Here is a 41,954-nt window from a genome sequence, read left to right on the forward strand (position 1 = left end):
TTCGAGCGTGAGGATACGGCCTTCCGGCTCCTCATCCTCTTCGATCCCGTAACGGACCGACAACGGCTTGCGCTTCGTGAAGACAGCCGTGCCGGAGTAGCCTTTCTTGACGGCATAGTTCCAGAACGGAATATAATGGTCGCCGTGCGCCAGCTCGATCTGCCCTTCCTGCAGCTTCGTCTCCTGCACGCAGAAGATATCGGCATCCATCTCGTTAAAATAATCCAAGAATCCCTTCGTCACGCAAGCCCGCAGGCCGTTGACGTTCCAAGACACAAGTTTCATGACCTTCGAATCTCCTTGCTGTTACTAGACTAGAATCGTTGCTACTAGTGTAGCACAGAATCCGGTCCGGCCGGCTTGATGCCATCAATTGGACAAAAGCCTAGAACAATCCGAACAGCTTCTTCTTGCACACGTTCTTCCGTCTCGGGTCGACAAGTTCGTTCACGTCGGCCTGCGCCAGCTTCTCGAGCAGCGCGTCGGCGCCCTTCGACAATTTGAAATTCATCTCTTCCTCATAGAGCGGCAGCAAGGTGAAGAAATGAACCGGTTTGTCCTCGCCAAGCTGAAGCGTGAAGAAGGCCTCCAAGTCATCGGCGATCGTCGGCAGCGACAGCATCATGCCGGAGAGTTTGGTATTCACGGCGTAAGGTTCAGGCGGGTTGGCGTTCGGAATGGTATGCGCGTGATACAGCCACGTCTCATATTCGTGCGGCAGCCGCGCGAGCACTTTCATGGCGCGAATCGGCCAATAGTTGTCCTCGCTGCGGAACGCTTCATCGGACAACTTCCAAGTTGGCGGCAAGCACAGCATCAATTCGGCGAACCGGAATTGCTCGGCCCCTTCTGGTACGGTCATCGGACGGTCGCTCATCCCGCAGGTGACAAGGGTGTAATAATTGCGCTTGGCGCTCGGTTCGACGACCAGAATATTGACGCGCACGAGGTCGGATATGATTTCGGAGAATACATGGCGGACAGGGCCGATGTGCTTCTCGATATGGGCGGTGATCGCCTCGGCGGCTGCGGAATCGCCTGTCGCCAATTCTAACTCTCGGTCGCGCGCTTCGTGGCGATAGATCGGCGCGCCGGATGGGGACAATTCTTCTTTGCTCATAGCTGCCTCCTGGTTGGGTACATATTCCTAGTTACGTGTTACTAAATGTACAATAATTAGTTTGTTATGGGAATAACTAGATTGCTAGGCGAGGACTGATTTGATACGATCAGCACAAGCAAATTGTGGAGGGGTTGAAAGCGGTGGTGGAGTTGAATAGGCAGGAACGTCTGGAGCAGATGGCGCGCGAGGAGCAGGAACTCAGGTTCTCCGAATTCTCGAATGAGGCGGCGCTTCGGCTAGGTCTGGCGATCATTGAAGAAGCGAGGGCCAGCGGCAAGGGCATTACGGTGGAAATCTACCGCCAGGGGCAGCGTCTATTCGCCCACGCGATGGCGGGGACTTCGGCCGACAATGAGAACTGGATTCGCCGCAAGAATAATGTCGTGAACCATTTCGGCCAGAGTTCTTGGCATGTGGCCTTGCGCGTGCGCGAGGAGGGCAAGACGCTGGAGGCCGATTACGGCTTGCCGCTCGTCGACTATGTCGGCGCAGGCGGCGGGTTCCCGCTCTTCGTCGAAGGCGAAGGCCAGGTCGGCACGATTACCGTGTCCGGATTGCCGGATCAAGAGGATCACGACCTGCTGATCGCCGCGCTTCGCCGTTTTCTAGGGCATCAGTAAGCACGCTATCGTATTGCTTCACGCCCGGCTTGAGATGAATGGAAGAGTAGCCCGTTATCATCGGAAGATGGTACGGGCTATTTTTTGTCCGAATATGCAGGGGTACGCGGCGTTGGATTCGTCTTATTACGGGGGAGATGATGCAAGATTACTCCCGAATCGCAAAACTATCTGACCGATTGACTCTTCTAATAATGGGAATAGGTTGGTTGGTTTTACAATATTCGTCATGATAAGGGGGCGCGTTGCTTGCTGCGCGTAGAGGGCTTGTCCCACAGCTTTACGAACGGAACGGAGACGACACCAGTGCTCCGGTCCATCAATTTCAACATCAAGCAGGGCGAGATCGTGGCGCTGCTCGGCAGCTCGGGCTCCGGCAAATCGACGCTGCTCAATCTGATGGCCGGCCTCATGAAGCCGACCGAAGGCGCGATCTATATCGCCGATACCAACATCGTGAAGATGAGCGAGAATCAGCTGTCGGAATTCAGGCGCAAGCATATCGGGTTTATTTTTCAAGCGTATGAGCTGATCGACAACCTGACCGTTCGCGAGAACGTGGAGCTGCCGCTCGTCTTCCAATCCGTACATCCGAAGATCCGGAAGCAGAAGGCGATGGAGCTGCTCACTCAAGTCGGCATCCCGGATAAAGCGGAGCTGTTCCCGTCCCAGCTATCCGGCGGCCAGCAGCAGCGGGTCAGTATCGCCCGTTCGCTCATTACGGAGCCGTCCGTCATCTTCGCCGACGAGCCGACGGGGAATCTCGATACGAAGACGGAGGAAGAGATACTGGCCATCCTGAAGCGGCTGAACGCCACGATGAGCACCACGTTCGTCATCGTCACGCATGAACGTGAGGTCGCGGAGCAGACCCAGCATATTATTACGCTGCGCGACGGCTATCTCGTAACGGACCCTGCGGCGGGAGGCAGGCAGCTCATAGGGGAGGAAGCAAGGTGAGACTGAAGGATTTGAGCCGACTTTCCTGGGATCAGGTGCGCAGGCGCAAGGTCGTAACCGGACTATGCGCGGCAGGACTGTCGATCGGCTGCGCGGCGATCATTCTGGCGATGAGCATCGGGGAATCGGCGCAGACGTATATCGAGACGGAGATGAACAGCTTTTTCTCGATGGATGAAATTACGGTGTACGCGGATCAAGGGGTTCAGGCGCGAGGCGGCCCTTCGACCGTCGACCAGGAAGCGCTGGAGCGCGGCCGGCTGACGGAGCAGAAACTTGAAGTCATCCGCAATATGCCGCACGTCATCGCCGCAGCGCCTTACGAGGAGTTCGGCTATCAAGAGATGGTGACGACGGATGGCAAACGTTCGTATGTGCAGATTTACGGTACCGATCTGGCCACGCTCGCGGACTTTGGCAAAACGTTCATGCAAGGCGGGGCATCGGACTTAAGCGGCACGATGGTGCTCAACTACGGCGCGACACTCGGTCTCGTGGACGAAGAGGCGCGGGACAAGCTGCTCGAGCAGCTGTCGCAGAATCCGTACGACGAGCAGTTGAACGATCAGTATGAGCGAATGACCCGGCTGCCGACGGCGATGTATCAGCGCCAGGCGCAGTTCCGGCTGTACGGAATGGATAACAAGTTGACGCTTAGCTCGGCGCTGCGGGTATCGGGCATCTTGCAAAAGCCGGCCGGCGCCAGCGATCGCACGCTCGCCAATGGCAGCAAGGAAGCTTACGTCTCCATGGAGACGCTTGAGCTGCTGAAGCGCGAGCAAGGGGGCGGGACGACTGCCTCAAGTTCCGGCGCCGTGAGCTATAACACCGTGAAAGTGAAGGTCGACGATCAGGCGAATGTCGAGGCGGTCGAGCGCCAAATCCAGAAGCTGACCTTATCGACGCAGACGAATCTGCATCAGAAGGAGCAGCTGGCCGAGCAGTTCAAGATCATTAAGGCGGTAGCGCTTGGCGGGGGTATCTTCATCCTGATCATCGCGTCGATCTCGATCGTCGTGGCCATGACGATGTCGACCTATCAGCGCAAGCGTCAGATCGGAATTATGAAGGTACTCGGTGCGAATCTGGCGCAAATCCGCAATCTATTCATCGTGGAAGCGGCGTTGCTCGGCTTCCTGGGCGGTTTGCTCGGCGTGCTGTTCTCGTACTGGATCGTCTGGGGAATCAACGCGCTGATCCATTCGATGTCGGGCGAGGGGGACGCGGTCGTCATCTTCATTCCGCTGGTCGCCATTCCGGTCGGGATGGCGTTCGCGATTATGACCGGCGTTATCTCCGGTATCTACCCGGCCGTCAGCGCGTCGCGCACCGATGCCTTGACCGCCATTCGCAGAGAATAGATCGGTACATATAGAGAGGGTGTTGGAAGCAGTGAAGCGGAAGATCAAGTGGCTTATTATCGGACTTATTCTTGTAGCGATTAGCGTAGGGTTATATTCCATGCAGAAACCGTCCCGGCCGCTCGAAGAGACGGGGCAGGCGGAAGCGATCACCTTTGAGGTGACGCAGGAAACGCTCGTCCAATCGATCGAGGTAAAAGGCAAGTCGCTCTATGAGCAGGAGACGCCGGTCTACGCGCCGTTCAGCTCCAATGTGAACGGATGGAACGTCGAAGACGGCCAGCAGGTGAAGAAGGGCGATGTTCTCTTCCAGCTGGACCAGACGGCGCTGCAGAATGAGATTGTGCAGGAAGAAGCCACGCTCAAGAAAGCGAGCCTGGAGGCGGAGCTGCAGGCCTATATGGCGCAGTTGGACAGCGAGGCCGGCACGCTTGGCGCTTCGGAGAACGACCGTAAGAGGACGCTTGCGAATAAGGAGATCGCGCGGCTGAACCAGGAGCTGAGCGAGGTAACGGCGGGCATTCAGCGCAAGACGCTTGCGCAGAAGAAGGAGATGCTGGGCGAGGCGCAGTACCGATCGCCGGCTTCCGGCATTTTCTTGTTCGAGAGCGCCGGCAAGCGGCCGCAAGCGGTTAGCGACGACCAGTATATCGGCAAGATCGTCGACCTGGACAAGCTGCAGTTCGTCGCGCTCGTCGGCGAGCAGGACGTGTTCCGGATCAAGCCGGAGATGGCCGTTCAGGTGAAGATGGCTGCGATGAAGGAGCTGTCGCTCACCGGCAAGGTGCAGCGGGTCTCCAAATTCGCGAAGACGGGCACCGACCAGAACAACATCGATCAGGCGGCGCAATTCGAGGTCATTATCGCGCTTGCGCCGAACGAGAATCTGATCGCGGGCCTTACGCTTAACGGCCAGATCGAGACGGAGCGCAAGGAGAAGGTCACCGTCGTGCCGACGATTGCCATCATGCGCGATCAGGATCAGTACTATGTCATGCTCGACAATGGCAATGGCCAGCTGGAGCGCCGTGACATTAAGGTCGGTATGGAGACGGCCGAGAAGACCGAGGTGACGGAAGGCTTGAAGCCGGGGGATGTTGTGGTGCTGCAGTAGGCGACACGTGAGAAGGAATTGAACAAAGGGCGTATCCGAGTGTAGGGATGCGCCAAGATGGGGCAGCCGAATCGGCTGCCCTTTGACTACACCTGTATTACGCGCTTAGGCGGAGAGATCTCGCTTTCCGTTAAGCGGATAGGATTTCTTTTTCCATCACATAGTCATCCATGACGTAGCCGTTCCCGATGTCCGCCACTTGCTCGCGTACGACCCGGAAGCCTTTCTTCTCATAGACGGCGATGCTGGACTCGTTATGGCGATTGACCGTCAGCCACAGATGGCTCAATCTCCGGTCTTGGCACAGTTGCGCCAGGAAGGCCATCGCTTGGCTCGCGTAGCCGTGTCCGCGATGTTCCTTGGCGACATAGAACTTGCTCAGGAAGAGCTTGCCTTCTTCATCCGGCCGGACCGACAAATACCCGACCGTGTTGTTATCGCGGCGGATCAAGTAATACTCGTAGCCTTGCTGCTGAATCTGCTCGGTAATCGCGGACACGGATTGGAAACGGTCGACCATGTACTCAATCTGCTCCATCGTAATAATGGTGACGTAATATTCGCGCCAGATCGCTGCCGCCAGATGGGCAGTCTCCGCGATTTCCTCCGCAGTGTTGACCTTGGCATAGGTAAGCTGCATGTTGTGCCTGCCTTTCTTGGATTCGCCGCGTGCGTGGCTTCATCCGGCTATAATGTGGAAAAGCTAAAGTTAATTATACCGATAAAACGCGCAGGCGTAGAGAGGTTGACACCGGAGGCGATGAAGGACCGGCTGAGAGAAATCGCGAACAGGCTCAAGCCTATGTAAGTCGGCGATGGGAGGTTGTTCGCTCCGATCCTGACTGTTATCATAACAATAACTGTGAGTGACATCAGTATTTAGGAGGGACGATATGGAGGTTTTTGCGGAGTTTATAGCCAAGATCGAGAACCCGGATCACCGGGCCCGCACGGAAGAAGTGCTCAACTGGGTGCATGAGAAATTCCCGAATCTGGTTCCGAAAGTCGCGTGGAATCAGCCGATGTTCACCGATCACGATACATTCATCATCGGATTCAGCGTAGCCAAGCAGCATATGTCTGTCGCACCTGAACGGGCTGGCATTATCCATTTTGCCGATGACATCGTGCAGGTAGGCTACGACCACACCGATCAGCTGTTCCGCATCAAGTGGAGCAAACCGGTGGATTACGCCTTGCTGGAGCGGATCATCGACTTCAACATATGGGACAAGGCCGACTGTGCGACGTTCTGGCGCAAGTAGGAAGCAAATGCAGCCGATCCTGAGGGTCGGCTGCCGGCGTGTCTGCATCTCTAATCTGCATAGATTAAGCGTCTAACCTTACCTCGCCCTTGGGATCAGAAAGGCTTTCTCCGTCTTCTCAAATCCGATCCGCGGATAATAATCCATTGCGGATGGAGCGGAGAGCAGGAGCAAAGAAACTTCTTCGCCTAGATGGTCACGCAAACGTTGGATTAGCGCAGTGCCTACCCCCGTCTTCTGGTAGTCCTTGCATACGGCCAGGTCGGACAGATAACAACAATAGGCGAAGTCAGTGATCGCTCTCGCAACGCCCACCAGTTTGTCCCCATCCCAGGCAGACACATTCACATCGGCGTGATCGATCATCTTCTGGATCCGCCCGAGGTCGCTCGCCGGACGTTTGATGCCGGAACTTATGAATACCTCTGCAACGTCTTTGGCAAGAAGGGGAGCATTAACTTGATAAGCAATAGCCATAGGAACACCTCGTATGTAGTAGTGGTCTCATGATATAACAGGAATTGGAGTGGCAGGCAGTGCCAATTCAAACGGGTTTTAATAGACCAGTTACAGGTTTTTGGCTATGCGCCACGCCTTTCCTTTGACATTGATAATCACTATCATTTATTATGAGTGTATACAAACGTATGCATTTATTCTAATGGAGGTGCTTGCATGCTTGTTCAAACGAGACAGATCGTTGTAGAGAAGGGCCATGCGGAAGAAGTGGTCGAACGCTTCAGCCAGGAGAGTCCGGTCGATGGAATGCCGGGTCTGATTGACCGCTCGGTTATGGTCAAGAAACGGACGAAGGACGAGGAAGAAGTACTCGTCATGATTCGCTGGGAATCCGAAGAGGCATGGAAGAATTGGGAGAAGAGCGACGTGCATATTCAAGGCCACCGGAATAACGCCGGCAAGTCGAAGCCGGAATATGTGAAGAGCACGACGGTGAGCATGTATGAAGTCAAGACGGTGCGCGAAGGCAAGGCGACTGTCACGGAATAGTTCCATATATCGTCTAAAAGAGAGGCCGCGTCCCCGTATGGGAATCGCGGCCTCTTCTGCTTGCGCACGCCAAAAACTTACGAAAAGCTGTTGAAGTTGTTGTAATATTCCACATTCATCGAATCCGAGAAGAACACAAGCGCGATCACGACGAAGGCGAGGAGCAGACCGTACAACACGGTGCCGATAATGCCGCATACCAGACCTGCAATCGCTAGGCCGCGGCCCTGTTCGCTTGTCCGGCGGATTTCCTTCATGGCAAGGCTCGAGAAAATGATGGCGAAGATGCCGATAAGAAAGCCGATATAGGGCAGAATAATGGCAAGAATGCCGAGTACCAGCCCGGCGATGGATTTGCCATTCGTCTTGTGCGGACGGTAAGGGTGCACAGGCTGCTGCGAAGGATGCGCGCCCCCTGGGCCGCCGCCCCGCGGCCCGAAGCTGGAGCCCGAATTCGACGAGTCCATTACGATAACCTCCTGTTGCAATGACGCAAGTATAAGTCCGCTCAACTCTACAATGGCCTAATCCGGGACGCTTCATGCATGGTCCCACCATTTGCCGCTACTGTCTTCGCCGCTGCTTAAGGCTGAAAAGGGATCCGCACCGTAAAGGTGCTCCCTTTGCCCGGATCGCTGTCGACTTGGATCGTACCGGCGCAGGTATCGACGATCCACTTGGCGATCGCAAGCCCAAGTCCATGACCGCCGAGCTGGCGGGAACGCGCCTTATCCTCCCGATAGAAACGCTCGAAGATTCTGGCATGATCGGACGGCTTGATGCCGATGCCGTGATCTTGTACGGACAGGACGACGGCTGGCAGCTGGCGGTTCCTTCCTTCAGCCAAGGTGACATGGATCTCCTCGCCGGCAGGCGAATACTTGATGGCATTATCGATGAGAATGACGAGCAGCTGCTGCAGCCGCGGTTCATCTCCGCGTACCATGAGCGTATCTGGCCCGCTAACAATGAGACGCATCTGTTTCGCCTCGAGCAAAGGCTTGAGCCCCCCAATTGTCCGCTCGGCGGTGGCCCGATAGTCGAACCATTCCTGCTGCAGCTCCACCCGCCCGGAGTCCGAGCGCGCCAGCGACAACAGGTCGCCGACGAGCCGGGTCATTCCTTTGACCTCGCCCTTCATATTCCCGAGCGTCCGCTTGGCAAAAGGCTCTTCGACCACCCTCTCCTCCATCTCCAACGCTTCGACCGATGAGAGCAGTATGCTTAGCGGCGTCCGCAGTTCATGCGATGCATCGGCTACGAACTCCCGCTGCCTTGCGAGCGACTGCGCGATCGGAATCATGGCGCGGCCTGCCATCAGATAACTGACATAAAGGGCGACGAGGAAGAACAGAAGCGACAGGCCGATCAGCACGAGAATGAGCCAATGGAACAGCTCCTCCGAGGAGGACACATCCATGCCAACATACAAGGTGCCGACCAGCTGATCGCCGTTATAGAGGCTGCGGCTGGCGACCATATACGGCGTCGTCGTTTCTCTCCCGTCTTTGCCGCGGGCCGATCGGAATCGGTCTTCCGTCTGTAGTTCGACCACTTGCATATTGTCGCCGTGCTCCCAGGTGGAGAAGGACCGCAGCGCTTGCTTGCGAAGCCCGCTCTGGCGCTCTTCGCCGAGCAGCAGATTGCCCCGCCCATCGATCCAGTAATAGAAGGCCTGTTCAGCACCTAGCGCAAGTTCGGTGTCTAAGGAATTCCCTCTGCCGCCGCTGCCTCCGCGGATGGAGCTGCCGTTCTCGTTGAACAGACGGAATTCTTCATCCAGCATAAGCCGCAGCTTGTCTTTCTGACTCTCCGTAATGGAAATATGGACGAGCGTATACGCGATAGCTGCGAACAAACTCAAGAACAGGATGAGGAGCATGCTGTAACGAAGCGTCAGCCGCAGCTGGGTAGAACGGATGACGTCCTGCCGCTGGAGGAAGGGCAGACGCGCGAGCAGCCTACGCATCGATCTTGTAGCCGATTCCCCGCACGCTCTGGATCAGCTCCTTGCGCCCGGCCAAATCCAACTTGCGGCGGGTCAGCTTGACGGTCGCGTCGATGACCTTCAGCGTCACGTCGGTATCGAGCCCCCAGATGCGGTCGAGGATCAATTCGCGCGTCAGCACGCGGCCTTTGTTGGTGACGAGCAGGTCGAGCACCTGGAATTCCCGCGGCGTCAGCTGAATATGCTGCTGCTGCAGTTCAACGGTATGGCTCGCGCGATTGAGCGTGAGCTCGCCCAGCTTCACGACTTCTTCCATTATAGGCGCAAAATTGCGGCGGGTCAGCGCGCGAAGCCTCGCGATCAGCTCGTCCAGCTCGAACGGCTTGACGAGATAGTCGTCCGCCCCGGCGCCAAGTCCCTCCACCCGGTTCTCCAGCGCATCCTTGGCCGTCAGCATCAGGATCGCCCCGCCGTACCCGGCCTTGCGCAGCCTCCGGCAGATCGTCACGCCGTCGCCCTCCGGCATCATCCAGTCCAGCATTACGACATCGTACGAGGAGGCCAGCGCGTAATCGTAAGCTTCCTCTCCCGTTGTCACCCAATCGGTGACGCATCCGGCCTTCTTGCCCAGCATATGCACGATTAATTCGCCCAGACGGATATCATCTTCGGCCAATAGTATTTTCATAGACGGTCGCCTCGCTCTCTATCATTCAACTTCCTTCTCCTAAATTAGCACGCGAAGATGAAAATGATATGAAGAAACGGATTTCACTTATTTTTCACCAAGTGGCGGTAGGATGGGTCTTGTAACGAGAACGAGGAGGTGACGAGTACGAATGAAAGCGTCAGGTTCCAAACTGATTAAATGGTCCATCATCGGATCGCTGGCCGTCGTGTTGCTGCTGGCATCGATGCACCTGCTTCATGGCACCGTCTTAGCAAGAGGTGCACATCATGCCTTCCAGTTCGGCCATGAGAGCGGCCGGTTCATCGGCGGCGAACGCTTCGAGCGTATCACGGTTGTCGAGCACAAACGCGCGGTGTTCCCGCTGCTCGCCTTGCTGCTTAAAGTCGGCGTCCTGCTGCTCGGCGCGGCTCTGTTCGTCAAAGGCAAGTCGATCGTGAAGTGGGGCGGAGGCTTCTTCGCACTGCTGGCTCTCTGGTCGCTCCTGTCCTTCTGGACGATCGTGATCGGCGCGGCGATCGTAGCCGCTTACTGGCTGATGCGCAAGAAGAAAGGCCAAGAACCACAATTGACCGCTTCGGCGGAATGGCTCGGACAAGCTGGGCCACAAGCCTATAACCAAGCTTATATCTTAGATCAATGGGAACAACAAATTCGCAAGGAGGAGAAATAATTATGGGTATTTTCGGACGCGTCAAAACAATCGTACAATCCGACATTCACAACTTCCTCGATAAGGTCGAGGATCCGGTAAGCATGGTGAAGCATTACATCCGCGAGCTCGAAGAGCAGCTCGACGCCGCTCAAGGCGCCTTGTCCCAACAATTGTTGGTCGAACGCAAGCATGCATCCCTTATTGAACAGACGGAAGCCATCGTGAGCAAGCGCAGCGCCCAAGCGGAACTGGCCGTCGACCGCGGCGAGGACCATATCGCCCAGATCGCGCTTCGCGAGAAGTTGATCCATCAGGAGCGCCTGGCGTTCTACCGCAGCCAGTACGAGTCCATTCAGCTGCAGACGTCGCAGCTGACCGACCAGATCAATCAGCTTAAAGCGACATATGATACGATGCAGGCCAAGAAACATTATTTGATCGCACGCGTCAATGCCGCAGAAGCGATGCAAGGCGTGAGCACGACGCTCAATAATTTCGACGCCGGCAAGGTGGCGAGAGGTTTTGCCCGGATCGAGGAGAAGGTGTGGAAGCTGGAGGCGGATGTAAGCGCGAGCCGCCAGATGCAGGCGATTCTTCATCCGGCAGGCGCGTACGGTTCGCAGGACCCGCTGAAGGACAGCGTGGCGCTCGAACTCGAAGCATTGAAGCAGCGCAGAGCAGCGAAGGTATAAGCATACGTCTCCTCCCACGACATATGGACAAGCAAACAACCGCAGACGATCCTCCGATTGGCTCCCCCTTTCCGGATCGTTCCCTGCGGTTGTTTGCCTTTCGGTTGACAGGAGCGCGGAACGGGTAAATAAAAGCAGATGCTTTACTTAGGAGGCGATGCAAGATGCTTTTTTCTCATGCGGTAGTCGCATTCGATGGTTCGGTGCAGTCGTGGAAGGCGCTTGAATATGCGGTTCATTTGGCCGAGAACGGGCAAGCGGAATCGCTGAGCGTGGTTCATGTCTACAGTTTCCCTTATCTGGCCGTCCCGGATGCCGTCGTGTACGCCCCGGCAGAACTGCAGAAGGAGATGTACGATCAGGCGAGCGTGCTGATCGACGAAGCCGCCAAGCGGATCGAACATCTGCCGAATGCGCGTACGGAGCTGATGCAGGGCAGCCCCGCGCAGAGCCTGTTGGAATATGCGGACAAGCATCAGGCGTCGCTCATCGTCATCGGCAGCAGAGGGCTCGGCGGTATCCGCGAATTCATGATGGGCAGCGTCAGCCATAATGTCGTTCAGCATAGCGCTGTTCCGGTACTGGTCGTGAAATAGCGCCAATATATAGAATGTGAGAGGACCTCCAATCATTGCGGTTGGGGGCTTTTTGCTATTCCAAGCCTGGATAATCTTCAGATTGTAAGTAAGCAGGTCGGCGAAGCTATGAAGTAATTCACAGACTGCGCGGCGTCGATTTGTTGTAAAGTCTTTCCAAACCCTACAAGTGGGCTCTAATTAGGTCGAAAAAACTAAAACTTTGTCGAAACAATGTCGAATTTACTATTTTTGATACTAGGATGAAAGAGGTTCTGGCTTTATAATATTGGAACAGGGTTTGAAATTACACACAAAAAGAGGATGCCGCATGGACCACATGGACCACATGAATCATATGGAAGGTCACTACAACACGTTAACCGTCGCTCTGTCACTGCTTATCGCGATGGCGGCTTCCTACTCCGCGCTCGATTTGGCGGGGAAAATCGCAAGGGTCACGGGCAAGAGCCGTAAAATTTGGCTGGCCGCGGGCTCTTTTGTCATGGGTGTCGGCGTGTGGTCGATGCACTTTGTCGGGATGTTGGCATTCCACTTGGACGTTAACGTAACCTACAATACGGCGATCACCGTGCTGTCGATGGTCTTCAGCATCGGTGCGTCCTATGTGTCCTTCCAGGTGACGGCTGCCGTTCAGGCGACGAACAAGCGCCGGGCTTTTGCCGGATTCATCATGGGCACCGGCATTATCGCGATGCATTATACCGGTATGGCTGCGATTCAAAAGCCGATTACCATCACATATAATCCTTTCTACTGGCTGCTGTCTGCCTTGATTGCGTATGCGGCATCGTATGCCGCCCTTTACTTGTTCCTGCGGCTGCGGCATACGGCTGGCTTCTCGTATTGGAAGCTGCTCTGCTCGGTCATCATGGGCATTGCCATCTGCGGGATGCATTATACGGGCATGCTGGCCACGAATTTCTCCTTGGATTACACGTCCGTTACGGACACGACGGATATGATGGGCTCCTCGCGTCTTGTGCTGCTTATCGGCGTTGCGGTTGCCACGTTCGTCATCCTGATCATGTCTGCCGGCATCATGTTCTTCGACCGCACGGTGCTCGAACGGATGGCCTACTACGATGCGTTGACGGGCTTGCTTAACCGCCATCAACTCATTAATTACTTCGAGACGTCGTTCATCGGCAAAGAAACGGGTTTCCTGCTCTTCGTGGATCTGGACCGCTTCAAGACGATTAACGATACGCTCGGACACGATGTCGGCGATCTTGTGATCAAAGAGATTGCGGCCCGCCTGCGGTTAACGGTATCTGGAGACCAGACCGTATTCCGGCTGGGCGGCGACGAATTCCTGATTGCCTCTTCCCGCGGAAACAAGGAGGTAGCAGGACGTCTGGCCGGGGTAGTACTGCGCGAAATCCGCAAGACGCTGCACGTCTCCGGTCACGATATCCAATTGACCGCCAGCGTAGGAGCAAGTCTTGCTCCTGAGCACGGCACGAACCGGACCGCGCTCCTGAAGACGGCGGACATGGCTTTGTATCAGGCGAAACAACTAGGTAGAAATCAATACCGTCTATTCGATGAAGAGCTCGATCGCAAGTTCATTCGCCGCATGGAGCTTGAACGCGATCTAAGCCGGGCCGTAGCCGAAGGCGAGCTGTTCGTCATGTATCAGCCCAAGTGGGATGCCCAGACTGACCGGATCAGCGGCGCCGAAGCGCTCATGCGCTGGCAGCATCCGGTGCTCGGCTTGATCTCGCCGGGGGAATTCATTCCGATTGCGGAAGAGACCGGGCTCATCGTGCCGATGACGAGGTGGATGCTGAAGGATGTGTGCTTGAAGCGTCAGGCGTGGCAGGAGCAGGGCATTGCGCCGTTCCGTGTCTCCGTTAACATGTCCATCCGGGTGTTCGAGCGGGGCATGCTGCAAGAGATGGTGAATGAAGCATTAAGCGTCTCGGGTCTGTCGCCAGAGCTGCTGGAGCTGGAGATTACGGAGACGATCGCGATGCACGATCTCCCGGACAAGGCGAAGCAGCTTCAGTCGCTGCGCAAACTCGGCGTAACGGTATCGATGGATGACTTTGGCACCGGCTACTCGTCGCTCGGGAACCTGGATGAGCTACCGATCGATGTGCTGAAGATTGACCAATCATTCGTGCGTCAGAGTGCCGTTCACTCCAAGCAGGCGATTATCAGCACCATTATCGCGATTGCCGGACACTTGAATCTCGAGGTAGTCGCCGAAGGGGTCGAGACGTCCGAGCAGATCGAATTCCTCCTTTCGCGAGGCTGCGCGATTATGCAGGGGTACTACTACGGCAAGCCAATGGAAGCTGCCGCGATGGAGAAATGGATCGATGATATGGCCCACGGCTCCCAGAAGCTGCAGGAGAAGAAGGCGCACTCATAAATGTTGAAGAAGACCGCTGCTTGAGGGGATGTCCCTTGAGCGGCGGTTTTTTGCATGTATTCATAGTTCTATGAGACTACGTCATTAGGTGTGGAGTCGACAGAAAACGCTATAGATTCAGGCTTAATTTCATAGTTTGTTCTGGTAGAGTGTGATAGAATTGGTAGCAGTTAACCTCATGCTGAAGGGTGATGCAAGTTGCGCAGAATAACAGCTGCGATGCTATCTGTTTTATTAATTGGAGGACTGGTTCCTGAAGGCGTGATGAACGCTGCAGGGACCGATGCAGGTAAGCCGAATCTAGTGAATGGAAGAATTGAAGGCGACCGGACGATCGTGCTTACCTTTGACAAGCTGTTAACCGATCTGGATAGTTCCGAAGACCCAACAGGCGGGAGCAGCGACTATGAAACGGAGAACGTATCGACCGGGTACATTACGACCTCGATCCCTTCTTCGGAAAATAGGCTGATCAGTGCGGAGGCGCAGGGGACGGAGCTGCGTATGACGTTTAACAGTTCGATCAGTAATTTGAATCTCATTGACTTGACGGTCTATGCGGGCGCCGTCCATCTTGTGGATGATGTCAGTTCGTACAGCGACGAGATTAGAGATTACCGGGTGCGCACGGAACAAGGCAAGCTTGCGCTCAAGCAGGAAATCGATGCGCAAGGGACCGGGTTCAGCCTTGAAGGCATTATGGCGTATCTGAAAACGCTGCCGGAGAATACGAATATCGTGGGCTTGCCTAATATTAATGGTGCGGACATCCGCTTCCTCCTGTCCTTGATGGATTTCGGTCTAGTGGACCGTTCCGGGTTGGTCGTTGCGCTGGAGAAGGCGGATGAGCTGCTGGAGAAGACGAAGACGACTGCAGGATTAGCGGAAAAACACACAGCGTTCGAGAATGCTGTAGCGGGCTACCGGGAGCTGCTTGGTACGGGAGCGACACCGATGCAGCGTCAGCTGGATGAAGCTTCTTTAGCGCTTGATAATGCGCGGTTTGCGTTCGAACTAGCTAGCTTGAACTATCGCACGCCAGCTGGCCCGGAGGCTATAGAGCCGGTGCCTGGCACGCTGCTGGCTTCGCTTGAGACAGTTCCGTTGGCGAAGGATAGCGAAGCGGAGATTCAGCTGTTCACGGAAGCGGACCGCTTGGCGCTGCTGGATTCGACGAGCGGGCAGAGGGCCGCCGTACGCGTGAAGCTGCCGAGCAATACGGATAACGGATTCAATAACTATCGGATTGGCGATCGGGTTGGCGTTATGGTCGGTGAAGGGGCTGCGTCTTTTTACTTCCAGCCTCAACTTGTCGGGGCGGATATTGCACGGCTGAACAATTCGAATCCGAACGACAACTGGATTACGTTCGATATTACCCCTTATTTCACCGGCGTGATAGGGGGGAGCGAGGTCCCGAACTATACGGATCTGGCAGATACCGACGTCGTATCGATTAAGACGGGGAATGTTGAACCGTACGTTATCCGTGTGGACGTCGCGCCTACGCCTAAGTTCGTGATTCCGGCCGAAACAGAGGGGACCACACCAACCTATACTTCTGAGCTTGCGGCGGCCGTAGGCGACGAGGTCACGGTTCAAGTGAATGAAGGCTGCAGCGTCGGAGCTCCTACCGAAGGAAGCTGCATCGATCTCTATGCTATATCGCAGGCGGAGGATACTCCATCCGGAGATGGGCTGGTTGATTATCTTCGCGGGTTGGAGCCTGTTTCTTCGCTCGATGCTTCACCGAACCAAAGCATGAGCCTCTCGTTCTGGACCGGTGAGTTGGCAGCGGGTGGATACTCCGTGTATGCGGTTGATTTCCGCCATCAGGTATCTGCGCCAATTAAGTTGACGTTGAGCGGTGAATCCGTACCTGTCGTTCACAATGACGCGGAACTGGCCGAACGATTGAGTGCCAGCGAGCCGCCAGCCATGGTGAAGGCGGAGAATATCGGCGGATATACCGGGCAGCTGCAGCTTCAGCAAGACGAGAGCGGCGGCTATTATTACCGCTCCGGGGTCGGTAAGGCTTTTGTCGCCGATGCGAAGGGGTTGACGCTCGCGCTGCAGGATGAGAATCTCAGCCTGATCTACTTGGCGGATGATATCCGGTTGGACACGGCTTATACATTCCCGAGCCATTCGAGCGAATTAACGCTGAGTGCAGGCGTAGAGCGTGTCATTCAAGCGCGCGGGTTCGAGGGCAACTACGAGAACCTTTTTGAGGACGACAAGGTCTCGATCGTGGATACGGCGAGCGTAAGCACCGCTATCACCGCCGCGGAAGCTTACTTGGTGGCGACATATACGATAGATGGTGTAGATGGCAGCGAGCCAAGATCGGCGCTATCTTCACTAATCGAGCAGGCCAAGCTGCTTGTGAGTGAACTGACGACGCAAGCAGCGGTCACGCAAGCAGCGGAAACTCTAAGCGCAGAGCTATCATCCTATAAGCAATACATTATTGGCGTGCGTCCGATGGCGATGCCGGAGCAAGTCACACCGACGCCGGATACGATCCTTGCGACGCTTGCGTCCGAAGAGGACTTGCTCATTCTTACGGGTAATGTAATTGAGCGGATACAGAACGGGGAAGAGCAAGCGGTAGTGTCCGTGAAGCTGCCGAGCAATACTGGCGCACCTGGAGATTACCGGGCAGGCGACCGGGTTGTCGCTGCGATCAGCGAGTGGGTGAGGGAATACACGTTGACCGAGGCAGATGTCGAACGGCTTGGCAATGATGATGTGTCGGACAATACCGTCGAAGTCGATATCAGCGGGTTCTTTCATAGCTGGATGGCTGAGGGGCTTATGGATGGGGACTATCTGCAGCTGAGCGCCTATACGGTGAACGGTTCGAATGAAGGACTCAGCTCGGATTGGACACTGGGACCAGAACTCAAGGTCTCCATCGTGGATACGGCGAACCTGAGCACTACTATCACTGCCGCAGAAGCATACTTGGTGGCGACATATACGATAGATGGTGTAGACGGCAGCGAGCCCAGAACGGCGCTGACTTCGCTAATTGAACAGGCCATGTTACTTGTGAGCGAACCGACGACGCAGGAAGCAGTCAGCCAAGCGGCGGAAGGTCTAAACGCAGAGCTATCCTCCTATAAGCAATACATTATTGGCGTGCGGCCGATGGCTATGCCGGTACAAGTTACACCGGCTCCGGATACGGTCCTGGCGACGCTTGCGGCCGAAGAGGACTTGCTCATTCTTACGGGTAATGCAATTGAGCGGATACAGAACGGGGAAGAGCAAGCGGTAGTGTCCGTGAAGCTGCCGAGCAATACTGGCGCCCCGACTGATTACCGGGCAGGCGATCGGGTTGTCGCGGCGATCAGCGAGTGGGAGATGGAATACACGTTGACCGAGGCGGATATCGAACGGTTTGGCAATGATGACGAGTCGGACAATACCGTCGAAGTCGATATAGGTGGTTTCTTCTTATTGCCTGGCGGATTATACAATGGCATGAATCTGCAATTGAGCGCTTATACGGTGAACGGATCGAATGAAGAGATGAAATCGGATGGGCAACTGGGACCAGAACTCAAGGTCTCGATCGTGGATACGACGAGCCTAGGCACCGCTATCACCGCCGCACAAGCGTACTTGCAAGTAACGGAGGCAATAGATGGAGCAGGAAGCGAGCCAAGATCGACGCTGACTTCCCTTGTACAGCAAGCTGAACTGCTTCTGAGCGAAACGACGACACAGGAAGCAATTAATCAAGCAACGGAAGAAGTAAACGCAGAGCTATTATCTTATAAGCAATACATTATTGGCGTGCGGCCGATGGCGATGCCGGAGCAAGTTACACCGGCACCGGATACGATCCTTGCGACGCTTGCGTCCGAAGATGACATGCTCCTTCTTACGGGCGGTGTAATTGAGCGGATACAGAATGGGGAAGAGCAAGCGGTAGTGTCCGTGAAGCTGCCGAGCAATACTGGCACCCCGACTGATTATTGGGCAGGCGACAGGGTTGTCGCGGCGATCAGCGAGTGGGAGATGGAATACACGTTGACCGAGGCGGATATCGAGCGGCTTGGCAATGATGACGAGTCGGACAACACCGTCGAAGTCGATATAGGTGGTTTCTTCTTATTGCCTGGCGGATTATACAATGGCATGAATCTGCAACTGAGCGCTTATACGGTGAACGGATCGAATGAAGCAATGAAATCGAATCGGGAACTGGGACCAGAACTCAAGGTCTCGATCGTGGATACAACGAGCCTGAGCACCGCTATCACCACCGTAGAAGCGTACTTGGTGGCGACATATACGATAGATGGTGTAGATGGCAGCGAGCCAAGAACGGCGCTGACTTCGCTAATCGGGCAGGCCAAGCTGCTTGTGAGCGAACCGACGACGCAAGAGGCGGTCAACCAAGCAACGGAAGGCTTAAGCGTAGAGCTATCATCGTATAAGCAATACATTATAACCGTACGGCCGATGGCAATGCCGGAGCAAGTAGCACCTGCGCCAGATACGTTCCTGGCGACGCTTGCGTCCGAAGATGACTTGCTTATTCTTACAGGCGATGTAATTGAGCAGATACAGCACGGGGAAGAGCAAGCCGTAGTATCCGTGAAGCTGCCGAGCAATACTGGCGCCCCGACCGATTACCGCGCAGGCGACCGGGTTGTCGCGGCGATCAGCGAATGGGAGAGGGAATACACGTTGACCGAGGCAGATATCGAGCGGCTTGGCAATGATGACGGAACGGATAATACGATCGACGTCGATATCAGCGGTTTCTTCCAAAACTCTAGATTTATGGATGGCGATTATTTGCAACTGAGCGCCTATACGATGAACGGTTTGAATGAAGAATCTAAATCGGATCGGAAACTTGGAACAGAGCTTAAGGTCGAGTTTGCTTTCGAGGTCACTGTAAGCCCGCAAGTTGTAGAGTGGGGTGAAGAGGTTACGGTCGGCGTAAGCACAGGTTGCGGCTTTGAGGCAGTCGAAGGTACTTGCGCTGAACTTTATGTCCTTTCCTCTTATGAGGAAGTCCCTTCCGGCGAGGCGGAATTATTGAGCTACCTGGAGCAAAAAAACGCGTCTGCTACTTTGGACGGCAGCACAGGACCTTGGACGACATTATCCACGGAGCAACTGGAGCCGGGCGCTTATCGGGTGTATGCAGTCAGTGCTAGTGACGAGGTTTCCGAGCCTGCTAGTTTTGAAGTGGTTGAGAACGTTATTAGTTCCGACCTGGAAATATCGTATGCCCTCAAGAGAGAGGGGCCGTCCGAATCCATCTATGTTCGTGAGATCAACGGCTATAGCGGCCAGCTTACGCTGCAAGGGGAATGGCCGGTCTCCTATTATTACGTGAGCCCGGACGGAACGGCATTCGTCGCAACGGCTAACGGTCTTGCCGTAGCGGGTCAGAATGAAGCGGTCAAACGGATTTATGTCGCGGCTGATTTGGCGACCGACAGCGCACTTGCACTTCCAAGCACGGAGCTCACCGCAAGCGTCGAACGTTATATTACGGCGCCTGGTTTTACCGGTGTTATTCCGGCAACGGTGGGCGATATGATCACGCTTGTCGATCGGAGTGCGCTTGGGGTTGAGGCTTATAACTTTATCTCGACGAATCCGGAAGATAGCCTCGTCGTGAACATCAATGTAGGGGAGACGCCGCTGGCTGAAGGCGTAACCGCAGCGGAGATCTATGAGCGGATGAAGCAGGCTTTCCGGAATGGCGTATCCGGTGTGGCCGGAAGCGACTTGTCGTTCCTGGAAATCGGCGACGAATCCACGTATGCTCTACGTGTTATGAATGAGAATGCGGAAGGGTTAACGGCTTATTTCGACCGTAATTTGTATTTCGAAATGCCGTACAGCACACATGCGGTTGCTTATATAATGATCGAGGCTTCATCGGCTTACTTGGATGGCGCCTTCTACGAAGCGGACGATGATACGCTTACGCTGGTCGGAGGAAATCTGATGGCGCTATCCGGTGGCGATTCCGAGTTGGATATTACGAGCCAGTTGGTGTGGGATCGCATGTGGTTTGCCTTTGATAATATGATGGAAGGATACGTACAGCAGGAATTTGATCCTTCGCATATTGTGAGCACGCGTGTTATTGATGATACAACGCTGCAAATTCGATTCGAGTCGGGTTATTTCACCGGCCTTCAGGCTTATAATTTGCCGGAGCTCGATAATTGGAATGAGCGGACGCTGATTGCGATCGAATCCGGTTTCCTCCGGGATGCTTATCATCAAAACATACGCGGTGATGATGGACTGATGCAGGAAGATCTTGTGGATGATAGCTACCGCGTTCCGCGCGATGCCGTATCGCTCGAGCTGACCGGTGAGGGATCGATTACCGACGAAAACGGTACCTATGTGAATGCAGGTGAGCGCGTCTTTATCGTAGGTGATGCCTTCTCGCGCGAACTTGCAGAAGGGACGAACACGAACGGCGTTCATTTCGAGGTTCGTCTGGCCAAAAATACCGGCAGCTATCAGGATTACCGGGTTGGCGATACGATCGTCGTTCATCTGAGCGATCAATATGAATATATGGCTGGGGACATTCCGGAAGGCACCGGCTGGGTCGAGGAGTTCCCGGGTCAATACAGTTACACGCTCACGGAATCCGACATTGCGGAGCTGGAGAATTGGGAAGGCGAAGGTAATGACACGATCTATCTGGAGCTGGACGCGAGCGGCTTCTACGGACGGGAAGATCTAGCGGACGGCGTATTCCAACCGTATACGTACACGCGGGTTGCCGATACAGTGGATGAGGTGACGGAAGATGTTGTCCTCAATCAATGGATGGTCGTTGACCGAACGGCACCGGAGGTAAGTGCTTATGCGGACGGCGGTATCTATGCGACGCTCAATGAACGCAGCGACCTGTTCATCGTACCGGCTGACGCTGAGATTAGCGGCATCAGCGATTTGTACCGAGTCTACTCGCCGGTCGTAATGTCGCAGTCGGCGGGAGAGTCGATTGCAATCGACGGTTCGGCTCTGAGCAGCGGTTACTACGTGGCGTATGCCGTTGATACGGCGGGGAATCTGTCGGCACCATCATCGTCGTTCTACGTATACAATGAGCTTCCGCTGCCGGAAGGACTCGCGGTCGAACAGAAGGCCCATTACGAAAGTTCAGGTACGGATTTGATTCATGAACTGGAAGCAGATGGACGGCTCGTCATTTCGTTCAATCAAGGGGTATCGGACATCGTGCTGGAACGCATCGCGGCTGCACTGTCTGAAGCCAGCTCCAAACCGCTTACGGTTAGCAGTGACGGCAGCGACGTTTACATAAGCGTCAATACCTCAGCGATTTCGGAAGGCGAGAGCACGACGGCCGTATTCAGCTACGATGTGTATGCGGCGCTAGATGAAGAGGGCATTGCGGAGCAAGAGCTGCTGCTGGATGTTGTCTTGTATGGCAACATCGTCGATTTCAATCTTCCGGACGGGGATGAGATCAACATTGCTTTCAGCGAACCAATAACCCAAAGCACGGATGAAATCGAAGCTACCGTAAGGGTGGGACAAGATGGAGCGTGGACCGCAGTTCCTGTAACGTATTTGGTGAAGCAGGAGGATGGCACGTATACGATTATCGTGGATCGGACCGGTTTGATGGAGGTTCAGGTGACAGCTATCGAAGTCACCTTTAGCACGATGTTGACCGATCTGAACGAACGGTCGATCGCAAATCAGGTCGTCACGTGGCTCCTCACGCTCTAAGCGAGTTCGGCAGCTTATGCGGCACAACAAAAGAGCAAGGCTTGCACATGCATGGCGCATGGCATGCCTTGCTCTTTGTCGTTCTACTGCAGGTTACTTGGCCACAAAACCAGCGACCGGTTGTCTCGTTCAGCACCGAGCGAGCGCAGCGGCTCGGCCGCAGGGGAGTCGATGACCTCCTCGCCATTCCAACGGTCAATCTTGATCTTGCTGATGCCCTGCTGATTCAGCACGGTGCGGAAAATCTGCTTCAGACCGGCATAATCCGGCTGCGCTGCGAAGACCGACCCGTCATCCTTCAGTTCGACCACCTTGCGTCCGTTATTCTCGATCCAATAGCGCCATTGTTTCTGCTGCAGTACCAAATAATTGCCGCTCTTCCGGGCAAAATTAGCGCCTTGCATCTGTGGCCATTCCGCCGTGACGCCGAACGGGTTGGCCGGGTCCACGGCGGAGAGCAGCGTCACGGGCGAAGTCGTCTCCCCCGGAAGCGGCTGCTGCACGCTCGTAATGAGCTCGCGGCGGGCAAATTGGAGCGAGGCGGCGCCCGAGAGGAGCAAGCCGCGCGTCACGATGCCGAGTTGCTCGAGCTGTTTCAGCACCGGCAACAGCTCATCCCAGCCGTAGGGTGCCACTTGGGCGACAAGTTCCTTAGAGACGATCCCGCAGCTGTCCAGCAGATGCTGCGTCCAGTGGAGTACCGCCTGGGTATGCGCTGCAGCAGCATGTTTCGGCACGGGTAGCGAAGCGCTAATCACATCACCATGAGGCGCCTCGCCCTCCAGCGGATCATAGCTTTCCGACGCAAGATCACCGGTCCAGTACCACCGTCCGAGCCCGGATCCGGTGCGGGCGTGCTTGCCTTTGGTTTGCAGATAGATGCGCAGCGGCGCGAACTGGTCATTCGATACTTGCCCTTCCCACACTAACTCCATGAGCGAAGCGAGCAGCTCGGATGGGGGCTTGCCCGCATCCCGGCTAAGCCGGGTCAAGAAGCTGGCTCCGCCTGAACGCAGCAGCGTGAGCAGTTCAGGATGCTTCGTATCGTCTGCCCTCGATTCGACGGGCGTAATGTAAGGGGTGTACAGCGGGCGTGACTCCGCGAAGAAGAACGCGATCCGTCCTTCCTTCTCTTGCTCCTCCTTGCGGCCGATCCAGATGACCTCGCCGGAGGCGCAGAGCATGTCCAGATCTTCCTTGCGATAACCGGTTAAACGCGAAGGCAGAATGATGGATTCCCAGTGCGAAGCCGGGATGAAAAATCCCTGCAGCTGCCGCAGCACCTCGCGCAGCCCGTCAATGCCGGCTAGCTGCGTACCGGCAAGCACATGCTGCAGCTGCGAGATCTCGCTGCACCAACGGACCGGCGATGCCGGCTCGGCCTGCTTGCGCGCTTGATCGATCGTGAGGCGGATCAGCCGCTGCGCGATGGAACGGCTCGTCCAGATCCGGTCCGACTCATCCTGCGCGAACGGAGCGGGCTCAATGAGCTGCCGCTGCAGCAGCGTCTGCACGCATTGCTCGGTCTGCTCCTCGGTCAACAGCGGATAGCGTTCGCGAAGCTCCGGTACCGTGAAGGAGATCCGGTTATCGGCATAACGTCCGACGATGAAGATGACGGATTGCTCTTGGGCGGGGAAAGCCTCGTACAACAGCGCTTCATCGGCGCAAATATACCTCGTGCTATCCGCTCCCAAGGACAGCCGCGCAAGCCGACCGGCCTGCTCCAGTTCCGCTGCCCATTCCGTGACCGGACCGTCTCCATGCGCCTGAAGCTCGCCAAGGGATAAATCGCCTTTGCGCTTCAGCAGCCGATAGACGTCTTCCATTGAACGGAGCTGCAACGTCCCGCCGCCTGCCGCCAATCGCTGTTCCTCCGCCTCCATCGCTTCCGGTGAGATCGACGCTTGAACCGCATCATGGCCGAACAGGGAGCTTGCCATCGACTTGCTGATGCCGAGCAGCTGCAGCTGCGTAGCCGCGCCGAGCCCATCGCCCTCGTAGATTTGCGTATTCACGTAATCGGCGATGAATTGCGCGGCGAACGGCGAGGGTGCGTTCGTCTCCTTCACCGTGACCTCGATCTGCCCCTCCGCGATCTGCCGGAGCAGCCCTTTCAGGCCGGCCGCATCCAGATAGGTGTGCAGGCTTTCCTTCATCGCTTCCCTCAGATACGGAAAATGTTCCGCATAAGGAAGCGCTTGCTTCAGCAGTTCCTCGCTGCGTAGCCGTTTCTGCCACATCGGCGTCCGCGTGAAGCTGCGCGAGAGGAGCAGCGATGTCTCGGCGATCCGTCGGAACGAGATGCCGAGCATCGGCGAGCCTGCGATCGCTTCTGCGAGCAGCGGCTCCAAGGTGCCTGGCGCGATATGCCATAGCGCGTTCAGCCACGAGGTATCCCCATCCGGCACGACAAGCTCGATCCCATTGTCCTTCGCGTTGCCGTAGAGCTTGTAGGGCAGCATGGCTCCGAACTGCTGCTCGATCGCCAACAGCCACGTCCGGTTTAATTTGCGCCCGAACGGATTGTGGATGATGATCCGGTGCTGATTCGTGAAATCGCGGTAATGCTCAATGATGATATGCTTCTCGGTCGGCACGCCGAGCGCCCGATGCTGGGCTTCGATCAGGTCGATCAGCTGCTCGGCCGCTATCCGATCCAACCCGTATTCCACATCCAGCCACGTGATGGTGTCCTCGACGGCCTGCTTATCATCCTCTTCAGAGGCCGGCTCCGTCGAACGTCGTCCGAGCGCCAATTGCTCCGTCAGCTGTTGCAGGAATTGCCCGAGCTGAACGCCGAGCAAGGCCCGTCTTCCGCCAGGCTCGTTGCGCCAGAACGGAATCTCGCTGAACCGGTTGGCCGCCTCCTGAACGTAGACGCGGTCATGCTCGATCCGGCTAATCATCCAAGACGAGGTCCCCAATTGAAAAACATCGCCGACTCGGCTCTCATGGATATATTCTTCGTCCAACTCGCCCAGATGAATGCGGCTGTCCGCATGGTGGACCGGGTAAGCGGACGATTGCGGGATGGTACCGACGCCGGTGACCGCGGCGATGGGCGAGGCGGCGCGGCGCGAGAGCACGTCGCGCTCGCGATCCCAATCGATGAGCGGCCTTGCGAACGGGTAAAATCCGGCGAGCACCTGGAGCACGGCCGTCAGCTCTTCCCGTGGGTACTGGCGGTAGCATTCGCTGCCTACAATCAGCGCATACAGCTCATCGACCGTAATGGCGTCCGCCGCGGCGATCGCGACGATCTGCTGGCTCAGCACATCGATCGGCTGGTAGGGCAGTTCGATCGGTTCGATCTCGCGCCGCACGATATTCCGGCAGAGCACGGCTGCATCCGGCAGCTGGCCGCGGCTGCGCGCCACGATGACGCCGCGGCTGACGTCGCCGACGGCGTGACCGGCGCGCCCGATCCGTTGAATGCCGGAGGCGGCATCCATCGGCGGATCGACCTGCAGCACCAGATCGACGTGGCCGACGTCGATGCCAAGCTCGAGCGACGAAGTAGCGACCAGGCAGCGGAGCTCCCCTGCTTTAAGCTGCTGCTCGACTTCAAGCCTGCGCTCGCGCGCCAAGCTGCCATGATGGGCGCGCGCGAATCCGTCGCCGGCCTGCTCGTTCAACCGCAGGACGAGCCGCTCGCATAGCCGGCGGCTGTTCACGAACAGCAGCACCGAGCGGGCCCCTTCCATCAGCTGCAGCAGCCGCTCCACGATCGGCGTCCAGAGCGCTTCGCGCGATTTGGCAAGCCTCGTGAAGTCCGGCATCGTGACGCGGACTTGCATCGTTTTGGCCATCATGCTCTCGATGATCTTGACCGGGCGCGGCAGATAGCCGAGCAGATGGGGATTCGCCGCCGCTAACAGATCCGGGTCGCGCTCGCACCAGTCGGTCGCCGCCGGTGCATCAGCTGGCGCCCAACCCCCGAGAAAACGCGCCATGCGGGTCATCGGCTTCTGCGTCGCCGAGATGCCGATCCGTTGTACCGGACCCTTGCGCAGCACGGTTAACCGTTCGAGCGTGAGCGACAGATGCACGCCGCGCTTATCGCCGGCGATGCCGTGGATTTCATCGACAATGACCGTCTCCACGGTCTGCAGCATCTCCCGGCCTTTGGCGGACGTGACGAGCAGATAGAGCGACTCCGGTGTGGTGACCAGGACGTCCGGCGGGCGCCGCGTCATACGGGCGCGCTCCTTGGAAGGCGTATCTCCGGTGCGTACCGCGGTCTGAATGCCCGGCCAGGCTTCCGCTCCAGATGGCGCGGCTTGCTCCGCCGCATAACGTTCGATCGCCGCCATGAAGCCGGTCAGATGATGCTGAATATCGTTATTGAGCGCCTTCAGCGGCGTCACATATACGGTGCGAACGCCGGGAGTCCAACGGTCCGCCGCCGCTAGTTTGGCTCGCGCGATCCGGTCCAGACATGGCAGCAGAGCGGCTAATGTTTTGCCGGATCCGGTAGGCGCGGCGATGAGCGTATGACGGTCTTCCCGGATGGATGCCCAGGCTTGCAGCTGAACGTCGGTCGGCTGACCGAAGGTGCGGGCGAACCATCCGGCCAATAGCGGATGGAAGACGGATAGAGCAGGTGAGGGCTGGGACAAGGACAACAGCTCCTTCATGCCGCGCAAGTGGAGAGGCGGCTTGCATGTAGTGGCCTGTCTGACAGGCAGGTATTGGCATTATTATACCTGTTTTTGGTTCAGAATTTGAACGGCGCCTCATAGGCATATAAGTAATAGAGTTTGAAACGACGACTTTTTGAACATGCATGAATAGTCAATCGGGAGGGTCACCTATGGGCAGATGGCGTGAAACCTTGGAAGAGCGTTGGAATGAGTGGAGACTGGTGGAAGAGGCGGTTAGCCGGACGCTTGACGGCCTTAGGGTGCTCCGGGTTGTCGGGCCGCGCACGCCGAGGCCGCTACCGCTCGCCTCGAAGGCCATTCGGTCCGCCGAGCTCCGGCGTTTCTCCGGTTCGTACGAAGCGGGGCTGGCCTGCTTCTGCTTGGGTGAGCTGAAGGCTGAAGAGCGCTTGGCTTTCCTCGAGGCATGGCATGAGCGTCTCGGCGCGGGAGCTACGGTCGTCATTGCCGACCGGCGCGGCGAAGGCTGCGAGAGCGTCTTCGATCTGCATCAGCTATTCGCGGATACGGCTGCCCAGCTGGATATTCAGGTGGGGCGAACCTTCTGGTGGGTTCGCTATGGGGTGAAGCAACAAGGATAAGCGGGCCCTTCGCGTCAAACTGGCTCGTCCGTCCCTGGGCTGGCCGATTCCTGCTCATACCCCCGCAGCATGCGGCCATACACTTCGATGGCGTGGGCGCGTGTCTGCTTCAGATCGACGATCGCCTCCGGGCGCGGCTGATGGATGATCTTGTCCGGCAAGTGAGCCAGTTCCGGAAGCCACTTGCGAATATAGCTGCCGGAAGGGTTGTGCGTCATCGACTGCGTAACGGGATTCATAATCCGGAAGTAGGGTGCGGCATCGTACCCGAGCGAGGAGCTCCACAGCCATCCGCCCCGGTTCAAGGTATGGTCGTAATCGGCGAGCATCCGGCGAAAATACTGCTCCCCTTTCGTGAACGGGCAGCGCAGATTTTTGGTCAGGAACATCGCGGTCACCATCCGCAGCCGGTTCGGCAGCTCCCCGGTCTCGCGCAGTTGGGTCATGGCGGCATCGATAATGGGAATGCCCGTCTGTGCATGGATCCATGCCTCATAGTGATGCTCGGATAATTCTCGGAAGTCGAACTGCCGCTCATAGGTGAAGAAATCCGGGTTCTGCCGCGCCTGCATCAGGTAGAAGTCCCGCCAGGCAAGCTGCCGGATCCAGCTGTGCGCCTCTTCCAACTCCGCCACCGCCTCATAGATTCGACGCGGCGAGAGCGCGCCGTGATTGATCCAGCGGGCGAGGCCGCTCCCGGCGTCGACGGCGAAATCATCCCGGTGCCGGCTGTAATCGGCGATCGGCCCTTCGATGAAGTCGGTCAGCTGTTCTTGCGGCGAGGGCTCATCCGCCTCTTGCGCGGCGGCGTCCACCAGCAGCTCGTCGATCCATGCGGGTAAGCGGAACCGCGTCTCGATCTCCGACTCCAGCTCGTCTACCGTTGCCAAGTCGTCGATCCGGATCGAGCCGGAAGGCGCGTAGCATTGCCGCATGTAGCCGCTCCACATTTTGTAGAAAGGCGTGAATACTTTGTAAGGCTCCGTTCTCCTGGCGAATTGGCCAAAGTCGGCCAGGTCGATAAGCGGCGCATCATCATACGTTTTGTAGCCACGGTCGTGCTTCTTGCAGATCGCTTCGACCGCCGTATCCCGCTGGACGGCATACGGGGTGAAGTCCGCCTGTTGGACAAGGCCGGCAATGGGCATCGCCAACAGCAACGCTTCGGTAATCTCCACCGGATCCCCATGCAGGAGATGAAGGGTGCGGCCCGCTTGGCGGTAATCGGCGGCAAGGCGAGTCACGGCGCGCAGGAAGGTTCGTCCGCTATGGGTCTGCAAGCGGTCGGGAGCAGCAATCGCCGGGTCGATGACGAGCAAATGGATGTCCGCGCCTCCGCGCCGGTGCAGCGCCTCGAAAGCTCGCAGGTCATCGGTTCGCAAATCTTTGCGGTGAATGAACAGATACATGATGCTCTAGGCGCCTCCTTTTGTACATCATCTAGTTTAACAAAATTTTAGCTAAAGGTTGCTACAATATGGATAGACATATCGCTTATGTGAATGGTATACTCGCAAACATGTAGATACGTAACGTATCCGATGATGAGAAGGAGCGTATAAGACGTGACGCGAAAACCGAATAAGTGGAAGCAATGGACGAGGCGAATGGCCATCGTGCAGAGCGGCGTGCTGCTATTTGGATTAGCCACTCCATTTGCCCATGCCTCACCGGTTAGGCAGCCGGAGACGATGCAGCAGCTGTTCGACCAATTGCTTCAAGCTAACCCCCAGATTGAGCGCAATACCTCAGATTTATCCGCGCAAGACCCAATTTTACAAGAACCCATTCCCAACACCGTGAAAGTCGCAACCGTAAATTCCGAGCAACCCCCTGATTCATCCAGTAACCCAGAGCAACCCTCAGAACAACCTGGCAACATCGAGTCACCCCCTCAAGATGAGCAACCTCAACCTGATTCATCCGACCATCCCGAAGATCCACAACCGACAGACCCGATTGAGAATGACGCGACAGATCCCGATTCTGCCGATTCGCAGAATGATCCGCCAAGCAACGTCCCGTCCGATCCCGCAACTGGCGACGATAACGCAAGCGATGAACCGACCGATTCCGAAGAGCCGATAGACGGGGAAACCGATGATTCCGATGGCGAACAGCCGGATGATGACGTTGATCCAGCGGTACAATTTGCCTCGCAATGGGCATTCGCGGAGTTGGACGTCTCGGAAGCTGCAGCCTTGATCGAAGCATCCGGCGCACAGGCGCAATCCACGGTCGTGGCCGTCATTGATACTGGCGTGGATGGCACGCATCCGTTGCTAGACGGATCGGTTCTTCCAGGGATCGCATGCACCGGCGAGGGAGAAGGCATATGTGACGGCGAAGATGCCGGCGACAGCTCCGAGGACGGCCATGGCACGCAGATTGCCGGCCTTACCGCAGGACTCTCCAAGCTGCTTGCCCCGCAAGCTTCCGTTCGGATCCTGCCGATCTCGGTCGGAGAGGAAGAGGGCGAGATCAGGATCGACCGCGTCTCTGCCGCTGTAAAGGCAGCCGTCAACTGGGAAGGCGCCGGCGGCCAACAGGTTGACGTTATCCTCGTTGGCCTAGGAGAGCGGTCTCCGGGAATGCCATTCCCAATGGGAGACGCCGTTCAAGAAGCGAAGGATGCCGGAATCGACGTGCTTGCACTAGCAGGCGACGACGGGTATCCCGTGATTGTGGAAGATGAGAGCGTCGGCTCCTATTACCCGGCAGCGATAAATGCGGTTCTGACCGTCGGTGCTTACGGCCACAAAGGACATCAGATGTCCAACGATGGAGCAGACCTCCTTGCGCCGGGCGCCGATATCATCACGGCTTCGCTCGGAGGCGAGCTAGGCGAATATTCCGGCAGCTCGTATGCGGCAGCCATAGCGGCGGCCGGCGCGGCAGTCGTCCGCGCCTATAGCCAGACTCCGGTGGCGGAGGCGTTGTCCGGCGGAACGCTAGATGGCAGATGGAGCTTGAAGCGCGTCATCGAGACCGCATTCCCGGACCCGAACGACAAGACAGCTCCGGTATGGCCGGAGGAAGCGAGCTTGCAGGCGAGCGGCGTCGGTTACTCCAGCGCGGTACTGACCTGGCCGCAAGCTACGGACGAGAGCGGCTCGGTCCGTTACGAAATTACGCAAGACGGCAATAAGCTGCAAGGCTCCTACAGTTCCGGCTCCACGTTCGCGGGACTTAAGCCCGGCACCAAATACGCCTTCCAAGTGGAAGCGGTCGACCGCTCCGGTAACCGGAGCACTCCGCTTACATTGGACGTGACGGCCAAGTCGATCTCGCCAATCGAGCGAGTAACGGCAACGGCGGACGGCAGCAGCCCGAATGGCGACAGCGAGTTCGCTTCGGTCAGCGATAACGGCAATCTGATCGCGTTCGAATCCGAAGCCAGCAATCTGATCGCCGATGACGGCAACAATGAAGCGGATGTTTTCGTCCGCAATCGCAAGGACGGCACGACCACACGCATCAGCGTCGCTTATGAAGGCGGGGATGCCGACGGCGGCAGTTATGCGCCGCTCATCAGCGGCGACGGCCGTTATGTCCTCTTTACCTCCGCTGCTTCGAATCTTACCAAGGTAGGGGATGAAGGGACGCAGGAAGATTTGTTCCTGGCGGATCTGGAGTCGGGTTCAATCGAGAAAGTCGCCGATCAGGTCGCCGCCGGATTTGCCTATAATTCGGCACGCCCTTATGCGATGAGCGCGGATGCCCGGTATATTGCGTTCGCCTCTTATGACAACAACGGCACGGAGAACGACTTGAACGGCACCTGGGACATTTTCCTCAAGGACCGCCGGACTTCATCGGTCATGCGGCTGACGGACCGGATCAAGGACCACTTCCATCCTTCGCAGCTGGATATCACGCCGAACGGCCGATACGTTACGTTTAGTATTAACCAAATCGGACTTTTGCCGGAAGATATCAATATTGACGAAGATATTTATGTGTACGATACGGTTCTGAACCAATATGAACTGATCAGCCATAATCCTCAGGGACTATCTGGCATGAATGACAGCCGCAATCCTTCGATTAGCGATGACGGCCGCTACGTCGCCTTCGAGTCCTACGCCGGCGACATTAGCGACGAGGATCAGGATTACTCCAACGATGTGTATGTATACGACCGTCGGACCAAGGTGCTGAAGGTGGCGAATATGACGGTCGGCGGGCAGCCGGGAGGCAGGGATAACGCGTTCGCCTCCTTTAGCGGAAGCGGCCGGTTCGTCGCGTTCGAGTCCAACGACAGTTTGGAACCGAGTGCCTACAACCGCAATGTGTATATACGCGATCTGAAGGAGGGATTGACCTACTGGATGGGGCAATCCGCTTCCGGCGAGGAGGCCAATGCCAATAACGAGCGACCGGCCATTAGCGCGGACGGCGGTCATCTCGTCTTCCAATCCCGTGCCGACAATCTGATCCCCGATCAGGGAGAGACGCTAGGGTACACGGAGATTTACTATACTTCCTCGCCAGCCGAGCTAGATCGGGACGTTCCGAAGTGGGAGTCGGGAGCGGAATTATCGGCGGCCCAGACAGGCGCTTCTTATGTAGCGCTCCAGTGGACACCGGCCGAAACGGCATCAAGGCAACAGCCTCGATACCGCGTCTACCGGAATGATGAGCTGGTAGGCGTAACGAATGAAGCCGCTTATCTGGTCACGGGCCTGGAAGCAGGCACGGCGTATTCGTTTAAAGTAGTTGCCGGCAGCAGCGACTACCAGTGGGGAACAGATCCGCTGCAGCAGGCGGTTACGACGCTCGCGGAGGCGGAGACCGATGCGCCGGCGAATGTCGCGAATGCGGCCTTTACGGTACAGCCCGGGCAGGTGGCTATCAGCTGGACCGAGCCAAGCGATCCCGATTTTATGTATATGCAGGTGCTGTGGCGTAAGCTAGGCGCCCCGGAAGATGCGGTGCAATCCACGCGGCTGCTGCCCAAAGGCAAACAGGCTGCGGTCATTACCAATCTGGTGAACCGCACGACGTACCAATTCGCATTTGCCGTCTATGACGCGGAAGGCAACAAGCAGGTCTATTCCGCCGATTCGGTTACGACCGGGACCGGTCCACGGATCGCCCGGATCGTCGACTCCGAAAGCGACGGCGATTATATGTCGAGCTTCGGCGGTATTCAGATTAGCGCGAACGGCCGATATACGGTCTTCGAATCGGACTCCACGACGCTGGCGGAAGGCGACCTGAATCGTGCGACCGACGTATTCTTATACGATTACAAGCAAGAAACCGTTCAGTTGATCAGCCGGGATGAGTTCGGCTTGCCGGGCAACGGCGACAGCATCAATCCGGACATTAGCGGCGACGGCCGATATATCGTCTTCGAGTCGAGCGCCACCAATCTGGAAGGTGCTTCATCCTCAGGATCCTATTCCCAAATCTTCATGCTGGACCGGGACGCCGACGGAGATGGCATCTTCGACGAAGAAGGCAGCGTGACGATGAAACGGATCAGCCAGTCCGCCATGGGCGACCCGGGCAATCATTTCAGCGAGACGCCGGCCATTAGCCAGGACGGCACGACGATTGTTTTCCAATCCAAGGCGAGCAATCTCTCGGATATCGAGACGAACCAATCGCAGCAGCTGTTCATCTACGATAACAGCAAGCCGGAAGGCGTACTGCAACTGCTCGCGAGCAGCGACGGTCAGCTGCTGAAAGGCACTTCGTTCGAGCCGGATGTTAGCGCGGACGGCAATACGATCGTCTTCGGTACGAGTGCCGCTATCGTAGCTACGGACACGAATGAAGCGGAAGACGTCTACCTCTATGACGCGGACAGCAAGACCTTCACGCAGCTGACGGTTCTCCCGGATATCAATCCTACCTATTACAAGGAAGTCGCTCATCCGACGGTGAGCGGGGACGGGAAGCGAGTAGCTTTTGCCTATCATGGCTATGAGTACAACGCCTTCGATATCTATGTCTACGATCGTTCAGCGGCGGAACCAACCATCAAGCGGATTACGTCCAAAACAAGCGAGAGTCAAAGCTATATCGACAGCACGCAGCCTTCAATCAGCCCGGATGGCCGCTACGTCGCGTTCAGTTCGGATCTGGCGGGCGTGATAGCGGGCGACAAGAACCACTATACCGACGTCTTCGTCTACGATCTGCAGGAGCAGACGGCGAAGCTGGCCAGCCGCGCTTACAACAATGAGCAAGGCAGCGCCTCCTCCTATAACCCGGCGATCAGCGAAGGGGGAACGGTCGTCGCATTCCGTTCCGTAGCCGAGAATCTCGTCACCGGCGACTATGAAGGGGTAGATGTATTCGTCACGGAGATGGATCAACCGGATGGCGGCGGCGGTCTCGCCACGTTAACGACCGAGCTCTTGGCAGGCGGCAAAGTGAAGCTGACCTGGGAAGGGCCGCAGGAAGGAGCGGGCATTGCCGGCTTCGAGGTGATACGTACCGGAAGTGACAATGTGCCTGTACCGGTCGCGCTGCTGGTCGCGAGTCAGACGACCTACACCGATCAACCGCCGGCAAGCGGCATCTACCGTTACAGTATCATCGCAGTTGATGCTGCTGGCGCCAAACGCCCTTATTCGGAAGAACGCGAAGTGCGCATCACCGATCTGTCGATTCAATCGGTCAGCTACCACACGCCGCTGGCCTTGAACAAGTACGCGATGATCGGCGGCCGCATTACGGCCGGGGCGACCGGAACGGCGGGAGCGATGGCACAAGCCGTCTTGAGCTACCGCAAGAACGACGAGCTGTTGACGCTGGCGGCTGACCTGTCCGAGCAATCGGCCGGCAGCTACGAGGGCAGCATGCTGTTGCCGGAGGGCGCAACCGAGATCGTCTCGCTGCAGGTAACGCTTGCCAAAGACGGCGAGGAAGTGAGCAGAAGCGCGCTTACAGGTGCCATTAAAGTCGGCGCCGCGCTTCGCATCGAACTCGAAACGCCGCACGAAGATTTGCTGGAAGGCGCTTATTTATCCGTAGCCAGCACGGCGATGAAGATTCGGACCGGCGTGAAGCTTGCGGGTATCGATAATCTGGTGCTGACCGGACTGCCGCAAGCGGGCGATTACCGGGTCAGCCTGGTGACGGCAGGCGGATTGGAGCTGCTTAGCCAGAATGCCGACAAGCGTTATTCGCTCACCTGGGGGGCGCAACAGACGCTGAAGCTCACTCCGACCTTCACGGCTTCGCTCCGCACCAAGGTGGTCGACGAATCCGGCGAGCCGATCCCGGGCATGACCCTTAGGATTTGGGACAGCGAGGGAGCGATTATCGCGACCGGAGAGACGAATTGGCAAGGAACGGACGGCATCGTGGAGGACAGAATATCCGGCGAGTCGCTGTCCGTCACCGCAAGCGACAAGACCTACCGGTACGTCCCGCAATCCAAGTCTGCGGTCCTCGTGCCGGGGGCCAATGAGCTTGTGCTTACTTTGGCCGAGCGGCCGAAGGCAACGGTTAAGGGCAAGATCACGAATCAGGACGGGACAGCGGTTCCGCGAGCGGTCGTGACGATCGTGCAGGACGTTGAAGATACCAAGTTTACTTCAACCGTGAAGACGGATAGTAACGGCGAGTATACGGCGGACGTATTCGCCGGCCCGGTCAAAATTCAAGCCGCGATTACGTATGTGGGCCGAACGCCAGCGGTCTCGAAGGAACTGGCGCCCGGCAAATCGCATACGGTCGACCTGATCTTCCAGGAAGGCAAGCCGACTACGGTGCGCGTCAATCTGTATACGAAAAATCTAGGCGGACAATGGATCGGACCTCACGAACTGGATTGGCGGACATCAGCTCACTTCCGGATCAATGTGCCGACCCACTCGGTACTGTCTTCCGGTAATCCGATGGTGCTCAAAGCCTCGCCTGGCGATGAAGTGCAGGTGTGCGCAAACGGTAGCGAATCGGGACTTCCTTCGCTTTGCGGCAGCGCGATTGTCGGGGAAGATTACAAAGCCGCGGTAGAGATCCGATTGGAGGATCTCGGAACGAAATTCAAAGGAGAGCTGGAGGCCCAATTCCCGCCGAACAATGATGCATGGCCATCCATGAACCTGTTCAAGCTGGCCGAGGAAGACGGCAAGCGCCAACTCGTGCAAGAAGCCGCGATCAAGTCGCGTCAATTCGAGTTCACGGTCGCAGAGGCTGGCAGCTATGTCGTACAAATCAAGTCAGGCGGCCATGTTATCGAACGGGAATTCATGTCCCGAACGGGGGAAACCGTTAATATCGGCTCTATCGCATTCCCGGCACAGTCGTTCTACAGCGGCAAATCCGGCAATGCGGTCACGCTGACGCCTGAACGCGTCGCGCTCGGAGGCGAGCTGCAGGTGAGGGCAACGTTCCGCAACCTCGGCCAATCCGTGACGGATCAGACCAAAATGCGCTTTGTCTTACCGCAGGGCACAAGCTATGTAGAAGGAAGCGGGGCATTGAACGGCCAACCGGCGACGCCGGCGATCGGCGGCAGCGACGTTGAGTTCTCCCTCGGCCAGATCGGCAAGGAGGAATCGGGAACGGTCGTATTCCGCTTGAAACTGAGCGATACGATGAATACAAGCGCGATCGTATTGGCGCCTCAGATGACTTTCGTGATCGGCCAGAAGACGAACAGCGAAATTCTTGCCCGCGCCGCGGCAGAAGTTCAAACGGTCACGCTGGATGCTCCTCAAGTCACCGGGCGACACGACCTGAAGGTGAGCGGGATTGCCAAGGCAGGCAGCACCGTGCGCGTCTATGAAGGCGAGCAGCTGCTTGGCGAGACAGTGGCCACTTCCACGGGTACGTGGAAACTGCCGATTGTTCTGCCTGAACGAGGTCAAGACGCCACGTACCGTCTGATCGCGGAATCCGATGACGGCACGACGAAGACGCCGAGCGAAGAGAAACGCATTCGCGTCAGCGCGGCCTATCCGCAGATGACGCAGGTCTCGATGCGCCAAGTCGACGGTCGTACGATGACCTTCGATCCGAGCGACGGGGTAGCCAAATTCCCGTACGTATTCGCGCCGGGCATGCCGTTTATTTTCAAAGTAACGTTCAATAACCCGGATGCGGTCAAGAATGTGGTCGTCCAGGCAGGCGGAACCTCCGCTCCTGCAGAAAGAGGGAAGGATGGGGTATTCACTGCCTCGCTGGTGACTTATAACCCGGGCGATATCTCCGTCTCTTACGAGGCACAGGATATCTTCATTGTGCCGGAGAAGCCTTCGGATGAGGAATTGCGCGAGCAGCTTCCTTCGGATATCCAGGATTACGAGACGCAAGAGATGCAGCTGGATACGATGAGCGACATGCTTCATACCGCTTCGATCAAAGGCTCCGTGCCGGTCGAAGACGGCAAGATCGGCATGGATATGTCGTATAAGCTGGAGCGGATTGAGAATTACACGCCTCCTGCCGCGGGCAGCTCAGGCTCTCCGGTACGGGGACTGCGTTTCAACTACGGCGTTAGCGGCAACCGCCTCAGCGTCTCCATCACGGCCTACATTCCGGAATCGGAGTTCGCCGCGCTTGGCGTAGAAGGCACCCTTGCGAAAATGTCCTCCGCAATGGCTGGCGACGAGCAGGCGATGAAGTCGTTGACTTCGTTCAGCGGAGCGGGCGCGGCGATCAAAGTCGCGATCAACAACGCGATGAAGTGGGAAGGCGCCGGTAAGGTATGGACGTCGATCGATACGCCTTACTCGATCTTCGACGGACTGGGCGTCAATGATGCGCTCAAGGAATTGGGCGATATCGCTCACGCGGCGGGTAACAGCTGCTCGTCCGGGCTGATTGCTCAAGTGTATGCGCATGAAGCCAGCGAAATCGCCCATCTGGCGATGGCCTATGAGTTGGCGAAGTGGACGATGATGCTTGGCTCGCTGGCCCTTGGACCGGCGACATTCGGCTGGGGAACGGTCGGGCTGTGGATGCTGACCAACGGCATCGGCAAAGTCATGGACGCCCATATCGGCTCCAAGATCGACGATCTGAAATCGCGTCTGGCGAACGATGAGGAATGCAAAGACGACGAAGAAGATGAAGAAGACGAGGATGACGATCGTGACGACAACGACGACGACAACGACAACGAAGACGATGAGGTCGCAAAACCGGTCTGGATCTATGATCCAAGCGGCTATGTGTACGAAGTAACGGAATCGCAACGCGTGTCGGGCGTCAAAGCAACGGTTATGTACAAGGACGAAACGACCGGAGCGTGGACGGTATGGGATGCGGACTGGTTCGGCCAGATTAACCCGCAGATCACCGATACCGCCGGCCGATATGGCTGGGATGTACCGCGCGGCTTGTGGAAGGTCGTTTATGAGAAGGAAGGCTACGCCACGGTGGAGAGTGCCGAACTCACCGTTCCGCCGCCGCATTTTGACGTCAATATTCCGCTCGTATCGATTCTGCCTGCGGCAATGACTTCCGCTTATGCGAAGGCTGGCGGGGAATACGTGGACATCATGTTCGATCGCCACGTTCAGCTGGAAACGATTGAAGCCAGCGGAATCACCGTTACGGCTCCTAGCGGAGAAGTTGTGGAAGGTACGTTCACGGGCGTGGATGAAATGGATTGGCAAGGGGCCAAGGTGGCCCGCCATATTCGCTTTACGCCGGCGGCACCGCTGCAGGCTGGGGCGACCTATACGATTACGGCGAGCAGCGCCATCTTGAGCTACAACAGCATTCCATCCGGAACCGATGCTAAGCAGACGGTCGCGATTGCGGCGGAAGACACGACGGCACCTGCTGCCGTTACCAATCCGGAAGCCTATGCCGAGCGCAATGCGATCGTGCTGGCTTGGGAAGACCCGACGGATATCGACTTCAAGCAGGTCGAGATTGCGTGGAAGCCAAGAGGCAGCGCGGATGCGGCCAACACCGTAACGGTTGCCAAAGGACAGCAGTGGACGCGCCTGACCGGACTTGAGGCGGAGACCGAATACCAGATTGCTTTCCGTACCCTCGACGATACCGGCAACGTAAGCGAGACGATCCTCATGCAGTCGACGATGGCGGCTAGCACGCCTGCTCCTGATACGGCAGGGCCGCTCGATATTACGGCACTGAGCGTTCAAACTGGCAGCGATAAGCTCGACTTAAGCTGGACCGACCCGGCATCGAGCGACCTGAAGGAGCTTACGGTCAGCTGGCGCAAACAAGGCACGGAGATAGAGCTTGGTTCTGCGACCGTGGCCAAAGGAGCGCAGCAACATACGATTACAGGCCTAGACAGCGATACGAACTACGAGGTTACCGTCACCGCATTCGACCAAGCCGGGAACAGTTCGTTCGGCGTAACGGTTGAAGCAAAGACGGCAATCGTGCCGGATACGACAGCGCCACTCGATGTAACGGAGCTGAAGGCTACGGCCGGCACCGACAAGTTAGACTTGAGCTGGATTGATCCGACAGCTAGTGACCTGAAAGAGCTGAATGTCAGCTGGAAGAAGAAAGGAACCACGGCTGAACTAGGCTCAGCAAATGTAGTCAAAGGCACACAGAAGCACACGATTACGGGCCTAGATAGCAATACGAGCTACGAAATCACCGTGACCGCATATGATCAGGCTGGCAACGGATCGACTGGCGCAACGGTTGAAGCGAAAACGTTGGTTCCGCCGGATACGACAGCGCCGCTCGATGTAACGGAGCTGAAGGCTACGGCAGGCACCGACAAGTTGGACTTGAGCTGGATTGATCCGACAGCAAGTGACCTGAAAGAGCTGAAGGTCAGCTGGAAGAAGAAAGGCACCACGGCTGAACTAGGTTCAGCAGCGGTAGTCAAAGGCATACAGAAGCATACGATTACGGGTCTAGACAGCGACACAAGCTACGAAATCACAGTGATCGCATACGATCAGGCTGGCAACGGCTCGACTGGCGCAACGGTTGAAGCGAAAACGTTGGTTCCGCCGGATACGACAGCGCCACTCGATGTAACGGAGCTGAAGGCTACGGCAGGCACCGAGAAGCTGGAACTAAGCTGGATTGATCCGACAGCAAGTGACTTGAAAGAGCTGAAGGTCAGCTGGAAGAAGAAAGGCACCACGGCTGAACTAGGTTCAGCAGCGGTAGTCAAAGGCATACAGAAGCATACGATTACGGGTCTAGACAGCGACACAAGCTACGAAATCACCGTGACCGCATATGATCAGGCTGGCAACGGCTCGACTGGCGTAACGGTTGAAGCAAAGACGACAATCGTGCCGGATACGACAGCGCCGATCGATGTAACGGAGCTGAAAGCTACGGTAGGCCTCGACAAGCTAGACTTGAGCTGGATTGATCCGACAGCGAGTGACCTGAAAGAGCTGAAGGTCAGCTGGAAGAAGAAAGGCAGCACGGCCGAACTAGGTTCAGCAACGGCAGTCAAAGGCATACAGAAGCATACGATTACGGGTCTAGACAGCGATACGAGTTACGAAATCACCGTGAAAGCACACGACGAAGCGGGCAACGGCTCGACCGGCGTAATGATCCAAGCCAAGACTTCCGCTGTTACAGGCGGCGGTGGTGGAGGTGGCGGCATACCGTTCCCGATTCCGGGAACGGGTCAAGAACAAGAACCTGATCCAGAACCGGTCGAAGAGGATAACGCCCTAACGACTGGACCGAATGGCGGTCGATATGACCTGCTCGGGAAGCAGCTTGCATTGAACATTCCAGCGTTCGCCTATGCGATGGAAATGAAAATTAGTTCGCTGCAGAAGCCGTTTGGCTCGGTTGTAGGCACGACGCTTAAACCGGTGACAGCAGCATTCGAACTGACGGGCGGGGCCCCATCGAAGCCGCTCGAGCTGACGATCGCTTATGACAAGCAGAACGCGGCAGCCATTGATCCGCGGAAGCTAGCCATCTATCGCCAACTGGCTGACGGCGGCTGGGAACTCGTCGGCGGCGTGAATGATACGAACGCCGGCAGCGTAACGGTGAGCATATCCCGACTTGGCATCTATGCGGTGCTTGCCGCAGCGCCAACCTTCGCCGACCTTGCGGACCATTGGAGCCGCGCGGATGTGGAGGTATTGGCAAGCCGCGGTATCGTGAACGGCGTAGGTGCTGGAGTATTTGCCCCGAACCGCCAGGTAACTCGCGCGGAGGCAGCCAAACTGCTAGTGACGCTGGCGATTTCCTTAGGTCGACAGTCGACTCGCGCCGCTAGCGGCTTCGAGGATGTCGACGCGAAAGCGTGGTATAAGGAAGCTGTCTTCCAAGCGCAAGCGCTAGGTATTATTGAAGGGACAGACGGCAAGTTCAGACCGAACGACCCGATTACTCGCGAAGAGCTGGCACTCATGCTGGCTAGAGCAACTGGTGCAGACATAGAGGCGATGGCCGACCGTTCGGCAGCCATTCTCGCGCCTTACCAAGACCGGACTTCGGTATCGGCTTGGGCTCAACCAGCCGTCGCTTATGCAATAGAAAGCGGCTATATGCGTGGCAGCCAGAATCAACTGAACCCGAAAGGGCTGGCTACTCGCGCCGAAGCAGCGGTCGTGTTGCTGAGAGTGATGGACAGCAAAGGTTTGTTCGTCAAATAGTCCTTACCCAAGTATCCCCCTTGGCCTCTGGCTAAGGGGGATACTTGTTGCGTTACTTTATGCTCTGCTCTGCAAAACGTTAAGCGTGTCCACGCAAGTGGACGTCAAGCGAAGGTCTGCTGGAATCTATCGCTTCATTCTCGAAGAATCGAGGTTCCTCCCGAGGCACCAGCGCCGCGAACGAAGCTCGAAGCCAAAGCTTTGTCCGAAGCCGAAACCGCATAATCAAGCAACATGTGAGATTCGGCCAGGACAAAAGCGGTCTCCCCTCGAAAGGACAGATCGAAGACGGCCGCGTCCCGTACCTAGCTAATTACGGGTGACCAGAGGGCAGTTGCCCTCTGGTTCCCCTCCAATGGAGGGGGCAATGCTGTCAGGTTAAGCTTTACAGGCTTCTGCGCTTCTTAATTGAGTAGCTATTCCCATCCGGTTGTTTCTTCCTAGGGAAGGAACGACCGGGTTTTACGGGAACAATATGACGCTGTAGTTCGGCCATTAATCGTACATACATCTTTTCTCTTCTTTTCTCATTAACTTCAAGCATTAGGTCAATAAGCCGATCTCTCATTTTACCGATCAGTATACTTTTATTGATCTTGTACTCATCATATTTGAGCGTCTGAATCCGGCCGCTTTCCTCCAATTCTTGAGCTGCGTCTTCTTCCATGATGGAGGCAATGTTACTCAAAAAAATGGTCGCGTAAAAGTCCTGCTCAACTAGTTGTGGCTTTTGAGCAGAGAAATTCTCAATTTCAAATTTTTGCTTGAGTGTTTTGAAGCGCTCCTCAATTCCCCAACGCTTGTTGTACAGCGCTTTACTTTCAGCATAAGGCAACTCTTCAGTCGTCAAGTTGGTAATCAAGATTTCTTCTACCCCAGTGTCCAAAGTGACCTTTAATACTCGAACATCAAATGCAGTCTCTGCCGGTACATAAACACCTTTATCCGCCAACTTTCTTGCACGGCGCTTGGATACGACGACATGTAC

Annotated in this window: 23 protein-coding genes (1 of these 23 only partly in view); 13 read left to right on the forward strand and 10 right to left on the reverse strand. The window is 56.7% G+C overall.

The window, feature by feature from the left end; translation table 11 throughout:
* A protein-coding gene (locus FHS18_RS29030; protein ID WP_183603899.1) for an exodeoxyribonuclease III crosses the window boundary here: on the reverse strand, positions 1 to 285 show its start. 477 nt of this gene lie to the left of the window's left edge; only the first 285 of its 762 coding nucleotides appear in the window; the start codon lies at positions 283 to 285; its stop codon lies beyond the left edge, outside the window.
* A gap of 100 nt (positions 286 to 385) precedes the next feature.
* The gene (locus FHS18_RS29035) at positions 386 to 1,120 is read right to left on the reverse strand and encodes a suppressor of fused domain protein (RefSeq protein WP_183603900.1); all 735 of its coding nucleotides are present in this window, start codon (positions 1,118 to 1,120) and stop codon (positions 386 to 388) included.
* A 143-nt stretch (positions 1,121 to 1,263) separates the two neighbouring features.
* On the opposite strand from FHS18_RS29035, the gene FHS18_RS29040 reads away from it, so the two are divergent.
* The 4 genes from FHS18_RS29040 to FHS18_RS29055 all read left to right on the forward strand — a co-directional run bounded on the left by FHS18_RS29040 (position 1,264) and on the right by FHS18_RS29055 (position 5,178).
* Positions 1,264 to 1,743, forward strand: coding sequence for a heme-degrading domain-containing protein (locus FHS18_RS29040; protein WP_183603901.1), 480 nt, complete (start codon positions 1,264 to 1,266; stop codon positions 1,741 to 1,743).
* A 249-nt stretch (positions 1,744 to 1,992) separates the two neighbouring features.
* A complete protein-coding gene (locus FHS18_RS29045) occupies positions 1,993 to 2,703 on the forward strand; it encodes an ABC transporter ATP-binding protein (RefSeq protein WP_183603902.1) in 711 nt (236 codons plus the stop codon).
* Positions 2,700 to 4,064, forward strand: coding sequence for an FtsX-like permease family protein (locus FHS18_RS29050; RefSeq protein ID WP_183603903.1), 1,365 nt, complete (start codon positions 2,700 to 2,702; stop codon positions 4,062 to 4,064). The genes FHS18_RS29045 and FHS18_RS29050 overlap by 4 nt, the downstream gene beginning before the upstream one ends.
* 31 nt (positions 4,065 to 4,095) lie before the next feature.
* The gene (locus FHS18_RS29055) at positions 4,096 to 5,178 is read left to right on the forward strand and encodes an efflux RND transporter periplasmic adaptor subunit (protein ID WP_183603904.1); all 1,083 of its coding nucleotides are present in this window, start codon (positions 4,096 to 4,098) and stop codon (positions 5,176 to 5,178) included.
* 130 nt (positions 5,179 to 5,308) lie between these two features.
* Here FHS18_RS29055 and FHS18_RS29060 read toward each other — a convergent pair whose 3' ends face one another.
* Positions 5,309 to 5,818: a GNAT family N-acetyltransferase gene (locus FHS18_RS29060; RefSeq protein WP_183603905.1), complete on the reverse strand. Its 510-nt coding sequence runs from the start codon at positions 5,816 to 5,818 to the stop codon at positions 5,309 to 5,311.
* A 253-nt stretch (positions 5,819 to 6,071) separates the two neighbouring features.
* On the opposite strand from FHS18_RS29060, the gene FHS18_RS29065 reads away from it, so the two are divergent.
* Positions 6,072 to 6,443, forward strand: a complete 372-nt coding sequence (locus FHS18_RS29065; RefSeq protein ID WP_183603906.1) for an iron chaperone — start codon at positions 6,072 to 6,074, stop codon at positions 6,441 to 6,443.
* 78 nt (positions 6,444 to 6,521) lie between these two features.
* Here FHS18_RS29065 and FHS18_RS29070 read toward each other — a convergent pair whose 3' ends face one another.
* Complete coding sequence (locus FHS18_RS29070) at positions 6,522 to 6,920, reverse strand: GNAT family N-acetyltransferase (protein WP_183603907.1); 399 nt, start codon at positions 6,918 to 6,920, stop codon at positions 6,522 to 6,524.
* Positions 6,921 to 7,118: 198 nt separating this feature from the next.
* On the opposite strand from FHS18_RS29070, the gene FHS18_RS29075 reads away from it, so the two are divergent.
* Positions 7,119 to 7,451, forward strand: a complete 333-nt coding sequence (locus FHS18_RS29075; protein ID WP_183603908.1) for an antibiotic biosynthesis monooxygenase — start codon at positions 7,119 to 7,121, stop codon at positions 7,449 to 7,451.
* A gap of 77 nt (positions 7,452 to 7,528) precedes the next feature.
* Here the strand turns inward: FHS18_RS29075 and FHS18_RS29080 are convergent, their stop codons facing one another.
* The 3 genes from FHS18_RS29080 to FHS18_RS29090 all read right to left on the reverse strand — a co-directional run bounded on the left by FHS18_RS29080 (position 7,529) and on the right by FHS18_RS29090 (position 10,087).
* A complete protein-coding gene (locus FHS18_RS29080) occupies positions 7,529 to 7,918 on the reverse strand; it encodes a DUF4190 domain-containing protein (protein WP_183603909.1) in 390 nt (129 codons plus the stop codon).
* 116 nt (positions 7,919 to 8,034) lie between these two features.
* Entirely contained in the window at positions 8,035 to 9,420 is a 1,386-nt protein-coding gene (locus tag FHS18_RS29085; RefSeq protein WP_183603910.1) for a sensor histidine kinase, read from the reverse strand.
* Positions 9,413 to 10,087, reverse strand: a complete 675-nt coding sequence (locus FHS18_RS29090) for a response regulator transcription factor (protein ID WP_183603911.1) — start codon at positions 10,085 to 10,087, stop codon at positions 9,413 to 9,415. Before FHS18_RS29090 ends, FHS18_RS29085 begins: the two co-directional genes overlap by 8 nt.
* Positions 10,088 to 10,238: 151 nt before the next feature.
* Between FHS18_RS29090 and FHS18_RS29095 the strand changes: the two genes are divergently transcribed.
* From FHS18_RS29095 to FHS18_RS29115, 5 genes are all read left to right on the forward strand, one after another.
* On the forward strand, positions 10,239 to 10,760 hold the full coding sequence (locus FHS18_RS29095; protein ID WP_183603912.1) for a hypothetical protein: 522 nt from the start codon (positions 10,239 to 10,241) through the stop codon (positions 10,758 to 10,760).
* Between the two features lie 2 nt (positions 10,761 to 10,762).
* Entirely contained in the window at positions 10,763 to 11,434 is a 672-nt protein-coding gene (locus tag FHS18_RS29100; protein WP_183603913.1) for a PspA/IM30 family protein, read from the forward strand.
* Between the two features lie 164 nt (positions 11,435 to 11,598).
* The gene (locus FHS18_RS29105) at positions 11,599 to 12,030 is read left to right on the forward strand and encodes a universal stress protein (protein ID WP_183603914.1); all 432 of its coding nucleotides are present in this window, start codon (positions 11,599 to 11,601) and stop codon (positions 12,028 to 12,030) included.
* A 310-nt stretch (positions 12,031 to 12,340) separates the two neighbouring features.
* A complete protein-coding gene (locus tag FHS18_RS29110; protein WP_246427983.1) occupies positions 12,341 to 14,410 on the forward strand; it encodes a bifunctional diguanylate cyclase/phosphodiesterase in 2,070 nt (689 codons plus the stop codon).
* A 198-nt stretch (positions 14,411 to 14,608) separates the two neighbouring features.
* Positions 14,609 to 22,171, forward strand: coding sequence for a hypothetical protein (locus tag FHS18_RS29115; protein ID WP_183603915.1), 7,563 nt, complete (start codon positions 14,609 to 14,611; stop codon positions 22,169 to 22,171).
* Between the two features lie 83 nt (positions 22,172 to 22,254).
* Here the strand turns inward: FHS18_RS29115 and FHS18_RS29120 are convergent, their stop codons facing one another.
* Entirely contained in the window at positions 22,255 to 26,793 is a 4,539-nt protein-coding gene (locus FHS18_RS29120; RefSeq protein WP_246427984.1) for a DEAD/DEAH box helicase, read from the reverse strand.
* A gap of 194 nt (positions 26,794 to 26,987) precedes the next feature.
* On the opposite strand from FHS18_RS29120, the gene FHS18_RS29125 reads away from it, so the two are divergent.
* Entirely contained in the window at positions 26,988 to 27,416 is a 429-nt protein-coding gene (locus tag FHS18_RS29125; RefSeq protein ID WP_183603916.1) for a hypothetical protein, read from the forward strand.
* 14 nt (positions 27,417 to 27,430) lie between these two features.
* Here the strand turns inward: FHS18_RS29125 and FHS18_RS29130 are convergent, their stop codons facing one another.
* Complete coding sequence (locus tag FHS18_RS29130; protein ID WP_183603917.1) at positions 27,431 to 28,825, reverse strand: cryptochrome/photolyase family protein; 1,395 nt, start codon at positions 28,823 to 28,825, stop codon at positions 27,431 to 27,433.
* 156 nt (positions 28,826 to 28,981) lie between these two features.
* Between FHS18_RS29130 and FHS18_RS29135 the strand changes: the two genes are divergently transcribed.
* Positions 28,982 to 40,966, forward strand: a complete 11,985-nt coding sequence (locus tag FHS18_RS29135) for a fibronectin type III domain-containing protein (protein WP_183603918.1) — start codon at positions 28,982 to 28,984, stop codon at positions 40,964 to 40,966.
* Between the two features lie 385 nt (positions 40,967 to 41,351).
* Here FHS18_RS29135 and FHS18_RS29140 read toward each other — a convergent pair.
* Positions 41,352 to 41,954, reverse strand: a 603-nt coding sequence (locus FHS18_RS29140) for a transposase (RefSeq protein WP_183603919.1), incomplete at its 5' end; no start/stop codon positions are given.

It is taken from the genome of Paenibacillus phyllosphaerae, assembly GCF_014192105.1.
In the GTDB taxonomy this organism is placed as follows: Bacteria; Bacillota; Bacilli; order Paenibacillales; family Paenibacillaceae; genus Paenibacillus_Z; species Paenibacillus_Z phyllosphaerae.

Excerpts from the sequence above, each read along its gene's own strand:
- FHS18_RS29080 (WP_183603909.1), bottom strand. The coding sequence starts at position 7,918 with ATGGACTCGTCGAATTCGGGCTCCAGCTTCGGGCCGCGGGGCGGCGGC.
- FHS18_RS29065 (WP_183603906.1), top strand. The coding sequence starts at position 6,072 with ATGGAGGTTTTTGCGGAGTTTATAGCCAAGATCGAGAACCCGGATCAC.
- FHS18_RS29095 (WP_183603912.1), top strand. The coding sequence starts at position 10,239 with ATGAAAGCGTCAGGTTCCAAACTGATTAAATGGTCCATCATCGGATCG.
- FHS18_RS29070 (WP_183603907.1), bottom strand. The coding sequence starts at position 6,920 with ATGGCTATTGCTTATCAAGTTAATGCTCCCCTTCTTGCCAAAGACGTT.
- FHS18_RS29110 (WP_246427983.1), top strand. The coding sequence starts at position 12,341 with ATGGACCACATGGACCACATGAATCATATGGAAGGTCACTACAACACG.
- FHS18_RS29130 (WP_183603917.1), bottom strand. The coding sequence starts at position 28,825 with ATGTATCTGTTCATTCACCGCAAAGATTTGCGAACCGATGACCTGCGA.
- FHS18_RS29085 (WP_183603910.1), bottom strand. The coding sequence starts at position 9,420 with ATGCGTAGGCTGCTCGCGCGTCTGCCCTTCCTCCAGCGGCAGGACGTC.
- FHS18_RS29035 (WP_183603900.1), bottom strand. The coding sequence starts at position 1,120 with ATGAGCAAAGAAGAATTGTCCCCATCCGGCGCGCCGATCTATCGCCAC.
- FHS18_RS29100 (WP_183603913.1), top strand. The coding sequence starts at position 10,763 with ATGGGTATTTTCGGACGCGTCAAAACAATCGTACAATCCGACATTCAC.
- FHS18_RS29060 (WP_183603905.1), bottom strand. The coding sequence starts at position 5,818 with ATGCAGCTTACCTATGCCAAGGTCAACACTGCGGAGGAAATCGCGGAG.
- FHS18_RS29075 (WP_183603908.1), top strand. The coding sequence starts at position 7,119 with ATGCTTGTTCAAACGAGACAGATCGTTGTAGAGAAGGGCCATGCGGAA.
- FHS18_RS29105 (WP_183603914.1), top strand. The coding sequence starts at position 11,599 with ATGCTTTTTTCTCATGCGGTAGTCGCATTCGATGGTTCGGTGCAGTCG.
- FHS18_RS29090 (WP_183603911.1), bottom strand. The coding sequence starts at position 10,087 with ATGAAAATACTATTGGCCGAAGATGATATCCGTCTGGGCGAATTAATC.
- FHS18_RS29125 (WP_183603916.1), top strand. The coding sequence starts at position 26,988 with ATGGGCAGATGGCGTGAAACCTTGGAAGAGCGTTGGAATGAGTGGAGA.